The organism is Bacillus sp. FSL K6-1005 (genome assembly GCF_038000225.1).
Lineage (GTDB): Bacteria > Bacillota > Bacilli > Bacillales > Bacillaceae > Bacillus > Bacillus mojavensis.
Map to the genome: position 1 here is coordinate 3,112,689 of NZ_JBBOBP010000001.1, position 57,671 is coordinate 3,170,359.

Here is a 57,671-nt window from a genome sequence, read left to right on the forward strand (position 1 = left end):
GCACAAATGATGTCCTCAGCGACTCGTGGCGGCTGATTAACCCGCCAAATGCTTGTTCCAGTTTTTGAATGTCTAAAGGTCCCTCTAAAATAGCTGCCGCCGGCATGTTATATCCGACTCCCGCGTCCTCGAATTGGCTGACAATGTACGTCCGCTGCTGCGCCAGAGAAAGCGGGTAATGCTCCTGTTTTTCAGCCGGCTCAATCGCCGCAAACGTCCGGCCTTCTTTACGCTCGGCCGCCTCAGCAAGAGCGGCGATGGTCGGATGCTCAAACACATATTGCAGCGGGATGTCAGCGCCCGTTTCCTTATGAATCTTTGTTAAAAGCGTCATTGCCTTCAATGAATGACCGCCCGTTTCAAAGAAATTGTCAAAGACCCCGGCTTTCTCAACGCTCAGCACATCCTGCCAAATCTCGGCGATTGTTTTTTCCATTTCGTTTCGAGGTGCGGTATACGCTGTTCCCCTTACCGCTTTTACCTCAAGCGCAAACAGCTTGCGGCGGTCCACTTTTCCGCTTGGCGTGAGCGGAATTTCTGTGATTTCTGTGATGTAGTTCGGCACCATGTAGTCAGGAAGGTGTTTTGCCGCGTGTTCCCGCAGACGCGCAGGAGCAAATTCGCTTCCCGCTTTTTGCACAACATACCCACAAACCTCAAGATTCCCTTGGTCATCAGGCTTTGCCAAGACGACAGCTTTGGCAACATCAGGCGCCTGCTGAAGCACGGTTTCAATTTCTCCAAGCTCAATGCGGTATCCGCGAACTTTGACCTGATCATCTTCTCTTCCTAAATATTCGATCGTTCCATCCGGAAGCCAGCGCACCACATCTCCGGTACGATACATGCTGTCACCGGGCACAAACGGGTCTTGTGAAAATTTCTCAGCTGTCAATTCCGGGAGGTTTAAATAGCCTCGTCCAACACCGTCACCCGCGATATAAAGCTCACCCGCCACGCCTTCCGGCTGCAGACGGCCTTTTTGATCCAAAATATACAAGCGGTTATTCCCAAGTGCTTTCCCGATTGGCACATACGCTGATTGAACTGTACTGTCCGGGTGAACCGGATGAACAGATGCATCCACACACGTTTCAGTCGGCCCGTACACATTGGTCAAACGAGGAACGGCACCCGCTTCTTGAAACAATGTCAGAAGCTTGTCCGCCACAACAGAAGAAAGACCTTCCCCGCCAATCAGCAGGTGTTTGAGCTTAAGACCAGTCAAATCTCCCGCTGCTATCAGCATTTGCAGATGGGCCGGTGTTCCGTCCGTCGCCTCAATCCCGTGTCTGCGGTAATACTCCGCAAGAGCAGCGCCATTCGTCACCGTTTTCTTCGGCACAATATAAAGAGTCTGTCCCAAAAGGAGCGACGCGAAAATCTGTTTCACTGACGCATCAAAGTGGAACGGCGCAAGCAATGCCATCCGCAGGGTCTGGCTCTCACTCTGATAAAGAGTCTGCTGCAGAGATTCAACCAAATGATGAACCTGGCGATGCTCGATCATCACTCCTTTTGGACGTCCGGTTGTTCCCGACGTATAAATAATGTAGGCAAGATCATTAGCATTCACATTGATATCCGAAATAGCATCTGTACCGCTTGCAATCGCCTGATCAAAATCAATAAGCTCAGCAGATGCATCTGGTGACGCAACCTTCGATTCAGTCAAGACGAAGTCCGCACCGCAGTCCTCCAAAATAAATTGGATGCGCTCTGCCGGAAACTCGGGGTCAATCGGCACATAGGCTCCGCCGGCTTTTAAAATCCCCATGATAGCCGTAATCATCCGTTCAGAGCGTTCGAGCAAAACGGCAACCGGGCTGTCTGCACGGACCCCCTTCTCTTTCAGCACATTGGCAATGCGTGCGGATTGTTCATGTAACGTTCGATAAGACAATGCACCATTTTCAAACACAACCGCAGGCTGATCAGCAAGCGATTCCGCCTTTTCTTGGAATAGCGCCGGAATCGTCATGTTCTTGCGGTAATTAACCGGTTCACCGCCAGCCCGCAATAGCAGCCGCTCTTTCTCCGCCTCAGAAATCAGCGTCAATTCATCAATCGTATGATCCGGGTGCGTAAGTGCGTTCTCAAGCAATGTCATCATGCGTTCACAAACAATTTTAATTTCTTCACTCGTCATGAAATCAGTACGGTAGTCAAAGTCAATTGTAAGTTTCCCAGTATCCCATCGATCCTTCACATGAATCGAAACATCATTTAATCCGCTTCCGCTGAAAATGGGCTCAGTCAAAAAGGCTAGATTCTCTTCTTTCTGCCACTGCATCACCTGATATTCAAGCGAAACGGTAAACAGCTTTGTCACAGAGCTGTTTGTTTCACGAAGATCATTGATGAGAAGATTATACGGGTACTTTTGATGCCGAAGAGTCTTCATTAAATCCTTCATCCGGTCTTTAACAAAATCAAAAAACGCCTGTCCGCCGTTAATGTTTGCCCGAAGCGGAACCGTAGAAACAAACATGCCAAGCATCTGCTTCTCTTTCGCATTTGTCCGGTTGCCCATAAATGTACCAGTTACCACATTATTCTGCCCGCTGACTCTGTACAAGTAGGCGGCAAGCACCGATTGAAATACCGATAAAACGCTGACCTTGTGCTCCTCACAAAAGGATAAAATCTGCTGATGCAGCGCCTCAGGCACATCTTGAGAAAATCTCTCAGCATCTAAACTTCCGCCTGCAGGAGCATTCCGTTTCAGGGAAACGAGTTCAGGCACCGTCTCGAATTGCTTGTTCCAGAACGCTTTATCTTTTTCAAACCGCTTTGATTGAGCATAGTCCTGTTCAGACAAAACATGATCGATAAATGAATGCGAGATTCCTCTTTTTGTTTCTGAGCCGCCTGCTAATTCCAAGTAAATATGCATAATGGCGTTTCCGAGAATGTTCATGGAGATCCCGTCAGAAATCACATGATGAACATTTGCATAAAACCATACTTCATTTTCTTTGATGGTAAACAAGGAAAACCGGAATAAATCACAATCGTACAGAGGCAGAGGTTTTTTCGTTTCCTCCCGGCCCCATTGTGAAATGGATTCTATCGCATGCTGATCTCCAGTGGTGTCAGTATGTTTTATATCAACAGGCTTATACTCGCTTATATATTGAACGGGCTCTCCGTTTTCATCGAGACGCAAACGAAGACGCATTGCGTCATTTCTGCGGACAAACTCTTGGATCGCTTGCTCCACAAGCTTCCAGTCAATTCTTTCAGTTGAAACCAGCTTACCAATACCCGCAAGATTTGAAATACTCGTGTGAGGATAAAATTTTTCTGTATACCAAATTCGTTTTTGTGCATCAGTTAAAGGATAAAAAGTTATTTCCATATTATCTTACCTCCCCTAATCTTCAATAATTTGTAACATGTGCAGGATGATTTCTCTTTCGTATCCATTGACAACTTTTGAATCTAATGGACTAACTGATCAAAAAGCCGAAAGTACTACATCTCAAAAGCGTTGCATCCAAATAAAAAACAACTACCGCTCTTAAAAGCGGGTGCCGTAAGCCTTTATTGCGGGCGGCCGGCACAGGCAGATAAAGACTGCAGTTTCTTTTTCACCAAAGAGAAACATTTTTGCCTAATTCTTCATTGTTTTCAATATTTTTAACCTTTCTAACGTTCACTTTAAATGAAAAAATTGTTTTTATCACCGAAAAATGGGTGAAAAGTTCCATGCGGGATACCGAAAAGATTCCAGTTCTTTTACAGGGGTATTTTTGCGGGATACCGCAAAAATTTCCACTAAACATTATTTACAGAAAAATAAAAATTTTTAAATTGAGCCACTTCGCTACAACCCATTTACTGTTGGAAGCCATTTACAATCTTTACATCCCATATGTTTACCGCCCAAAAACCAAAAAACAGGCAAAAAAAAGACACCCTTAACCGAGAGCGCCTTACAACGATTCCTTAATGACATTTTTGTCGATATCAATCAATTCCATATAGCCTTTCCCCCACTCATACATGGCATCAAGAATAGGCATCAGGCTTTCTCCTTGCGGGGTCAAGGAATATTCAACCTTCGGCGGGACAACCGGATACACTTCCCTGTGAACGATCATATCCTGCTCCAGCTCTCTCAGCTGATTCACGAGGATCTTCTGCGTAATATCAGGAATCAAAGCTTTTAATTCATTAAAACGTTTTGTGCCTTCTTTTCCTAAATGCCACAAAATAAGCATTTTCCATTTACCGCCGATCACCGCTAGCGTCAATTCCTTCTCACAATTAAACCTTTTGTCGTCCATCCGGCTCAAAAGAAATCCCCCCTTAGTATACTTTTTATATGTTAGATACGTATCATCACTTACTTACTATTTAGCAGGCTCTTTTTATTATACTCACTCACAAAACCAAGCGAAAGAAATCTGATTGCCTCTTCTCACAGTATCCTTCAAGTAACTAGTTGACTTCAAAGTGCCTACTTCTCAGCTAAAGAAGGAACCTATAGAATGAGAAATAATTCGAATAAGGGAGTGGATCAACAATGGAATTACAGCTGGCATTAGACCTGGTAAATATCCCCGAAGCCATCGAGCTTGTCAAAGAAGTGGAACAATACATCGACGTGGTTGAGATCGGAACACCGGTTGTCATTAATGAAGGCCTTAGAGCCGTTAAAGAAATAAAAGAAACATTTCCGCGATTGAAGGTCCTGGCAGATCTGAAAATCATGGATGCCGGCGGATACGAAATTATGAAAGCGTCGGAAGCGGGAGCTGACATCATCACCGTGTTAGGGGCTACAGACGATGCAACGATTAAAGGTGCAGTAGAAGAAGCCAAAAAACAGAAGAAGAAAATCTTAGTGGACATGATTAACGTGAAAGATATTGAATCTCGTGCGAAAGAAATTGACGCACTCGGTGTTGACTACATCTGCGTCCACACTGGATACGATCTTCAAGCAGAGGGCAAAAACTCTTTCGAAGAATTAACGACAATCAAAAATACAGTAAAAAACGCAAAAACCGCAATTGCGGGCGGCATCAAACTTGATACACTGCCAGAAGTGATCAAACAAAACCCCGACCTTGTCATTGTTGGGGGCGGAATTACAAGCGCAGCTGATAAAGCAGAGACAGCTTCAAAAATGAAACAGCTTATATCCCAAGGATAATTCATATGAAAACGACTGAATACGTAACGGAAATTCTCAATGAGTTACACCGTTCAGCGGCTTATATTTCTAATGAAGAAGCTGATCAGCTTGCAGATCACATTCTTTCGTCCAACCAAATTTTCACTGCGGGCGCGGGCCGTTCTGGCCTGATGGCAAAATCCTTCGCGATGAGACTGATGCACATGGGCTTCAACGCTCATATTGTCGGTGAGGTTCTCACTCCGCCGCTCCGCAAAGGAGACCTCGTCATTATCGGCTCAGGATCAGGCGAGACAAAGAGCCTGATCAATACAGCAGCTAAAGCAAAAAGCTTACACGGAGTCGTTGCCGTTTTAACCATCAATCCGGATTCGAGCATTGGAAAACAATCGGATCTCATCGTCAAAATGCCCGGTTCTCCTAAAGACCGGTCAAACAGAAGCTATCAAACCATACAGCCAATGGGATCATTATTTGAGCAAACATTGCTGCTATTCTATGATGCAGTCATTTTAAAACTCATGGAGAAAAAAGGACTTGATTCTGAAACCATGTTCACTTACCACGCAAACCTTGAATAGCCTCACATAACCGGCCTGGAGATCAGGCCGGTTTTTGATATTCCTCTAAAATAAAACTTTAAACCCAAAAACCCGATAAGTAATATGACCTACAAATATACAAAGGGAGGAATTATATTGAAAAAGCAAATAAAGCTGAAGCTTGGAACTAAAATTCTCGGCTTGGTCTTCGCGGTCATTCTATTGTTTTCTCTATCAGTCGGCGCCGTGATGCTTAAGGACATTACAAGCAGCATGAAAAAAATGGCCACTGACAAGGCGAAAGGCGATCTTGCTTTAAGCAGCACGTATATTGACGACGTGATTTTAGGGAACTGGGAGGTAAAAAACGATAAGCTGTATAAAGGCGAGACACAAATAAACGGAAATGAAGACATTGTTGATCTGCTTGGCAAAAAAACAGGTGACACCGTAACGATTTTTCAAGGAGATACACGGGTGGCAACCAACGTAATGAAAGACGGCGAAAGAGCTGTCGGCACTCAAGCTTCTGCTGAAGTCACTGACGCTGTTTTAAAAAACGGGAAGCAATTCTACGGACAAGCAGATGTGGCGGGCTCCTCTTATCAAACAGCATATATGCCCTTAAAAGATAAGGAAGGCAACATTATCGGTATGCTGTATACAGGAGCCAATCAAAGCATTTTAGCATCGCTTACCCAATCGCTGTTCACTCAATTCGCTATCGTTCTCGCTGTAGTTATTATTATATCTGTCATCCTTGTTCTGCTTTTCACCAGAAGAATCAATCGGCGGCTAAACGTGTTAAAATACGCCTTTGAAAGCGCCGGAAACGGAGATATGACAATAGAAGTTTCAGACAAGTCCGCTGATGAGTTAGCAGAACTGAGTGTTTACTATAATAAGATGAGAATGAAGCTGAATCAGACAATCCAAACCGTACAGCAATCGGCCCTTCAGCTTGCATCAGCCTCTCAGCAGCTTTCAGCCGGAGCAGAAGAAACAAATCAAGCTTCAGAAAAAATCACAGAAGCTGTTCAGCATATTGCAAACGGAGCCAAGCATCAAATCACACGAATTGAAAACAGTGAAAAATCACTAGAGCAAACAACGGCTGACATACGGCAAATTTCTTCAAATACTGTTGCCATTGCTGAGAAAGGACAGCTTGCGCAATCTAAAGCAGACATTGGCCAAAAAGAAATTTCAAATGTTCAGGCACAAATGGATACCATTCACCATTCGATTGAAAAAAGCGGTGAGATCATTCAGCAGCTGGACGGCCGCTCTAAACAAATTGAACAAATCTTATCTGTCATCACCCAAATTGCCGATCAGACAAACCTGCTTGCCCTTAATGCGGCAATTGAAGCTGCCCGAGCCGGAGAACACGGCAAAGGCTTTGCCGTTGTTGCTGATGAAGTTCGCAAATTAGCAGAGGAATCTCAACGGTCTGTCGGACAGATTTCCAAATTAATCGCTGAGATAAAAAATGATATGACTGTATCTGCGCAGTCTGTTGAACATGTGAAAACAGAAGCTGCTGAAGGTGTAAACATGATCCACCGCACCAGAGACGCATTTAAAGAAATTGCAGCCGCAACAGATGAAATTACTGCGGAAATCAGCGATTTATCAGCATCTGTTACCAACATTTCAGCAAGTACGCAAAAAATAAATGAATCCTTTGCCGCCAATACAACAGACATTAAAGAATCAACAGAAAATACCCGGCAGGCAGCAGCTTTAACAGAAGAGCAATTTGCTGCAATGGAAGAGATTACTGCAGCCTCGGAAACGTTATCCCATTTAGCTGAAGAGCTTACCGGTATCATAAGCCAATTTAAAATGATTAATCAACCTGAAAACAGCTTATAATCTAGTATTAATATTTCAATTTGATAACGTTATTTTCTTAAAAATGAATATTTCGATCTGCTAAAATGACGATTCCTGCAATAAACCTAAGGCAAAACAAAAAATGTTAATCTTTACACCAAGCCCTTTCTGCATTACTCTTGGAGCAGTTTTAAAAGTTGCTGACGCGGGAGGTGATCATCACGAATGGACATTATAAAAACTTTACTTCTCGTAATAGTTGTCATAGCAGCTGCAGCTGTTGGCCTGATTAAGGGAGACTTTTTCTCAGACGAACAAAAAACGTCTCAAACAGAAGAATATGACGAAACAATAGCCTTCCCTTCTGAGCGTTATCCTGAGACAGCAAATCATATCAAGGACGCAATAAGTGAGGGGCATTCAGATGTGTGCACTGTAGACAGAGACGGAGCTGAGGAACGCCGCGAACAATCATTGAAAGACGTACCTACCAAAACAGGGTATGACCGAGATGAATGGCCAATGGCCATGTGCAAAGAAGGCGGTGAAGGGGCTTCTGTAGAATATATTTCTCCCGCTGACAATCGCGGCGCAGGCTCCTGGGTCGGGCATCAGCTGACCGATTACCCTGATGGCACAAAGGTTTTATTTACGATTCAGTAAACAGTTAAAAGAGGAGGAACAGCACATTGATCAAATCATGGAAGCCGCAAGAACTGACGATTTCATATCATCAATTTACTGTATTTCAAAAGGGTTCCGCACCGCCTGTCATCGATTGGACAGATGAAGCGATTGAAAAAGGATATGCGGAAGCGGACGAAGCCATTTCGTTTGAGGCACAGCGAAATTCAAAGGTATATATTCTTTTGCGCCTTAACAGTTCAGAAACAGTAGCATCCTATGAAAAAAAAGTGACTGTTCCTTTTCACGTCACAAAAGACGGAATTGAAATTGAAAGCATCATGTCCAAAAGGCTCTCCTTTGACCTGCCTAATGGGAACTATCAATTCACATGCTACACTGTACCGGCTGAGCTGTCAGATCTGCATGCTGACACTTACATCATTGATGCTGTTTCCGTCTAATGAAAAGCCCTGAGAGGAATACTCTCAGGGACTCTTTATATATTTTCTCCATTTTTCTTAATAACGTCCTGATACCAATAAAAGCTTTTTTTCTTCAATCGTTTTAAGTCATATTCATTCTCTTCGTCACGATTCACATAAACAAAGCCGTATCTTTTTTGATAACCGTTCAGCCAGCTTAACAGATCAGTAAATGACCAGCTGCAATATCCGATCAAATCGACTCCATCACTAATGGCCTGTCTGCATTGCTCAAGATGCGATCGCAAATAATCAATTCTATAATCATCATGTATAGTGCCGTTTTCAACTTTATCGAATTCTCCTAAACCGTTTTCTGTAATAAACACAGGAAGCTGATAACGTGTCGTAATGCGGCGGAGCCCGATACGCAATCCTACCGGATCAATCGTCCAATCCCAGTTGCTCGTTGTGAGGTTCGGGTTTTTCTTAGTTTTAAATAGTCCCGGCATCCCTGTTTCCTGATTGGTCCCTTTTTGGCCCGTCGTATTCATTTTCCCTTCTGAAACGCCGTCGAGCGGATTTCGTTCGTAAGTAATCGTTTGATAATAGTTGACACCTACAAAATCCGGCTTCCCTTTGGCAAGCAGCTCCATATCACCCGGTTCGATTGTCGGCGCCCATCCCTGTTTTTCTAAATAGCGGAAAGGAATTTGCGGGTAGGTTCCCCAGCAATACATGTCCAGCCACCAATTATTCATAAATTCTTCAGCATTTTCAAAAGCTGTGATATCCTCTGGATGACTGGTTAAAGGATATGCGGGAGAATAAGCAAAGCTAGGTCCTATTTTGCCTTCGGGCACATATTCTCTGAAGGATTCAATAGCTTTCGCATTTGCCAGAAACGCAATATGATTTGCTTCGTAAAATCGTTTTCTGTCCTTCACGCCAGGCGGATGCATGGCTGTAAGAAAGCCGTGATTAAAATTGTAGTTTTGTTCATTCAACGTTACCCAATATTTCACTTTCTGTCCAAAGCGTTTATAAAGAGTAATGCAGTAATGATTAAAATCCTCTATGATGTTTCTCGACTCAAATCCGCCATACTCGTCCATAAGTGCCTGAGGCAAATCCCAGTGATATAAAGTCAAAACCGGTTCAATGTTATGAGAAAGCAATTCATCAATCAGGTTATCGTAAAATGCCAGACCGGCTTCATTGATTTCTCCTTTTCCTTTTGGAAAAATACGCGGCCAGCTGACAGAGAATCGATATGCTTTCAGCCCCATCTCAGCCATCAGAGCGACATCTTCCTTATAACGGTGATAATGGTCAACTGCAACATCACCATTGGTGCCCTTAAACGTTTTGCCGGGGATTTTCGTAAACACGTCCCATACAGAAGGGCCTTTGCCATCTTCGTTCCATGCTCCTTCAACCTGGTAAGCTGCTGAAGCCGAGCCCCATAAAAAATGTTTCGGAAAAGATTCTGGATGTTGATGGATCATTGTGTTAATCACTCCTGAAGTATTTGATAAACCTATCATAGGCTATGAAACGCGTTTCATAGCAACACGATGTTAATCTCGGAACAGCTCCTCTAATATTTTCTCTCTTTGTTCAAGAAAATACCTGGTTAACTGGACGTGTTCAGTGCTTTCGTATTCTGTATGATGTATACTGCCCCCGTCAAAGCTGAAAATGTCAGCATTCGGATAACCCAGCAAAATTGGGGAGTGAGTGGCAATGATGAATTGTACATTTCCACCCTTCACTAAATCGTGTATGACTCTCAAAAAAGCTAACTGCCGTGCGGGAGAAAGTGCAGCTTCAGGCTCATCTAAAAGATAAATGGCTTTTCCTTTAAAACGATGATGGAACAGCGACATAAAAGACTCACCATGCGATTGCTTGTGCAGCGGCCTTCCGCCATAGGAGAGATATGGCTGCGGAGCATCTCGTTCCACTTCATCAAGGTGAAGAGAAAGCTGATAAAACGATTCCGCTCTTAAGAAAAAACCATTTGTGATCTTAGGAAGCCATGATAAACGTATGTAATCTCCCAAATGAGAGTCTGACTCCTGCAATTCATAGATATTATTACGGCTGCCGCCCGCTGTGTTAAATTCACACTTATCCGCAATTGCTTCAAGTAAAGTTGATTTCCCCGAGCCGTTTTCTCCGACAAAAAAAGTTACTTCTTTGGTAAATGAAATATCGTGTAATTGATTTACAGCTGGGATAGTGAATGGGTATCTGTCAAAGGCCGGGATCTTATCTCTAAGGAGTGTGACCTTTTTTAAATACATAGCTTCTCCCCTCGCGTTAAATGAATATATTCAAAAAAATCTTTTGCAGTAGCAAAAAAGCGATCCATCCTAGGACTCCAAAGGATAGCGCTAACCAGAATGAAACATTCGTTTTCAATAGAAACACCATTATCGCGAGCAAACAAACCGTAGCAGGTATGCCCTTAAGCACACCAGACGCAAATTGACTCAATTGTGCTGTATTTTCGCCCTGCACTTTCATCCAAAACAGGCTTAACAAGCTGACTAAGGGCAAAGCTGCAATAATCCCTCCATAGGTTGGATGTCTTTTTGATATTTCAGTAACGAATCCAATAATCAGTGCTGAGATGATTACTTTACTGATTACCGCCATTGTTTAGCTTCCTTGCTTAAAATTTCAAATGCTTGTTGAATCAATTCCTTTTCCGATGAGCTTATTCGTTCGATTATTTCTTTTAATTTCTCTTTGTCCAGCTGAGTATGCTGTTCAAGAACAGAGCGTCCTTCCTTTGTTAAAACTACCAAAACCTTACGTTCGTCTTGCTGACTTCGACGTTTAGCTGCCAATCCCTTTTGAATCAACCGTTTTGTATGTTCAGATGCTGTATTATGAGAGACAGATAAATACTCTGCTAAAGCTCCTATTGTTGCCTCACCTTGCTTTTCAATATGCTGCATGAGTCGTATCGCCTGATGAGAAATGTTATCTTTTTGCTTGTAGTGTAATGAATAGTAGATGTCGGTCCATTGCTGATTTAATTTATTTATGAAATCCAGTTCCATTATTCACACCTCTCTTTATATCTTATATTACGATATATTCTTTTTGAACGATATAATTTTATAAAAAAAACTTCAATATCATAATGGATAATACCTTTAATCAAAAAAGCATCCAATCTCAATTGGATGCTTAAAGCCTAATGTCTCTTTTCAAATTTATGCTGATGAGAATGGCGTTTCGGAACAAAGCCGTTTTGTTTCATCATTTCAAAGTGTTGGACCATGTGATTTTTGATGTGATCTCCTTTTTCTTTAGGCAGAACGCCGTATTCTACATACTTAGAGATGACATCCTTGCGTTTTTTTAATATGTCTGCTTCCAGCTGTTCAATTTCTTTCTTTTGCTGTTCAGTCAGTGTAACGTTTGCAGGCGGCTGTTGCTGTTGTTTTTCCGCCGCTTCAGCTGTGCCAGTTAAAGAAATAACAGCCGCGGCAATGAGCATTCCGATGATATTGACATTCACTTTTTTCATCCAGTTTATTCCTCCTATCTTTTTATATATATTTTGCTTCATTGTGTTTTTTATGTATACAAAATAAAAAGAGCGAACCATTATTCGCTCTTTCTGATCTGTTCGTCCGTATAAAGTTCTTCTTCTCCCGGTGCTGCGTAAGTAACGTATGTTCCTGCGATAAAATCATGCAGCGTCCGTTTGTCTTCTCTCAGCCCGATCATAAACAGGCTGACAATTAAACCGAGCCCGAAGGTTATGCCGTAAACCAGTGCGGCAATGATGACTCGCATAATCATGGTTACCAGGCCAACCTGTGACCCGTCTTTTTTTACGATTCTGATTCCGCAAATTCTTTTTCCGATGAGATAGCCTTGCCAAAATACCGGCAGCAAAATAGAGTACAGCAAAACGACCATGCTGATGATCATGCTGTCGTTCGGGTCTTTTCCTGTGATCAGCCAATAAATCAGCAAAAGGGGCACCGAGACAATAATGTAATCCAGTAATGAAGCTCCTAGTCTGATCCAAAATCCGGCCGGTTTGTAGATGTTCATGTAACTCCCCCATTATGGTTTCAATTTGACTATGATGTTGCTGTCTTCTTTCTTATCGAATATATCATATGCTCTAGGGGCATCAGCAAGACTTAATTTGTGCGTAATGATATCAGGCTCAGCCGGAATCCCGTTTTATCCAAATGAAGATCAGAGCCGCAAATACCAGTTGCCGTAATTCTGATAATAGCATCTCTTGCTTCCTGAATCCGGGGAGCTTCAACCTCTTTCATTCTCACCCTTGGCCAACTCCTTTTCTGCGACGCCTTCCCAGCTGCTTTTTAACTCACAGTCTCATTTGTATACACAATTCGAACTTTTTGAAAACGCCATCAACATATTGCAACCCCCTATGTTCAATGCTATCTTTTTAGTTGATTAACAGATTGGGGGAAACATAGGTGAAATCATTTAAGCAATCAAAAGCCGTTATCTTTAGCTTAACAATGGCTTTCTTTCTTATATTGGCAGCCTGTTCCGGCAAAGATGAAGCCGGTTCCAAGGATTCAGGCTGGAAACAGATCAAAGAAAAAGGAAAAATCGTCGTTGCTACGTCCGGCACACTTTATCCTACGTCCTATCATGATACCGATTCAGGTAAGGATCAACTGACAGGCTATGAGGTTGAAGTTGTTCGAGAAGCGGCTAAGCGTCTCGGGCTGAAAGTCGAGTTCAAGGAAATGGGTATCGACGGGATGCTGACAGCGGTGAACAGCGGCCAGGTTGACGCTGCCGCCAATGATATAGATGTGACAAAGGACCGCGAGAAGAAGTTCGCGTTTTCTTCTCCTTATAAATATTCATACGGCACAGCCATTGTCCGAAAAGATGATTTATCAGGGATCAAAACGCTGAAAGATTTAAAAGGGAAAAAAGCGGCTGGCGCAGCGACAACTGTCTATATGGACGTTGCCAGAAAATACGGCGCCCAAGAAGTTATTTATGATAACGCGACCAACGAGCAGTATTTAAAAGATGTTGCCAACGGCCGCACTGATGTCATCTTAAACGACTATTACCTGCAGACACTGGCACTGGCGGCATTTCCGGATCTTAACATCACGATCCATCCTGACATCAAGTACATGCCGAATAAACAGGCGCTTGTCATGAAAAAAAGCAATACTGAGCTTCAGAAACAAATGAACGAGACGCTGAAAAAGATGAGCAATGACGGCACTTTGACCAAGCTGTCAAAACAATTCTTCAATAAAGCGGATGTATCAAAGAAACTGGATGTCGACGTTCAAGACGTTGACCTTTAATCAGACGCCATGATGTACAGCATTCAGTGGGAATATATTTTCAACACGCAGCTGGCGATAGAATCGTTTCCTTATGTTATAAAAGGTATTGGATACACGTTGCTTATTTCTTTTGTCAGCATGTTTGCCGGAACGGTGATCGGGCTGTTTATATCGCTCGCCAGAATGTCTAAGATTGCCCTGCTGAGATGGCCGGCGCGTCTTTACATTTCTTTTATGCGCGGCGTTCCGATTTTGGTAATCCTGTTTATCCTTTATTTTGGTTTCCCTTATATCGGCATTGAATTTTCTGCCGTTACAGCCGCCTTGATCGGCTTTAGTCTCAACAGCGCTGCTTATATTGCGGAAATTAACCGTTCAGCCATTTCATCCGTTGAAAAAGGACAGTGGGAAGCTGCATCCTCGCTCGGTCTTTCATATTGGCAGACGATGAGGGGGATCATTTTGCCGCAATCGATCCGCATTGCGCTGCCTCCGCTCGCCAATGTTTTGCTTGATTTGATCAAGGCATCCTCGCTCGCCGCGATGATTACGGTGCCGGAATTGCTCCAGCATGCGAAAATTATCGGGGGCCGAGAGTTTGATTACATGACCATGTATATTCTGACCGCACTCATTTATTGGGCCATCTGCTCCGTTGCGGCGGCGTTTCAGAATATCCTTGAGAAGAAATACGCGCATTATCTTTAAACAAACGTTTCATTAAAAAAAGCCGCTCCGCAGGAGACGGCTTTTTCCTATTGATTCAGCTTCCATTTAAATGGATCTTCAAACAGCGACCAATCGGAATCAAACTCATATTCAGTCAGCAAACATTGATCAAGCTCATTTGTAATGGCTTCTTCGTCCAAGTCTGTTCCGATAAACACCAGCTGCGTCAGACGGTCGCCAAACTCTGGGTCCCAATCCTCTAATATTTCCGGCTCCTGCTGTTTGATTTGCTCCTGTTCAAGCTTCGGCATCGCCGCCACCCAATAGGATACCGGCTCAATCGTTACGGACGGGCCGGCTTGTGACATCAGAAGAGCGAGGCTGTTATGCGATGCGCACCAGACGATGCCTTTGGCGCGGACAACATTTTTAGGCATTTGATCCATCCAGTGATAAAAGCGCGTTGAATGAAACGGCAGTCGTCTTTTATAAACAAATGAAGAAATGCCATATTCCTCGGTTTCCGGGGTATGGGCTGCATGGCCTGCTGTCAGCTCTCTTATCCAGCCGGCAGATCCGCTCGCTTCCTCGAAGTTAAATAGCCCTGTATGTAAAATCTCCTGCGGCTTGACGTTCCCTTTGACAGCGCGAATGAATTTAGCCCTTGGCTGCAGGGTGCGAAGGACTTTCTCAAGCTGTTCAAGCTCTTGCTCGCTGACTAAATCACATTTATTTAAGATCAGAACATCGCAAAACTCAATTTGATCGATTAGCAGGTCGGCAATTTCTCTTTCATCCTCTTCCCCGAGTGCTTCTTTGCGGTCCAGAAGGCTGTCACCCGACTGATAGTCATGCCAAAAACGGTTTGCATCGACCACTGTCACCATCGTATCTAACTCACAAAACTTTGTGAGATCGATTCCCAGCTCTTCGTCAATATAAGAAAATGTCTGGGCCACCGGGATCGGTTCGCTGATTCCCGTCGATTCGATTACGATATAATCAAACCGTCCCTCTTTTGCCAGCTTCTCCACTTCGACTAACAAATCCTCGCGAAGTGTGCAGCAAATGCAGCCGTTTGACATTTCCACTAGCTTTTCATCTGTTCTGGAAAGCCCGCCTTCCTGCTTAACCACCCCAGCGTCAATGTTTACCTCACTCATGTCATTTACAATAACGGCTATTTTTAAGCCTTCACGATTTTGCAAAATGCTATTGAGCAGTGTTGTTTTTCCCGCGCCAAGATAGCCGCTAAGTACTGTAACCGGAATTTTTTTCATGTGATCTCATCCTCCCAAAATAGAATCATTACGATTTAAATCATTTACTTCACCGTTTGTGTAATAGTGAATGCCGCTTTTCGCGCCCCAGAAATATTTCTCGCAGTCGGCCCGATTTCAAGTTCCGCAAAGGCACCCATCACGTATAACCCGTTCCCCCATTGCAAATCCTTGCCGACAATCGGAAAGCCGCAGCCGGCAGAAGGCAATTGCTCTGCTTGCGCTGCTTTTTGAACCCACTCGAATCGGCTGATGTCAGAGGCAAAGCCTGTTGCCAGCGCGATATGTTCGAATGTGTATGACGATTCCTCTTTTTTCAGCTGTATGTGCAGCCGGCCGTCAGCTGTTTTTTGACATGATATCACTTCATCCTGAATGACCTCTATCCTGCCCTCTTCTCTATAGACAGCAAGCTTTCTTGAGATGTCCTTCGGGAAGGAGCCGCGATGTCTGGCGTTTGTGATCCATTGTCTTCTCTTTTGATAGTCTGACGTTTTGCTGAACCTTTTCATATATTTCGGGCCAAGCCAGCCCGGATCACTGTCAAAATCATAGGTGCGAAACGGATGCCTCACGAGCATCGTTACGTCGTACCCGTCATCTGAGAGCTTGATGGCGTAATGAGCCGCCGTGATCCCTCCGCCCACAACTGCCGCTTTACCACCTTCCTTTCTTAACCCTTCCACATTCCTGTCAAACACATGGTAAATGCCGTTATTCTGAAATGGCTTTGTCCACTCCGGCCAGCAAGGCTGTTGTGAAAAACTTATGGCTAGTACAACTCTTTCGCCCATGATTGTTTCGGAGGCATCTGTCCTCACTTCCCACAATCCGTTTTTCCTTCTCAAGTCTGTCACCATACCTCTCTTCCACGCCTGATCAATATGTATCTCATCCAATACCGTTTCACAATGCTGATTAAAAAGCGATAAAGAGGGGCGCTTATACCTTCCGAAGAATACCTCCGGCCACTGGCTTTTATCCGCATACGTTTGCAGGCTGAACGGCTCGGTATCCATGTGATGAACCGATGGAGAGCGTAAATAGTTCATCCGAATGCGGCCCGTATTTCGTTTCCAGCACTCAAGAGGCTGTTCATGAGGATCAATGACTACTAGATCCTGGATAGACACCTTTCCGCTTTTCACCAGATACACAGCCAAGGTCGAGCCTTGAATTCCGCCGCCAATGATAAGCCATTTATACATAGGAGTAACTCCTCTTTGCACAAAACGTAATTATTACGATTTAAATCGTATGTTCTTTTTCCCTTTTTGTCAACTGCTTTCTATCAGCTGATCACAACTTTTGTGTGGTCAGGTATGTTTTTGTATATCCATTTCGTTGGAGATCCATCCAAACCAACCATCTCAAAACGACCAAATTATGTTGAAGTTTAGATAAAACAAACTCTATCGATCTTTGTTATAGAATAAGAGTTAGATGGATATGGGGAATTTTTTATCGACTGGGGACAATTGGCATTACACAAAGTATACAAGCTTCATAATAAAATTATGCTACAGGCCAATCCTCTAATTTTAATGTTTTTGTCATTTGCTCAATCTCTTTTTAGTACTCCATCCATCATAATGTGATAATTGGTCCCATTTTATTGTTGCTGAGGGTTTATTGATAAAGAACCCATGCTTGCATCTTACATTCAGTTGAAGAGTTTCATTCAAAGAACTTTCATTCACATCCATGAATATTCGAAACTTCATTAAATCAATACACGACTTGGATGAGCATCGAACATAGAAATTAATAAACCCCATTTTGATAGAGATTATCCAAAATGGGGGTTGATTGATAATATTCAATTAAGTCGCTGCTCTATCTGCGACTTTATAAGTGGACTGCTCATTAAAAGCATACGAAGCGCCAGAAACACCAACAATGCCAAATAAAAGCGCTAAACAAATTGCAATTTTACATTTTTTCATTTAAATGTTTCCCCCTTTGAATTTGTTTGCGTGCTTCAATTGCCAATTGATAAAAATCGACCGCATCATGTCTTTTTTCTTTGTTGGTCAGAAAATCAGCAACAGCAACTGCGTATTCTTCCATGTCACCATACAGATTTTTTTCCCTGAAGAACTCGAACACTTCTCTGAGTGTCTGCAAATCAAATGATAAATAAAGCCCTTTAACGAGTTTCAGTTTTTCTGCTACCTCTTGATTGTTATGACGTTCTGCAATCTTTTTTCCTTCTTCGTACAATTTTAATGCAGCCTGAAGGTCATTTTGTTTTGCCTTAACATAAGCTAAATTAAAGACCGCTTTTGACTCATAGATATGTTTCTGGGCCTTGTGAATTTCATAGGCAATTTGAAAATGTTTTTCTGCATTGTCAAGTTCTTCAAGATGATTATAACATAATCCTACATTAAAATGAGCAGAACCAATTAAATGCTGCTCACCTATTTTAACAGCATCTTTTAACGCTTTTTCTGCTGTTTCTAAGGCTTCTTCATAACACATTTTATCAAGCCAGTTACCAAAGATAACAAACTGGCAGTGAACCATTTCTTTTCCATATGTAAGATTGCCCTTATCGTCTTTCTGCCGTTTAAAAATAGCGTATGCCCGTTGAGCATAATTCATGGAGAAATGAGTCTCTTTCATGTAGTAATAGACCTCTGACACTTTGAAATAGAACTCTGCCTTATCTGTATTTGCGTTTTCATCTAATAAATCAAGATATCTCTCGGCTTCTCGATAATATGTTAAAGCAATGACTAAATCTCTTGTCCGGAAATGATACATACCGGTGAAAAAATGAAAATAAAATTCAATTGTATTCGTAAGAGATTCCGGAGCAAGGTTTTCTCTTGTCTCTTTAAGGCCCTCAAAAACGCTGTCAATATCTTTAACAGAGTCAGGCTCTAAATAAGAAAGCATAATCTCATGCCTCAATTTTAAGAGCTGAAGGTAAACTGCAACCTTCTCGTTTTTCTCCATCTTATTAAATTCATTCTCTACTTTTCTTTTCATTTCCTTTGCTTTCTCTATTCGGCCTTGTTTTATTACAACATACCAGTGATTTATGTCTGTGGTAACAAAATGATATGGGATTAAATCAGGGACAGACAACGATTTACCTCCTTTTCTTTACATTTATTAAATATTATACCACTAAAGACATGTATCAATAGTATTATTTTTTGAAAAATCTCTCTATTCATCCTAATTATGATTTAAAAAGTAAAAAGCCCATATCAAATGATATGGACTCGTTTTTAGCTTTCTTTCTCTTCCACATGAGAAGAACAAGCTGACAGCAGAATTACCGGCGCAAAAACAGCAATAAATAAGAATGAAAGTTTCATAGTCATTCCTCCTGTTTTGAAAACCTAAGCTTCGCATAGGCATCGTGCAGATGAATTGATTCTTCGTTTCGGCATTCAATATCAAAGGCCGATACCCATTCAAGCTCATACAAGTCTGCGGCAATGAGACGGGCCAGATCCTCAACAAATCTGGGATTTTCATATGCTGTTTCCGTTACGGCCTTTTCATCCGGACGCTTTAGCACCGGGTGCAGTCTCGCGCTTGCATTTGATTCTGCAACGTGAAGCAAATCGGCTTTGACATCGACTGGGAGCAGTGCCGCCGGATGAATATCGGCCAAAATGCTGACCGTTCCTCTCTGATTGTGGGCACTGTATTCACTGATTTCCTTAGAGCAAGGGCAAAGAGTCGTTACTTTCGCTGAGATACCGGCCCGCTGTTTAAACGGCTGATCTTCGTGATAGGCAACAGACATCAACATCTCTGCATGCATCAGCCCCGCTTTCTCAAGCATTGGACTCTTTCTTTCGAAATACCACGGAAACCGCACTTCGACGCAAGCCGAGATTTGATCCATGTTTTCTGCCAGCTCTTTCGTAAATTGCTGAAGGGAAGAAAAAGAGAGAACCCAGCCGTTTTGATGATAGCGTTGAAGCTGCTCTGTTAACCTGCTCATATTGATGCCCTTCTGATTCCGCTGCAGGCTGGCGGTCATGGTAAAGTTCGCTGCTGTCGTTTGCTGAAAAGGCTTCATCGCTGAGACAACAGTAACCGGGTGAGACACATTGGTGACACCTACTTGCTGAATATCAAAAAAATAGTCTTTTCTGATATTCTGAAGGTCCTTCATGTTCTCCTTTTCCACAGGCTTTTGCCCTTTCATGGGACTGACTGACCCAAAATAGTGAAGACGCTCCGTTTTTCCCGGGAGCAGAATGTGCTGTTCCAATCAGAAAACTCCTTCCAATTTAAATCGTAATAATTACTATTTATTCTGATCGGTTCACGAGTTAAAATCAAGGGAAAGTTGAAAACAGCAAAAAAAGACACGCACAATCGCGTGTCGCCCATTCAAACATCAAACATCCGCCGGACTGCTTTCCGCGCTCCAGCTTTTTCTCCAGTAATATCCTGCGGCAATCACAAGCACAAACGCCAGCAATGCGATACAGGAAAATGTGATAAATCCGATGGCATATGTGCCTGTCATCTGTTTTAATGACCCTAAAATGTTTGGCAGAAAGAAACCTCCGATGCCTCCTGCTGCGCCGACGATTCCCGTCACCATTCCGATTTCTTTCCGGAAGCGCTGCGGGACGAGCTGAAACACTGCTCCGTTGCCCATTCCGAGTCCCATCATTCCGACAAATAAAAGGATGATAACCACTGAAAGAGACGGCAGACTGCTGACTCCGGCCATGCAAAGGGCCACAATGACAAACAAAACAGAAAGAACCTTCGTGCCCCCGACACGATCTGAAATCCAGCCCCCTACAGGCCGGAAAAAACTGCCGGCTGCTACACATAATGTGACGAAATCTCCTGCATGAATTTTTGACAGCTGGTATTGATCGACGAAGAATATCGCCAAAAAGCTGGACAGCCCCACAAAACCTCCAAACGTGACGCTGTACAGCAGACAGAAAAACCACGTTTCCTTTTGTCCGAACACCTGCAAATAGTTTTTGAGCGGCTGCGGTGCCGGTTGTTCAGGGGAATTCTTCGCCATGAAAACAAATAGAACAAAGACGATGATCAGAGGAAGAAGCGCAATTCCCATCACACTGTGCCAGCCAAACTGCTCTGCAAGCCGGGGGCCAAACAGTGTCGCAAACAAGGTGCCGCTATTACCCGCACCCGCTATCCCCATTGCAAGTCCCTGCAAATGAGGCGGATACCACCGGCTTGCCATAGGAAGCGCAACAGCAAAGCTCGCGCCTGCCACGCCAAGCAGAATGCCGATCGCATAAAGTTCAGTCAGCGACCGGCCTCCAAATGTCCCCCAAAGCAGCGGAATCATTGTCACCAGCATCCCGATGACAGCTGTTTTTTTCGGACCGATTCTGTCCGTTAACACGCCTAATATGATCCGAAACACAGACCCCGATAAAATCGGCACAGCCACGACAAGTCCTTTTTCAAAGGGAGACAGGCCAAAATCCTGAGAAATATAAACACCGAGCGCTCCAAGCATAACCCATATCATAAAACTTACATCAAAGTATAAAAACGAGCAGAGCAAAGTGGTTGGGTGACCGCTTGTTTTCAGTTCCGACAGCTTCATAACATTCCCCTTTCTTGACCCAATAAAAATTTCAATTTTCTGAATCAAGAATATATGACCATATTTTTTCGGAAAAGACATGTGTAAGCTAATGTGACACGTTTAATGCGTTAACTGAGCATTGTGCCATAATTTTTGGTAGGAGAAAAACTTACAAGCTGAGGCAAAGGAGGTCTGGCAAATGAAGAAACAAAGATTAATCGTAGCAGGGAACGGAATGGCCGGAATTCGCTGTATTGAAGAAATATTGAAGCTTCATCGTAACATGTTTGAGATTGTCATTTTCGGCAGCGAACCGCATCCCAACTATAATCGCATTCTCTTATCCTCTGTTTTACAGGGGGAGGCAGCGCTCGATGACATTGTGCTGAACAGCAGTGAATGGTACGCCAAGCAAGGCATAACACTTTACACTGGAGAAACGGTCGTGCAAATCAACACAGATTTGCAGCAAGTCACTACAGATCAAAAACGCAGCCTGTCCTACGACAAATTGATCCTGGCAACAGGCTCCTCCCCTCATATTCTCCCCATACCCGGGACAGACAAAGAAGGTGTTTACGGCTTTCGGACAATAGAAGACTGTCAAGCTATTATCAGCATGGCTGAACATTATCAAAAGGCAGCGGTCATCGGCGCCGGCTTATTAGGCCTTGAAGCGGCTGTCGGCCTGCGGCACCTGGGCATGGATGTCAGCGTCGTTCACCACTCCCCCAACATCATGCAAAAACAGCTCGATCAAACAGCGTCTCGTCTGCTGCGGTCTGAACTGGAACGAAAAGGCTTAACCTTTCTTTTAGAGAAAGACACAGCAGCCATTACAGGAGGCTCACGGGCAGATGGTATCCGATTCAGCGACGGTTCTTCGATAAAAGCAGACTTGATTGTAATGGCGGCTGGTGTAAGACCCAATATCCAATTGGCTGCATCAGCCGGACTCGCCGCAAACCGCGGCTTCATCGTCAATCAATTCATGCAGACGAGCAAACCGAATGTGTATGCCGTCGGGGAATGCGCCGAGCATAACGGAATGGTATACGGATTGGTCGCCCCTCTTTATGAACAAGGAAAAGTCCTCGCACAGCACATCTGCGGCGTTCCATGTGAAGGATATCATGGCTCTGCCCAATCGGCAGCCTTAAAAATAGCGGGAATTGATGTGTGGTCGGCAGGAAAGGTGCACGAAGACGCAGGCACGACGAGCATGAAGCTTCATGATGAACATGCCGGTTGCTACAAAAAAGCGCTCTTTGAGAACGACAAACTGGCTGGCGTTATTTTATTCGGAGACACACGCGATAAACAGCGGCTTCTCGACAGCCTTCTCAAGCAAAGAGACATTTCCATTGTCAAACAGCAGCTGATTGAACCGGATCAAACGGGCATTTCATTTGCAACCATGCCTCCCACTGAAACCATTTGCCAATGCAACTCAGTGACAAAAGGTCTGATTGAAAAAGCGGTGCACACGAAAGGCTTAAAAACGGTCGAAGAAGTCAAGCAGTGCACAAAAGCATCCGGCTCTTGCGGAGGCTGCAAGCCGCTCGTTGAAGACCTTCTGAAATACATGGCCAGCAGCGAATATACAGAACCAGCCGGCCAGCCTTCGTTTTGCGGCTGCACTGATTTGACGGAAGACGAAGTCATCGCCGAACTGCACCTCTGTCATTTCACTGATCCTGCTGAGGTAATGAATCAGCTTGGCTGGAAAACGAAAAACGGCTGCAATGTTTGTATTCCGGCGCTTCACTATTATATGGAATTGCTGCAGCCCGGCTATATCCAGTCCCCTAAAGCATCGGCCCAGGATACATGCACCCTCATTCCGCAAATGTACGGCGGACTGACAAATGCGAAAGAACTCAGAAACATCGCAAACATCATTGAGACATACGGTATCCCCTATGTTTCAATTACTCACGGCCAGAGGCTGAAGCTTTCCGGATTCCATCCAAATGACCTTGCAAACATCAAAAAAGAACTGAACATGCCGGCTTTCTCTCATCAGCACCGCCGCACGCTGCGAAGTGTCTTAGCATGTACGTGCGGAGAAGATCAATCTATTCAAAAGCTGGCAAGCCATATCGAAAGACATGCTGATATGCTTCCCATGCCCGATCACATATCGATCAGCTTGTCGTGTGAAAAAGACTGCACAACGGCAGCTATACAGGATATCGGCGCCATTCAAACACAAGAGAGCTGGGACATTTACACTGGCGGCATCCGGGGAGCACATGCCCGTTCCGGAATGCTGTTTTGTGTGACAGATAGCGAAAAAAATACTGCCATTATGATGAAAGGCCTTCTTCAATATTATCGCGAAACGGCTCACTACGCAGAAGCGGTTCATCAGTGGATTGACCGCCTCGGCATCATTCATATCAGAGAGGTACTATTTGAACAAGATTTGCGGACACAGCTGCTGGAAAACCTCCAAACAGACCTGTCACTGCTGCAAAATCAGCCTGTACAGTCTGGCGCAATGAAGAAAGGATGAGGCATTTTGACTGAACGACTGCTTAGATATTTCCGGGAAAAACAACAAGACGTCCAATCAGAAAAAACATACGACACCCAATGTCCGTTTTGCAGCATGCAATGCAAAATGCAGCTTGTGGAACAAACCATCGTTACACGGAAAAGATATACAGCCATCGGCATCCACAATCCTACGACACAAGGCCGTTTATGCATGAAAGGGATGAATGCCCATCAACATGCCCTGCACGCCTCCCGTATCACCCGGCCGCTGCTCAAAAAAAACGGTGAATTTGTGCCTGTTTCCTGGGATGAAGCACTGACCTATATAAAGGAGCAAGTCACCCTGATCCAAGCCAAACACGGCCATGATGCGATGGCTGTCTACGGAAGCGCCTCGATTACGAATGAAGAGGCGTATCTGTTAGGAAAGTTCGCACGAGTCGGCTTACAGACAAAATACATCGATTACAACGGCCGGCTCTGTATGTCCGCCGCAGCAACCGGAGCCAACCAAACATTCGGAGCAGACAGAGGCTTGACGAATCCATTATCGGAAATCCCCCACTCCCGAGTGATCATTTTGGCCGGCACCAATATCGCAGAATGCCAGCCGACCATCATGCCGTATTTTGAACAAGCGAAAGAAAACGGGGCTTATCTCATTGCCATTGACCCCCGGGAAACAGCGACGACAAAAATAGCCGACCTTCATCTAAAAATCAAACCCGGGACAGACGCCGCCCTTGCCAACGGTTTAGTCAAAATCATTATAGACGAACAGCTCATAAATGAAGACTTTATTCGCACACGCACGAACGGATTTGATGAGCTCAAACAGCATATCGGTGCTTTAAATCTGGAAGACATCGCCGAGCAGACAAATGTTCCTTTAGAGCAAATGCGAAAGGCTGCTATGAAGTTTGCCATGGAAACGTCCGGCATGCTGTTTACAGCCCGCGGCATTGAACAGCAAACCGATGGTACCGCGGCTGTGAGAGGCTTCTTAAATGTGGTGCTGATCACAGGAAAAATCGGCAAGCCTTACTCGGGCTACGGAGCGATCACCGGACAGGGTAATGGGCAAGGCGCCCGAGAGCATGGCCAAAAAGCAGATCAGCTTCCCGGCTACCGTTCCATCGAAAACGAAGACCATCGGGCTTATATTGCAAAAGTGTGGGGAGTCAATCCGGATGAGCTCCCGCGAAAAGGCGTCTCAGCCTATGAAATGATGGAAAAAATCAACGATGGAGACATTAAAGGACTGTTTCTAATGTGTTCCAATCCAGCAGTCTCCAGCCCAAATGCCAACCTTGTCAAACAGGCGCTGTCAAAACTGACATTCTTTGTTGCAATCGACTTGTTTATATCTGAAACAGCGAAATTTGCTGATGTCATTTTGCCCGCATCCTCTTACTTAGAAGACGAAGGCACGATGACCAACGTTGAAGGCCGCGTGACATTAAGGGAAGCGAGCCGCCCCTGCCCGGGGGAAGCAAAGCATGATTGGCAGATCATTTGCGAGATCGCGTCCGCTCTTGGAAAAGGCCGTTATTTTCCCTACACGTCTGCGGAGGACATCTTTAACGAATTGAGAGAAGCAAGCCGCGGCGGAATCGCCGATTATTCCGGCATCACATACGACAGGCTCAGACAAGAAGGCGGGATTCACTGGCCGTGTCCTGAACCTGATCACCCCGGAACCCGGCGCTTGTTTGAGGACTCATTTGCACATCCGGATCAAAAAGCGGCATTAAGTGTGATCCCAAACGAACCCGTTGTTCCTAAAGAAAAGCCGACTGCCGAATATCCGTTGTTTTTAACGACCGGCAGGGTCATGTCTCATTATTTAACAGGTGTCCAAACGAGAAAAAGCGCCTCTTTGGCCGCAAGAGATTTTGAATCATTTATGGAAATCCATCCGAAAACAGCAGCGGCCTACAATATCGAGGACCGTGTTCTCGTGAACATAGAATCTCCTCGCGGAAGCATCACCGTCCGCAGCAAATGGTCAGAACACATCAGAAAAGACACAGTATTTGTTCCCATCCACTGGGCGGATGCCCAAAACGTAAATGACTTGATTGGTGACAGCCTAGATCCAGCGTGTAAAATGCCCGGTTTTAAGGTATGCGCCGTCCGAGTCAGACCTATTTAAATTTTTCATAAAAATTTTAGAAATTTTCGTATATTTTGTTACATTTTATAACATGCATCTTAAATATTTCTTTTTGCTGTGCTACGCTGGAAAAAACATTGATAAGGAGCGGATCATCTGATGGGGAGAAAACAGCTAGTTCTTGTTGGTAATGGAATGGCCGGGGTAAGGGCCATTGAAGAAATACTGAGTGTTTCAAAAGACGAATTCCGAATTACAATTTTTGGTTCCGAACCGCATCCCAACTACAACCGAATCCTTTTGTCAAAAGTGCTGCAAGGCGATACAGATATCAAAGATATTACGCTAAACGATTGGAACTGGTACGAAGAAAACAATATACAATTGTATACCAATGAAACAGTCATCAAAGTGGACATAGAAAGCAAAACCGTCATCACCGATGCAGGCCGAATACAGCCTTATGATGAACTGATCCTGGCTACAGGTTCTGTCCCTTTTATCCTGCCGATTCCGGGCGCAGACAAAAAAGGTGTCACAGCTTTCCGGGACATAAAGGATACAGACACGATGCTCGCCGCGTCAAAACAATATAAAAAAGCAGCCGTCATCGGCGGGGGCTTGCTTGGCTTGGAAGCTGCGCGCGGCCTGCTGAATCTCGGTATGGAAGTCTCCGTTATCCATCTCGCTCCCTTCCTGATGGAACGCCAGCTTGACGCAACGGCCGGACGCCTGCTGCAAAACGAATTAGAAAAACAAGGAATGACCTTTCTGCTTGAAAAGCAAACAGAAGAGATTCTCGGAGATGACCGGGTCGAGGGCGTCAGATTCAAAGACGGCACAAGCGTTGAAGCCGATTTAGTCGTCATGGCCGTCGGCATCCGCCCGAATACAGCGCTTGGGGCCGAAAGCGGCATTCCAGTCAACCGCGGCATTATTGTCAATGATTATATGCAAACCGAAATCCCGCACATTTATGCGGTCGGTGAATGCGCCGAGCACCGAGGAATCGCATACGGACTCGTGGCGCCGCTCTATGAACAGGCGAAAGTGCTCGCTAAACATATCTGCGGTGTTGAAACGAAACCTTATGAAGGCTCCGTTCTCTCCACACAACTGAAAGTATCAGGAGTCGAGGTCTTTTCTGCCGGTGACTTTCACGAATCAGACGAGAAAAAAGCGATTAAGGTCTTTGATGAACAGGATGGCATTTATAAAAAAGTCGTGCTGCGAGGCAATCAGATTGTCGGAGCTGTTTTATTCGGCGACAGCAGTGAGGGCAACCGCCTGTTTTCGATGATTCAAAAAGAGGCAGATATCTCTGAAACCTCTAAAATCTCAATTTTACAGCCTCTCAACCAAGAAGCGGGCACAAGTCTGACCGCTGCCATGAGCAATGATGAAATCATCTGCGGCTGTAACGGTGTGTCAAAAGGAGCAATTATTCAAGCCATTCAGGAACAGGGCTGTTCATCAACAGATGAAATCAAAGCTTGCACCGGCGCGTCCCGTTCATGCGGAGGCTGTAAGCCGCTCGTAGAAGACATCCTTCAGTATACGCTGGGATCAGACTTTGACGCATCAGCCCAAAAAGAAGCGATTTGCGGCTGCACCTCATTGTCGAGAGACGAGGTAGTCGAAGAAATCAAAGCCAAAGGGCTGTCACATACAAGAGAAGTCATGAACGTGCTCGGCTGGAAAACGCCAGAAGGCTGTTCCAAATGCCGTCCGGCTCTGAACTACTACTTAGGCATGATCAATCCGTCCAAATATGAGGATGACAGAACATCCCGCTTTGTTAATGAACGGATGCACGCCAATATTCAAAAAGACGGAACCTACTCTGTCGTACCGCGGATGTACGGCGGTGTAACCAACTCTCAAGATCTTCGCAAAATCGCTGATGTCGTCGACAAATACGAGATCCCGCTCGTCAAAATGACAGGTGGCCAGCGTATTGACTTGATCGGCGTGAAAAAAGAAGACCTGCCAAAGGTATGGGCCGATCTTGATATGCCGTCAGGCTACGCGTACGGAAAAACACTCCGCACGGTAAAAACATGTGTAGGCGAACAATTCTGCCGCTTCGGCACACAAGACTCCATGGCCTTAGGCATCGACCTTGAGAAAAAATTTGAAGGACTCAACACGCCTCATAAAGTGAAAATGGCCGTATCTGCCTGCCCGCGAAACTGTGCAGAGTCCGGCATTAAAGATCTTGGCGTTGTCGGCATCGACGGAGGCTGGGAGCTTTACGTCGGCGGAAACGGCGGAACCCATTTGCGTGCCGGCGACTTGCTGATGAAGGTGAAAACAAATGAAGAAGTCTTGGAATACGCAGGCGCTTACCTTCAATACTACCGGGAAACCGCAAACTACTTAGAACGCACGTCCGCATGGCTGGTGCGCGTCGGTTTATCCCATGTCCAAGATATTTTAAACGATCCGGAAAAACGGCAGGAGCTGAACGACCGAATGAATGAAACGCTCTCTGTCCACAAAGATCCGTGGAAGGACTTCCTGGAAGATAAACAAACCTCTAAAGAATTATTTGAAAATGTCGTGACCACATCATAATGACAGAAACAAACATTGAGGAGGAATGGACATGGTGAACAAAGACGTCACAAAAGTATGTATCGGAAAAATCGAAGAATTGCCTGAACAATTAGGAAAAACAGTGTATATTGAAGATAAGGAGCTTGCGGTCTTTAAGCTTTCAAACGGGAGCATCCGCGCCATTGAAAACCGCTGTCCCCATAAGGGCGGCGTCCTTGCAGAAGGTATCGTCAGCGGCGAATATGTCTTCTGTCCGATGCACGACTGGAAAATCTCCTTGGAAGACGGAATCGTTCAAGAGCCGGATCACGGCTGTGTCAAAACATACGAAACGCTGATCGAAGGAGAATACGTTTATCTCGTATATTGATCAAAGACCGGATCACTTTCAAAGTGATCCTTCATTTTTTACAGTGACGGAAGGATGACATGATCATGAAAAACGGAATCGTATATTTTGTGGGCGCCGGACCTGGAGATCCAGGGCTCATCACCATAAAAGGAAAACAGGCGCTGGAGGAAGCGGATGTCATTTTGTATGACCGGCTCGCAAACCCAAAGCTGCTCGAATACGCATCACCAGACTGCCAGTTCATTTATTGCGGAAAACTGCCGGACCGCCATTTTATGAAACAAGCAGAGATCAATGCCCTGCTGATTGAAAAAGCGTCGGAGGGATTAACCGTTGTCCGTTTAAAGGGCGGAGATCCCAGCGTGTTTGGCAGAGTCGGCGAGGAAGCAGACGCTCTCCACCAGCATGGCATCCGCTATGAAATGGTGCCGGGCATCACCTCGGGAATCGCCGCGCCGCTGTATGCGGGAATCCCCGTCACGCATCGGGATTTCGCTTCGTCCTTCGCCATGATTACCGCACATGATAAATCATTAAAAGGCACGCCGAACCTTGACTGGGAAGGGCTTGCCCGAAGCGTTCAAACGCTTGTGTTTTACATGGGCGTGAAAAACCTGTCATTTATTTGCCAGCAGCTCATCGCGTACGGAAAATCTCCTTCTGTCCCTGTCATCGTGATTCAATGGGGAACGTGGGGCCGCCAGCGGAGCGTAAAAGGAACGCTGCAGGATATCCATCAAAACATACAGGAACAGCAAATCACAAACCCCGCCATTATCGTCATCGGTGATATTGTAAACGTTCAAACACACAGCTGGTTTGAGAGCAAACCATTCATCGGGCAGCATATGATGGTAGTTACTCATAACGAAGATGAGCATACACTGGCAGACAAGCTGCGCGAATATGGAGCCGATGTCATCGAATGGCCGAAATGGCGGACTGAAAAAATGCCTGTCAACGAGGATATTCTAGAACAGATCAGCGCCTTCGAGGATATTTTCTTCACATCACGCCGTGCGGTTTGCGAATTTTTTCAAGTCATCGCATCCAAACGAATCGACATTCGCCAGCTGACCGCACGCCTGAGTGCAGCGTCAGAAGCAGGAAAGGCAGAGCTTATAAAACGCGGCTTCATCATATCCGAGCACCATCACAATTCGCCTAAAAAGCTGATTGTCGGCAGCCGTCATTCAGTAGAAGAAATGCAGAAATCAGAGTCCTGTTTGTGCTATATCACCCATGAAAACGTCATAGATGAGCGATTCACCCGCATGACAGAGCGTACGATCAGTGAGTCTCCTCTGCACATGATCATTTGCCCCAGCAAGCTGTCCGCTCAGCAATTGATCAGCGCGGGAGAAGAAATCGGCATTTCAACAGAACCGTCCGCAAGCCGCCCCCCTGTCATCTGTATAGGCGACGACACGCCCGCCGCTGCATACGGGTTTACTGCCGTACAAGACCATAAGCAATTATTTGCGTTTATACAAAATGAGCAAGTGGAGAAAAAGCTCCTCCACAGCTGATGAACAGCCCTTTTCCAAAGGGCTTTTTTATTTATGAACCAATTTTTTGTGGTGGGTGGAATACATCGCCATATTTTCCGCCTGAGGGTCCAGATAAGATTTCGCACTGTTGACGGCAGTCGGGCCTTCTGTAAAACCGCCGGCAATCAATCTGAGCTTGCTTTCATAATAAGCCGCGTCCCCCGCAACAAACACGCCCGGAAGATTTGTCCGCATATGTCTGTCAGCTTTAATCCGGCCTTCTTCAATCTCGAGACCCCAATCCTTCATCGGGCCGAGATCAATTTTAAACCCGTGATTAATAATGAGCTCATCAAGCTCGATTTCCTCGGGATGTCCAGACGCCGCATGACAAACGGTGACGCTTTCGATGCGTTCATCTGTGCCGCTAAGATGTTCAAGCCGATAAGGAGTAAGCACCCGCACAGATGACTGCTTCATTTTCGTCACGCTGCTTTCCAGTCCGCCGAATTCCTCTCTGCGATGCACGACAGTAACAGACGCCGCAATCGGTTCCAGCTCATTAGCCCAATCGACCGCAGTATCTCCCCCGCCAGAAATCACGACCCGTTTGCCTTTAAACGCATCAAGCTTCTCCACTTTATAATGAAGATTTTTTCCTGCATACCGGCTTGCATCCTGGCTGTCAAACTCATTGACCTCCAGCGTGCCCATGCCGACAGCCAAAATAACGGTTCTTGTATAGTGCTTCTCCCCCTCAGAGCTAGTCAGCACCATGGTTCCGTCATCCAGACGCTCAAATCCGGTCACTCGCTGATTCAGCACAATATCAGGGTCAAACGTCGCCGCCTGCTCCTTCAGCTGTTCGATCAGCTGCTCCCCGGCAATCCCCGGTATCCCGCCAATATCGCGAATCATCTTCTCAGGGAAAAATAAAGACACCTTTCCCCCGAGCCGCGGCAAAAACTCGATCACTTTCGTTTTCAGCTCCCGCATGCCGCAGTAAAAAGCCGTAAACAGCCCGATCGGTCCCCCGCCTATAATCGTGACGTCATACACCTCTTGATTTTCAGCCATCCGTCCTGCCTCCCGTTCCAAATCTATCATTAACGTTATAACGTTTAATTGAGAATGAATATCAATACAAAGTATATCATATTTCTAGTGTCCGTGTTCAACCATTTCGTCGGCCCTGAGTAATAATTCCCGCAGTTCACTACGTCACTGGATTTCTTAGAATCCTAAACAAGGTGAAACGATCCTTCCTCCTCTTCCGTCAAACAATCAGTGCCTTTTTTCGTGATATAATCAGAGGCAGCTTACCATGAGCGGAGGTTTTATTGTGACTGCACAATCGTCTTTTCTTCAGCTGAATTCTATTTTTATCAGTATTTTAATAGAAGCCATTCCGTTTATTCTGATTGGCGTCATTCTGTCCGGAATCATTCAAATGTTTGTTTCTGAAGAAATGATTGCAAGGATCATGCCGAAAAACCGGTTTCTCGCAGTCTTATTTGGTGCGCTTGCCGGCATCTTATTTCCCGCCTGCGAATGCGGCATTATCCCGATTACGAGGCGGCTTCTGCTAAAAGGGGTTCCCCTGCATGCGGGCGTTGCTTTTATGCTGACCGCTCCTATCATCAATCCCATTGTTTTGTTTTCTACGTATATTGCGTTCGGGAATAGATGGAGCGTTGTCTTTTACCGGGGCGGGCTGGCGCTGGCTGTCTCGGTGATTATTGGCATCATCTTATCCTATCAATTTAAGGATAACCAGCTGTTAAAGCCCGATGAAGCCGGGCATCACCATCATCATCACCACACCCTGTTTCAAAAGCTGGGAGGGACCTTGCGTCACGCCATTGATGAATTTTTCTCCGTGGGGAAATATTTAATTATCGGCGCCTTTATCGCAGCCGCGATGCAGACGTACGTCAAAACATCCACTCTGCTTGCGATCGGGCAGAATGATGTATCTTCTTCCCTCGTGATGATGGGGCTTGCGTTTGTCTTATCGCTTGTTCAGAAGTGGATGCATTTATTGCGTCTTCCTTCAGCAGCACATTTTCTTTAGGCTCGCTCATCGCCTTTCTCGTCTTCGGTGCGATGGTTGATATTAAGAATCTCTTGATGATGCTCGCGGCCTTCAAAAAACGATTTGTTTTCCTGCTGATTACATATATTGTCGTGATCGTCTTAGCGGGATCACTACTTGTAAAGGGGTGATTGGATGTTTCGTCTATTGGTGCTGATGGGATTTACATTTTTCTTTTATCATCTGCATACCTCAGGAAATCTAACAAAATATATCAATATGAAATATTCCTATCTGTCCTTTATTGCGATCTTCCTGCTGGCCATTTTGACAGCTGTTCAAGCGTATTTGTTTGTCAAATCGCCTGAAAAAGGCGGGCATCATCATGACGATGATTGCGGCTGCGGCCATGATCACGAGCATGACCATGAACAAAACAAACCATTTTATCAGCGGTATTTTATTTATCTTGTTTTTCTTTTTCCTTTGGTGTCAGGCATCTTTTTTCCGATTGCGACACTTGACTCATCTATCGTCAAAACAAAAGGGTTCTCGTTTAAGGCCATGGAAAGCGGAGACCACTACTCCCAAACCCAGTATCTGCGGCCTGATGCCAGCCTTTATTATGCGCAAGACAGCTATAACAAGCAGATGAAACAGCTGTATAAAAAATATTCTGGTAAAAAAGAGATTTCTCTGACCGATGATGATTTCTTAAAAGGTATGGAAACCATTTATAACTATCCAGGCGAATTTCTCGGACGGACGATTGAATTTCATGGATTTGCGTATAAAGGAAACGCGATTAACAAAAACCAGCTGTTCGTATTGCGGTTTGGCATTATTCACTGTATCGCTGATTCCGGCGTGTACGGGATGCTTGTGGAGTTTCCGAAGGACATAAACATCAAGGATGATGAATGGGTTCAAATTAAGGGCACTCTTGCCTCAGAATATTATCAGCCATTCAAATCCACCCTTCCTGTCGTGAAAGTGACAGACTGGAACACCATTAAAAAACCTGATGATCCGTATGTCTACAGAGGATTTTAATTGAAGACGAAACCAGTACAAGTACTGGTTTCTTTTTTATTTCTTTTTCATCAGCATCAAATCAAGATAGAGCTGGCATCGCGTTCTGAAATCGCTTAAATCGATGGATGTCATCTCAAGAATCTGCTTGATGCGGTAATTTAATGTGTTTTGGTGAATAAACAGCTGTTCCGCGGCTGGTTTTGTTTTGCAGTTGTTGAGGAGATAGATTTCCAGCGTCTTCAGCAGCTCGGTGCTGCTTTCTTGGTCTTTTGCTTTTAGTAAAGCTAAATCCTTATTCTCGTATTCCAAAAAGTCATTTTTCTGTTCAATGCTTTCTAAATAACGATAAATACCGAGCTTCTCATATTCATATGGAATGTTTTCCTGGTTGCCGGTTATTTCTGCGGCTTTAATGACTTCCAATGCTTCTGTATAGCTTTTGCCGAGCTTTAAGATGTGGTCATATTCGTTTCCGATACCGATATAAATAGGGGTAGGAATTTTTTGAAAGTGAAAATGTGTTAACAGCTTGTTAATGAATTCAGCAGCTGCTGAGGAGGCGGAGCTTTTTTGGGAAAAACTCGCTACGACGATGACAATATTTGATTCTATCGTTAAGACATGACTGACTTTATCCCGCAAATTCAGGTAAGACCTGATATTTTCCTTTAAATCTTCCACCGCTTCCCCATCCCCATTCGCGGCGTGCAGGATGACAACTGAAAATACAGAAGGCAGCACGGTGTTGATTCTCTCAGCTTCCCGCCTGAGCTCCTTTTCAGAAATAAATTGCTGATAGATAGCCCGTTTGATGAGGTCCTCAGCTCTTTCTTCCTTTTCCTGTTTCAGCTTGTTCGCTTTATAAATAATTTTTCCGACATGGAAGGAGGTCTCGTACAAAAAGTCGAGCTCTTCGTCTGTCAGATCACGATCCAGTTCTTGAATCCAGATGTAGCCCATGACTTCCCCTTTATGCTTTGCACTCACGACTACCCTCTGATTTAACCCAATGCTCTCAATTTTATTGACGCGAAAAGGCTCAGGTTCTGTTTTCAGCTTTTCAATGATCCCGTCCTTCAAAAACCTCTCAAAAATCTGAACTGGACATTTTTTTGAAAAAATAGTCTGCTGGTTTGCAGAATCAAAATGGTTAATATAGTAAGAATTGTAGGCTAACAAAAAGAAATCCGCGCTTTCCAGTATCACTGGTTTTTGCAGCTCATAGCTGATAAAGTCAATCAGCTTATCAACATCTGAAAATGAAAAAACTCTCTCTAAAAGCTCTTCCATACCTTTTTCTCCTATACTTTTTTTACTTTAATCATATCCATACGGGGTCTTTTTGTATAGAAAAAAATACGTTTGTTTCCAAAAGAAAAAACAGCAGTCTTAAAAGGAGAAAAGAGGAAAAAGGGATATCCCCTTCCTCCTCCTTTCGATCTTTATTGTGACATCGTATCTTGGTAGTCTTTAAACTGTTCTGTAACATCTTGTGACGGAGCCTGCGTCAATACACTGACGATATAGACAGATAATAGACTCGCAGCAAAACCAGGTATGATTTCATACAGAAAGTCCGAAAGACCGGCATTCGCCCAAATGATTACAGTTGCTGCTCCCACAATCATGCCGGCGAGTGCCCCCCATTTGGTCATTCGTTTCCAAAACAGACTGAGCAGTACTACCGGCCCGAATGATGCACCGAAGCCCGCCCACGCGTAGCTGACCAACCCAAGGATGGTATTGTTTTTCTCCCAAGCCAGAACTAACGCGACAATTGAAACAGCCAGCACAGCCAGACGGCCCAAAAACACCAGTTCTTTATCAGAAGCTGAGCGCCGGAACATCGACTTATACAAATCCTCTACCAAGGAGCTTGACGTAACAAGCAGCTGGGAAGAAATTGTACTCATAATGGCCGCTAAAATCGCAGAAATTAGAAAGCCTGTAATAATTGGGTGGAATAAAATATTTCCTAATTGGATAAAAATGGTCTCCGGGTCCTTCAATGACATGCCCCGCTGATGGTAATAAGCGATTCCGCCCAAGCCTGTCAGCACTGCGCCGACTGCCGAAAGAATCATCCATCCCATTCCGATTCTGCGTGCTCTTTTTATCTCTTTGACAGATGTAATCGCCATAAAACGCACAATGATATGCGGCTGGCCAAAGTAGCCCAAGCCCCATGCAAACAGTGAAATGATGCCAAGAACACTGGTTCCTTTAAAAATATTAAACATATCAGGGTCCACAGAGCGGATCTCAGCAGTTGTTTCACCTATTCCTCCGGTGTGGAAAAACGTAACGATAGGAACGAGAATAAGCGCTGCAAACATAATGATCCCTTGAACAAAATCTGTCCAGCTGACAGCCAGAAAGCCCCCAAACAGGGTATATGCCACAACAACACCTGTCACCACCCACAAGCCGGTGTGATAATTCATTCCCAGAATGCTGTTGAACAAGACGCCGCCGGACACCATTCCGGACGATACATAAAATGTGAAAAAGACTAAAATGACAATTCCCGAAAACAATCTAAGGAGCTTTGTTTGATCTCCGAAACGATTCTCAAGGAATCCGGGAATTGTAATTGAATTCCCCGCTTTTTCAGTATATGTTCTCAGCCGCGGTGCGACGTAGAGCCAGTTCGCCCATGCACCAAGGCAAAGACCGAACACAATCCAAATACCGCTCAGCCCAGTTGAAAACATGGCGCCCGGAAGCCCCATCAGCAGCCAGCCGCTCATATCGGCAGCTCCCGCACTGAGAGCGGTTACAGCCGGACCTAAGGAACGTCCTCCCAGCATGTAATCCGTCAGGTTTGACGTACGTTTGTAGGCAAAGTAGCCGATCAGCAGCATCCCCGCCATATAAATACAAATCGAAATAATCAGCTGTGTGTTTTCTATAGCACTTCCTCCTCTTTTTTATAGTATATGGATGAAATGGACACCCCCGCAGGGAGGATGCCCATTTAGTCCCGCTTTAGAACATTTCACTGATTGTTTTTGCCTGCATGTGCAGTGCCAGGTAATCCGGACCGCCGGCTTTTGAATCTGTGCCGGACATTTTGAAGCCGCCGAATGGGTGGTAGCCAACAATGGCTCCTGTACAGTTGCGGTTAAAGTACAGATTTCCAACATGGAATTCTTGTTTTGCACGCTCAATGTGCTTGCGGTTGTTTGTGATTACCGCTCCCGTTAAACCGTACTCAGTATTGTTCGCCACTTCTAATGCTTCATCAAAGCTTGATACTTTAGAGAAAGCGACAACAGGCCCGAAAATTTCTTCCTGCATGAGTCTTGCTTTCGGATCAAGGTCAGCGAAGATCGTTGGTTTGATGAAGAATCCTTTTGAATCGTCACCAGTACCGCCGCTTACTAATCGGCCTTCCTCTTTTCCGATCTCGATATAGCTCATAATTTTATCATAAGAACCCTGGTCAATGACAGGTCCCATGTAAACATCTGCGCTGTCAGGGCTTGCCGTTACTTTAGACTCTGTGATTTCAATAACGCGCTCTAATACTTGATCATACACTTTTTCATGGACAACAGCACGTGAACCTGCAGAACATTTTTGGCCCGCAAAGCCGAATGCAGATGTAAAGATGGATTGAGCCGCCAATTCAATGTCCGCATCCTCATCGACAACAACCGTATCCTTACCGCCCATTTCAGCGATAACACGCTTTAAGTGCTGCTGGCCTGGCTGAACTTTTGCCGCGCGTTCGAAGATTCTCGTACCGACTTCTCTTGATCCCGTAAACGTGATAAGGCTTGTTTTTGGATGGTCAACAAGGTAGTCACCGACTTCCGCTCCGCTTCCAGGAACAAAGTTCACAACGCCTTTTGGCAGGCCGGATTCTTCAAGAACCTCAACGAATTTCGCAGCAATAACAGGCGTTGCGCTCGCAGGTTTAAGAACAACTGTGTTACCGGTAACGATCGGCGCTACTGTTGTTCCCGCCATAATCGCGAACAAGAAGTTCCAAGGCGGAATAACGACTGTTACACCAGTCGGCGTGTATACATATTGGTTTTTCTCGCCTTCACGGCTGTTGACCGGTTTGCCTTTTGCCAGTTCAATCATTTGGCGTGCATAATATTCCATGAAGTCAATCGCTTCAGCAGTATCAGCATCTGCCTCGTTCCAAGGCTTCCCTGCTTCTTTCACGAGCAAAGCGGAAAATTCATGCTTTCTGTTGCGGACTTTGGCAGCCGCGCGGAACAGGACAGCCGCTCTTTCTTCCGGAGACGTGTATCTCCACTCTTCAAAGGCTTTAGCCGCCGCTTCAATGGCTTGCTCAGCGTGCTCTTGAGAAGCTTTTGAGACTCTGCCGACAACCTCTTCTTTATTAGCCGGGTTAATGGAAACGATCTTCGCTTCTGTTTCCACTCTTTCACCGTTGATGATAAGCGGATAGTCTTTTCCTAAATATTCGTTTACTGTCGCAAGCGCTTTTTTAAACGCTTCTACGTTGTTTTGGTCTTGGAAATTTGTGAATGGTTCATGTTTGTAAGGTGTTGTCATTGTAATCTCTCCTTTTTTACTTCTTCGTCATTCCTTTGAAAGCAAATGCAATATTTGATGGACGTTCTGCCAGGCGTCTCATAAAGTAGCCGTACCAATCCTCTCCGTAAGGCAGGTAGACTCTCATGTTATAACCTTCTTTTACGAGGCTGAGCTGGGTTTGCGACCGCATGCCGTACAGCATCTGGAATTCAAACATGTCATTGGAAATGCCGTTTTCCCTGGCAAGCTGCTTTGTATAATCGATCATTTTATCGTCATGTGTCGCAATCGCTGTGTAGTGACCATTTAAGAGCTGCTTTCGAATGATTTTTTTGTAGTTCTCATCGACATCGCTTTTTTCCGGAAAAGCCACTTTTTCTGATTCCTTATATGCTCCTTTTACAAGACGAAGGAACGGTTTCAAAGAATCCAAATCGTCAATATCGTTTTCCGTGCGGTACAGATAAGCCTGCAACACCGTGCTAACATACTCGTATTTCCTTCTGAAATCCTTGAATATATCAAGCGTTTTCTGGCATCTGACCTCGTCTTCCATGTCTATGGTGACCATGACTTTATGCTTCTCGGCCGTCTGGACAATTTTCGTCATATTTTCATACACCAGATCCATATCTATATCGAGACCTAAAGACGTCATCTTTAAAGAAACGTGTGAGTTCAGCTGCTGATCCGCAATGGTCTCAATGGTTTGGATGCATTCTTCCGTGCGTTCCCTTGCGACCTCGGCGCTGTTCACAAACTCGCCTAAATGATCGACAGTAACTGACAAGCCTTGGCTGTTAAGCTGTCGAATTGTCGGGATTGAACTGTTAAAATCATTCCCGCCGATAATTTTACCCGCTGCTACCCGGCTTCCCCAGTTTCTCGCCATCTTATTGAGAAAGCCGCTTTTGGATAAAAACAAGAAAAAATCTCTTGTGATCACTTCCAACCTCAACACCCCGCAATCTAAGAAGTATTTGTATGAGTTTATTGTAAATGGACAAAACCTCCGTTCACAATATTCTCAAAATACAAAGATTCTGATTATTTTTGTGGGTTTCTCACAATCAGATAGTTAGAAAGTCGGGGGACTTCCTGTCGAAATATGGAGAGAGGAAGCGACATGAAACATCAGCTTCCTCCATCATTCCACACTTCTTCAACAGTATTCAAAAGCAATCGATTCAGCTCAGGCGTGATATCTTTTTTGATGATTTTCAGCGTTTTCGCTGCCTCCATAATCCTTTCAATCTCTGTTTCAATGAATTGGTGAATCACATGAATTCTTGCTTCAAGATCCAGTTCTTCACCTTTTCTTTTGCGCTCAAGCAAGGTTTCCATCTCTGCTCTCAGTTCGGGTTCCGTAATCAATTCATTCATCAAAACAGTAAAATCCATCGGCGGAATGGTTCCGTGCTTTTCAATCCACTTACACGCCAGTATCGGCCGCAGCACGTAAAAATACTTTTTGATTTTCACCTCTTGCCCTTGCAGGTAATCCTTGACGTTTCTTTTTGCCATATTGATATAGTGATACACACTGGCTTCAGGCTTAAACGCTGTGCTTCGCAGCTTTCTCAGCTGCTCTGCGGTCGTAAAGGCTTCGTAATACACAATGTCTGAGGACAGCCACTCAAGCAGCGGAGGGTTTGATTTTTTGAATAGACGGAGCGTTTTTCTCAGTTCCCAGCCGCTGATGTCCAACAAGTCGTGGATCGGCTCTTCAATGACATCCCTCTCCTGCTCAATTGAAAAATACCACTCCTTTTTCGGCACATAAATAAAGCGGACATCATAATCGCTGTCTTGCGATGGGAATCCCCAAGCACGGCTCCCTGATTCAACGGCATACACGATTTTAACGCTGTACTCTTGCTCAATTCGTTTTAGTTCATCAATGATTCTTTGTTTCATATATATTCGTCTCCCGTCTTTTCTCATTCCGGCTGTCTGCAGAAAAAAACCGCCCGATGATGCGGCGGCTCTTCACGTCTGTCAGCCTTTAAGATGCTGCTTAAAAAAGGAAAGCTTTTCCGTTTGAAAGGCAGGGATATACTCATGCCCAAAGTAGCGGTACACCTTCAGCTCTTTTTCTGTCTCCAGATGGTTATAGGCCGCAAACACAGTAGAAGGCGGCGTAGTCTTGTCAATCAGCCCGATCGACATCAGTACAGGCACCTTCACCCTGTCAGCCAGATTCATAATATCGAAATACGTTAGTGTATTCATGGCCCGCTCTTCTGTTTCCGGGCTGCCATTTCTTCTGAAAAAGGAATTGATTTCGAGATACGGCTGTTCAAGCGCCACATCGATGGCTCGCTCGAAATTGCTTAAATAAGGATAATCAGCAACAGCGGCTTTCGGAATATCTGACAGAGCAGCGGCCGCAATGGTTATGCCTCCGCCCTGGCTTCCGCCTGTCACGCCGATTCTCGTTTCGTCGACTTCATCAAAGCTGCTGATGACTTCAAGCGCGCGGACGGCGTCCAAATAAACTCCCCGGTAGTAGTATGTATCTTTATCAAGAATTCCTTTCGTCATCCAGCCCAATGCGTGTCCGTGCGGAGAAATACTGGTGTCCTCGCTGCCCTGCTGGCCGCGGACAAGCATGCCGAACGCAGCGTATCCGTGCAGCGCCCAATTGACCATTTCATGAATGTCTCCGTCATAGCTTGCATTGTAGCCGTGATATTTGACGATCGCTGGATGCGGGCCTTCTTTGTCAGGCACCGCATACCATCCGGCAATGCTGGCATTTCCAAAACTTTTATATGTAAGGCGGTATACCTTCACTCCATCAGCAGGATAATCAACCGGCTGTAAGTCAGGAACTGCTTGAACTTCGGCAAGCTCATTCAAAGAGGACTTCCAAAACTCAGAAAAATCTTTTTGGGCAGTTTTGTCAGGTTTATACGTTTGCAATTGGTCGAGCGGCATATCGAATTGTTGCATTTCCGATTATTCTCCTTTGTTTAATAAGATTTAGTTTATTTTATACTATCACGTTTTGAATCTATTTTCTAAATTTTTTAACATCTGTTTTCTGATTCAATCCCTCGATGTGAACTCGTTCTTGTGATGAATAGGCTTCTATCCTTGAACACCATACTCACTCTTCTTGATCAAACGTTTGTTTAACCGATTCCCGGCTAAATTCCATAAAGGCCTGTGCGGTCAGACTGACATAGCGGTTTTTTAAAAATACAAAAACAAGAGTGCGTGAAGGCGCGGATTGAAGCGATAAATAGATGACACCCGGATCTTTTCCCTTTTGACCATATTTGGGTCAGTGTTACCCCAAACCGTTTGCGGCAAGGGATTGCGCGATTTTGATGTGCTCGTTTTAAACGCGGCGTTTGGCTTAAAGCCGCTTTCCGCACATAGGTCAAGTACCATCCGGCGAAAACCGTATCCCTTCTTCAGCAAAATAAAAGGAACGTGCTTTGCCATCTCAAGCGGCACGCACGGCTTCCCTCACCTTCCAGTGCTTTATCAATCAGTGCAGTCATTTCGAGCGGCATCCACCTTTGTTTTTCCTTTGATACGGCAAGAACGATCTGCTCAGTCAGCAAGGGTTCGATGGAGAACCTCTCGTCCTCAATCGGCAAGGATAACCTCTCCCTTTGCCGTTATCTCCTCTAAGGCAGCCGGGTCTTGTTCGATAAGCTGAACCTCCACATGGGGATAATGCGCCAAAAACTGCTTCAGAAGCCGGGGGAAAGGTATATCTCCCTGTTACAGATCGAAAGCTTGTGCCCCAGTCCTGCCTGCATCTTCACCAGCAAGTCATCCCTTAATCGAATGATGTCCTCAGCCTTTTCAATGAGATGGAGGCCGTGCGGTGTCAGCGTAACAGAGCCGTGTGACCTGTGAAAAAGAGTAAGCCCCAGCTCCGTCTCCAGCTTTTTGATTTGCTGGCTGAGAGAAGGCTGGGCGATATGAAGGTGCTCCGCCGCTTCGTCCAAGATATAAAAATGATCATAACAGAAATTGCTAACATCATCCATATCATAACAAACAAAGATGAAAGAGCTGGTTCATTTGGCCAAACGAAACTCCGTTTTCGAAAAACGCTGTGATGTATCGTGATGAGAAGGTATTTGCTGATGGGGAAGATTTAACGATGCTGATCAAATTTGCGGAATGCTGTGCAGAGCAGCAAGTGCTTGATGCGGAGCGGGAGCGGGCCATACGGTGCTTGCATTTGCCCCTTATGTCCAAGAATGCATCGGCATTGATGCGACGCAGGGAATGGTTGACGTTGCTTCATCTTTTGCGGAAGAAAAAGCCGCTGCCAATATATATACACTTTCAGAAAGGGACAGCGTCTGACGAAGGCCCATAGACACAAAACGGAAAGCCTGAATCCTTTAGCTTAAAAGCGATATTCATCCAAGGCGTAAAGCGATAAAGAAAAGCCGTGCATCCCGCACGGCTTTTACATTGGCTGATAAAGATCCCAGCCGATTTTTAGCGTCTCCACAATGTAATCTGCAATCTCTTCGGGAGCAAGGTTGTCTGTTTCCACTTTTGAATTGTGCTTATCATAAATGACTTTTCTCTCGTTAAACAGCTGCTCCATTTCGTCCATTGACCGATTATGCAGCACCGGGCGGCTTTCGATCAGCAAATTCGCGCGCTGCTTCCAGTTCTCCCAAGACAGATCGAGGTGAAGCACCAGACAATGTTCGAGACAGCACTTTCTGATTTCCTCTTGTTTAAAAGAGCCTCCGCCAAGTGAGACAATTTTAAATCTTGTATGATGGCATAAATTCAGGATATATTCTTTTTCTGTTTTCCGGAAAAAGTCTTCACCTTTTTTTTCAAACATCTCAGGGATCGACATGTTGAAATCCTTTTCGATTTCTTGGTCAATATCGATAAAATCTCTATATAATTTCTTAGCGACCAATTGGCCGATTGTCGTTTTTCCTACACCCATGAATCCAATCAGGACGATATTTCTTTCTCTTACTGGGATGGCTCGTTTAGCGTTCATCTTCGGCGAAATCCTCCTAAGGAATGAAAGTTTATCTTCATTATATGCTGATTTTGCGAATATTTATATAGGTACCGGCTCGGGCTTTCTCTATTTCATCGTCATCCGTTCAAGCTTTCCTACAATAAAACATGAGAAAACGCAATGGACGAAACGTCGTTTTTGAGCAGCCGGCTCCGTTTCTTTTTTGCGTTCAACCTTCTTGGTCGGATGAAATTCATTGTACAACATTTTCAGACATAATTTAATACTTCGACGCAAAAAAGCATTAAATGATTAAAAACGCCCTTCCTCTATCTGCGTTTATCCGTTTTTCATCAGGGAAAAAGATGACGGGAGGGATTGAGATGAAATTAAGCTTTTGTACAACCGGGTGTAAAAAGCAAAATATAATGGACGTCATTTCCTTTGCAAAGGAGCAGTCCTTTGACGGGATTGATTTGTGGTACGGCCACATCGAACAGTATGAACAGGACTTCGGGCCGCTGGACGGCCTTTATACTCTGCTGCAGCAACATAATTTGAAGGTGCCCGCGGTGAGCTTATACACCGATTTTGTGACACAAGGAGAAGAAGAGACAAAAGAAGCAGTGAGAAAAGGGCTTCGGGCGGCAAGACAGCTTCACAGCCCGCTCATTCGCGTATTTGCCGGGAATCAGGCGTCAAACAGAACGTCGCCAGAAAAATGGCTGCGTGCGGTTGAACAATTTCAGCAGGCTGCGCAAATGGCAGACGGCTATGAGGTAAATATCGGTCTGGAAATTCATTACGATACGTATGCCGATACACCTGAAGCTGCTTTAACATTTTTGAAGGATGTCGCCCATCCGAGACTCCGAACGATTTTTGACGGGTCAAATCTGCACGTGAACCGAATTGACCAGCTGCCGGCTTTAAAAAAAACCTTTCATACGATCAGCCATATCCATTTGAAAAACTATCGCTGGAATTTTGAGAACTGGTATCTAAGCGAACCCACTCCGATTTTTCAAGGAGATCTCGATCAAAAAGCATTTTTAAAAGAACTGATAAACAGACAATATGATGGTTTTGTTTCTCTTGAGTATTTTGGAGAACATGCCTTCACGCATATAAAAGAATCGCTCCGCGAATATACGGCTGTTTTTTCCCGCTGACTCTTCGATCGAAGGGTCTTTTTATGTATCATAAACAAAAAGGGGGAAATCACGATGATCGTGTGGATAAACGGGGCGTTCGGTTCCGGAAAAACACAAACGGCGTTTGAACTGCATAGAAGGCTGAAACCTTCTTACGTATATGATCCTGAAAAGATGGGGTTCGCGATGCGTTCAATGATACCGCCGGATATCGCTGAAGACGACTTTCAAAGCTACCCGCTGTGGCGGGAATTCAATTACTGCATGCTTTCCTATTTGTCAGATACATATCAGGGCATCATCATTGTGCCTATGACCATTACGAACGATCAATACTTCGATGACATTATTGGCAGGCTGAGACAGGACGGCCGGATAATTCATCACTTTACCCTGCTGGCTTCAAAAGAAACATTGCTGAAACGCCTGCGCACCAGAGCGGAAGGGAAAAACTCCTGGGCCGCAAAGCAAATCGACCGCTGCCTCAACAGCCTGTCTGACAGCCTCTTCACAGAACATCTCCATACAGACCAAATGTCTATTCAGCAGGTCGCAGAAGCGATTGCTTCCCAAGCAAATCTGCCGCTTGAGCCTGATTCGAGAGGCAGCCTGCGAAGGTTCACTGACAGATTAATGGTGAAGCTGAATCATATCCGCATCAAATAAAAGACATTTTGAAAATATGTACATGTAAAGGAATCAATAAATAAAAAGCCCACTACGAGAGTGGGCTTTTTATCATGTTATTTCCACCAGTCATCAAACATAGAAGCTGGAACCTGGCGCTTATGCTCCGTCATGCTGTAGCGTTTCTCCAGCGCTTCTGACGCTTTCGCCGATACTTCTTTTCCTTCGAGATAATCGTCAATTTCATCATAGGAAATGCCTAGCTCAGTTTCATCGGACTGCTGCGGCTTTTCATCCAGCAGATCAGCAGTCGGTTCTTTTAAGTATAAGCGTTCTGGTGCACCCAGCTCTTTCAGCAGGCTTCTTCCCTGACGCTTTGTTAAGCCTGTCAGCGGCAGAAGATCTGCGCCTCCGTCACCGTACTTCGTAAAGAAACCAGTCACGGCTTCGGCCGCATGGTCTGTTCCAATCACAAGAAGGCCTTCTTGGCCGCCGATCGCGTATTGAGCAATCATTCTCGTTCTCGCTTTTACGTTTCCTTTATTAAAGTCTGTCAGCTTATCGCCTGTCTCTTGCTGATATTGATCTGCAAAAGCGCTGACTGTTGATTGAATGTCAAATTTCCATGATTTATCCGGCTTGATAAACTTCAGAGCGAGCTGGGCATCATCTTCATCCTGTTGTGTGCCGTGCGGAAGACGGACCGCGATAAATTGAGCGTCTCCGCCCTCCTCGCGAATGCTTTCCACTGCAAGCTGAGCCAGTCTTCCCGCAAGTGTGGAATCTTGGCCGCCGCTGATGCCAAGCACAAGTCCTTTGGCGCCGGTTTTCTTTATATATTGTTTTAAAAAATTGACTCTGTCCTCAATTTCTTGCTTTGGATCAATTGAGGGCTTCACATGTAATTCACGCATAATCTTTTCCTGCATGCTCATCCAATCATTCCTCCTGTACATTATTGCTTATTTACTGAATCATTTCCCTAAATCGATGAAAATGAATCATGACTGTTATGTATCCATATTAACTATAGCACAGGTCTTATTTCATAGTGAATAAGAGCGATCAGCTGACTTCAACCCGTATGGACGTCACACTGTCGCCATTGCACTTTCCTTTTTCAATCGGACAGGAAGAAAACGCGACAATCAAATCCATCTCCGCCCTGAGTCTGACGTAATCCCCGGCATTTGACAGCGGCGTTTCCACAGACAGGTTCCCCTTTTCATCTAAAACAGTATTCATAAAAATCGCAAACGGATAATGCATATGCGGCTTCGGCACGCCGAACTGCTCAAGCGCCCGGTTCATATTATCATAACACGTATCCTGGAACTCGTTCTTTTGTTTTCCGTATAACAGCCTGTTCATGTCAGGACGGCAGGCGGGCAGAAGAAGGTCATGCTTGCCGACCGTATCCTCAATGAGCGTCAGCATCGGTTTATACAAATTAGAGTAAATATGATCGTTGACCTTCACATGAATGGAATGATTGGCATCAATGGTCGCTCCCTGATCAAGATGCTCATAAAAATCCTTTGCATGGTACGCCACAAAATCAGCAACCTGCTGCCCCTCTACATCAACCACCTTCAAAATCTGGCCCTTTTTCAGCTTCAGGCCGAGCCCTTTCTTCGGCTGAACGATATATTGCTTTGTCATCCGCTTCGCTCCTTTTTTTATTTAGTATGAACGTTTGCCATCGCCTCCATGTAAAAAGAGGCAAAAATCCGATGCATATAAGCCTTGCGCGGGTTGCAATCTAACCTTAGATAAAAGGGGTTGAATGTAAATGAGTCAAACAAAAAAAGACCAAGAAAAAGGAAATCTGGCTTGGTGGCAGCTTTCATTAATCGGGATTGGATGCACAATCGGAACAGGATTTTTTCTCGGTTCCAGCATCGCAATTGTAAAAAGCGGATTTTCCGTTCTATTATCATTTCTCATTGCGGCGATCGGCACGTATTTTGTATTCGAACAGCTTGCCAAACTATCGGCAAAACACCCTGAAAAGGGCTCGTTCTGTTCATATGCGAGAAAAGCATTCGGAAGGTGGGCCGGCTTCAGCAACGGCTGGGTGTACTGGTCATCTGAAATGCTGATTACCGGAAGCCAGCTGACAGCCATTTCGTTATTTACGAAGCATTGGTTTCCCCAAGTGCCGCTGTGGGTATTTGCCTCCATCTACGCTGTACTTGGGCTTCTCATTATTTTTACCGGACTTTCTGTTTTTGAAAAAACAGAAAACGTGCTGGCTGTTATCAAAACTGCCGCTATCTTCATGTTTATCGTTATTGCTATTCTGGCTTTGTGCGGCATATTGTCAGGCGGAAAGCCGGAGGTGCAGATTCCGAATGAGACAAAAGAATTTTTCCCATTCGGAGCTATGGGGCTGTGGACAGGCCTTATTTATGCATTTTACGCGTTTGGCGGAATTGAAGTTATGGGGCTCATGACGGTTCATTTAAAGAAGCCGGAGGAAGCCTCAAAGTCAGGCAAGCTGATGCTGGCAACGCTGGCGATTATTTATACCATTTCAATCGGGCTCGCTTTGCTATTAGTTCCTTTACACAAGTTTACAGAACAGGACAGCCCATTTATTACGTCTTTAAAAGGATTTCATCTCGAAGTGATTCTTGATATTTTCAACGGCATTTTTATTATCGCGGGCTTCTCGACCCTTGTCGCTTCACTCTTTGCTGTGACAACATTGCTTTGTACGATGGCCGATGACGGCGACGCGCCGAAATGCTTTACTCTAAAAGAAGGCAAAAAAATATGCTGGCCCGCGCTCGGATTAACATTTGCGGGGCTTATCGTGTCTATCGTACTGTCTCTAGTGCTGCCTAAAAATATTTACGAGCACATGACAACAGCGGCCGGGCTGATGCTTTTATACACTTGGCTGTTTATCCTGTTCTCCAGCAAAAAGCTGACCGATCCGGCAGCCATGGCGAAAACGCAAATTTATTTGGCGACAATTTTGATCGCGGCGGCTGTGTCCGGCACGCTGTTTGAAAAATCGAGCCGACCCGGATTTTTTGTCAGCTTGGGATTTCTAGCTGTCATTGCCGTTGTCACCTTGATTTATCAAAAAAAGCAGGGACATAAAGACCGCCCTGCCAGCTCGTGAACTATTTCATTTTGTTAAACATGTTCTTTAAATATGAAAACGGGCATTTTGATACGTGTTTTTCATCATCTCGGAGAAAATACTGTTTCCATTCCCGATTATCCTTTCCTCCGTACCAGCCTAAATGCGGATGAATCGGAGCTTGATCGTAAGCCTGTAAACGGGATCGGATCAGCCTGCTCATGTTTCGGCCAAATGCGGTTGAATCATTTAGATTTTCAAACACCCATCTTGGCTGAAACGTGATCATAAAATAAGGGAAGCTTCGGCTTCTCCTCGCATCATGAGCCGGCGTTGCACACAGAATAAAATACGGCTCGCCGTTAAAACAAAACTCCCACTTATAATGCTCTGGATCGGCCGGCATATCTGCCGGCCACTCTTTTTCATCTTGTTCGCTCAGTCTATTTAAAAAGCTCCAAAACAGCTCTTCATACGCCTCAATGGAATAATGCTCAGCCAAATCCTCCGGTGTATCAAATAACACAACCAGTGAGGAGTACTTCCCGGTGTCTCGCGATATATTCCCATACTCCGCAAGCAACAGCGCCAGTTCCTCCACCGTACCGTTTTCCCTTGGATCCCCGGCAAAAGCAATGCGAAGCTGATCAGTCAGAAACGCCTGGCGTCCGGGAATGCACGGAAACGTATCCGCGTCATCCGCCACAGTTTCTGCCAATAGCTCAAAAGCGATTCTTTGCCATTCCGGGAACTCAGCTTGATTCCGTTCCAGAAAACTTTTGGTGTAAATCCCTTTCACCATTGATCCACCTCCAGTATCATCTGGATACTATATTAAAATGGAAGGCGGCAGGTGACTGTCCTTTCATGAATCAGCCCAATAACTCTTTGATGCCCTGATAACCGAAGTAAAACCCGAATACAAGAAGAGATATGCCCGCGATTGCGGTCAAGCCCCTTAACAGCTTTTCATTAAGCAGGTTTCTGAAAGTGCTGGCTGCAATGGCCATGCAAAAATCCCAGATTAAGATACCGATCATAATGCCGGAACTATAAATGAGTAGCTGATTCACATTGTAAGTCTCAGCCGTTTTCGCAAGAATGCTCCCGTAAATCCCAAGCCAAAACAGGATACTCAGTGGATTGGATAGTGAAATGAGAAAACCCGATGCAAATGTTTTTCTGTAGGTCGGCTTCCCCTTCGAGCTGCGTACGTCCATCGCTTCCCTGATATTCTTCAGCGTTTCAATACCGGTATAGGTCAGTACAAAAAAACCGAAAAGCCACAAGAACGTTTTTACGAATGGAGCGGTCAGAAACTGTGACAGTCCGAAATAGATGAAAATCATATACAGTCCGTCAGCAGTCATGGCGCCTAAACCAAAAATCCACGCATGCCAAAATCCATTTTTAATGCCTTTATCGATTTGCGCCGCATTGACAGGTCCCACAGGCGCAGACAAGGACAGCCCCAGCACAATATAACTCAAAAAAGTGTTCACCGGCCCGTACTCCCCTCTCTTACTCAACTTGTACAATTTATTCGGGAACGGGCCAAGCTATGCACAAAAATCACCTATTGTTTCAACCGGTCAAGCTCTTCCTCCATAATATCGGAGGCTTTGCCGATAAAACCGAAAATCAGTTCCAATTCCTCCTCCGTATACTCGCGGCACAGATCCATCGTGGACTCTGACAGTGAACGGAACAAATCCTTCACATGCTGTTTAGAAGCGGTAAGGGGCACGATAATCACTCTTCTGCGGTCGTTCGGGTCCCTTTCACGAGCCACATACCCCGCTTTTTCCAGCCGGTCAACAAGCGCCGTAACGGAACCGGTGCTGAGTCCCGTTTTTTTTCCCAGTTCACCGGCCGTCATTGGTCCTGCTTCATTTAATATGTCAGCTGATTTCAAATCGGTAGGAAACAGACCGAGAGCTTGAGCAGCCGCCTGATGAAACAGAATGGTTCTAGTGCCCAATTTCCGAAAAATCTGAATAGCGGCCTTTTCCAACTCACTTCTGGAATTTCTTGTTGACAACTGACAGTCCTCCCTATAAAATCAAATTTATCTTGATAATCGAGATAATTAATAATCAAACTATTATCATGATATCAAACCTTACTTAAAAAAGGTAGAGGAGGTAGAATAAATGGATACAACAGCCGCAAAAAATCCTTCCACTAAATTTGTGGTTCTTGGTCTTTTGCTGGGCATTTTAATGTCCGCGATGGACAATACAATTGTTGCCACCGCGATGGGCAGCATTGTAGCGGATCTCGGAAGCTTTGATAAATTCGCTTGGGTGACTGCATCCTATATGGTGGCAGTCATGGCGGGGATGCCGATTTACGGCAAGCTTTCCGATATGTACGGCCGAAAACGTTTTTTCCTGTTTGGACTTATTTTTTTCTTAATCGGTTCGGCATTATGCGGAATTGCACAAACCATGAACCAGCTAATCATCTACCGGGCCATTCAGGGGATTGGCGGCGGAGCGCTCCTGCCGATTGCCTTTACGATCATCTTTGATTTATTTCCGCCGGAAAAGCGCGGAAAAATGTCGGGCATGTTCGGCGCTGTATTTGGATTATCAAGTGTTCTCGGCCCGCTGTTAGGCGCTATTATCACAGACGCTATCAGCTGGCACTGGGTGTTTTACATCAACGTCCCTATCGGCGCACTGTCATTGTTTTTCATCATCCGCTATTACAAAGAATCGCTGGAGCATAAAAAGCAGAAAATTGATTGGGGCGGCGCTATAACTTTAGTCGTATCCATTGTGTGCCTGATGTTCGCACTTGAGCTCGGCGGCAAAACATACGACTGGAATTCGATACAAATCATTGGCCTGTTTATCATTTTCGCGGTTTTCTTTATTGCCTTTTTTATTGTGGAGAGAAAAGCGGAAGAACCGATTATCTCCTTCTGGATGTTTAAGAACCGCTTGTTTGCCACAGCGCAGATTCTCGCTTTTCTTTATGGCGGAACATTCATTATTTTAGCAGTGTTTATTCCGATTTTCGTACAGGCAGTATACGGCAGCTCAGCGACAAGCGCAGGCTTTATTCTGACACCGATGATGATCGGATCAGTGATCGGAAGTATGATCGGCGGAATCTTCCAAACGAAGGCAAGCTTCCGCAATCTCATGCTGATTTCCGTGACATCTTTCTTTATCGGCATGCTGCTGCTTTCCAATATGACGCCGGACACAGCGCGTGTATGGCTGACTGTCTTTATGATGATTTCAGGCTTCGGCGTAGGCTTTAACTTCTCGCTGCTCCCAGCAGCATCCATGAATGATTTAGAACCTCGTTTTCGGGGAACGGCCAACTCCACCAATTCATTTTTACGATCATTCGGCATGACGCTCGGTGTCACGATTTTCGGCACGGTTCAGACAAACGTGTTCACAAACCAGCTAAGCGACGCCTTCAGCGGGATGAAAGGCTCCGCCGGCTCAGGCGCGCCACAGAATATCGGTGATCCGCAAGCGATTTTCCAAGCCGGCACACGATCACAGATCCCTGCTGCGATTCTGAACCGGATCATCGACGCCATGTCCTCAAGCATCACATATGTCTTTTTACTTGCTTTGATTCCAATTGTTCTCGCGGCGATTACCGTTTTGTTTATGGGAAAAACAAGAGTCAAAACAACTGAGGAAATGACGAAGAAAGCAAATTAATGAAAAAGCAGTACACCCTGGGTGTACTGCTTTTTTCTATTAAACACCTAATCTTGCTAGAATAAATGTCCATATGCAGATGATCAATAACAGAATCAGGCTGTACGCTACTGTCCGTTTAAACAGCTTTGATTCCTTCCCTGTCTGGCCGACCGCGGCAGCGGCAATGGCGATAGATTGCGGAGAAACGAGCTTCGCCATTACCCCGCCCGCCGTATTTGCGGCTAACAGCAAATCAGAACCGGCCCCGATCTGCGCACCGGTGACGACCTGCAGGTGACCGAACAGCGCATTATTGCTGACAACTGAGCCAGTGATGAACACGCCGATCCAGCCGAGAACAGGACTGACAAACGGGAACAAATCGCCTGTTTTCGCCAGTGCCAGCCCGATGGAAGAGCTAAGCCCCGCGAAGTTGGCCAGATTGGCAAACGCCATCACAAAGCAGATCGTGACAATCGGCATCCACAGTTCCTTCCCCGTCTCCTTCAAGCAACTGAAACCATCCCGATAAGAGAAATTTTTGCTGAACAGTCCCGTAACAATGACCGCCGCTAAAATCGCTGTACCGGTCGCTGACAGCAGATCGACTTTAAAGACTGCATCTAACGGCATGGCAGATGGGGCAATTGGCGGCATCTTCATAATTTGCTGATGCAGAAAAGGCATTTTCAAAAGAAGCGTTGTTTGATATAACAGTCCGCCTTCTTGGAAAAGCGCTTTGAAGGCAGGAAGGCTCCAGATGGTGATCGCCGCGGTTAAAATGTAGAAAGGTGACCATGCCTTGGCAATGTCTGCCGCGCTGTATCTTTTTTTCTCACTAGCTTCTCCGGCTCCCTGCTCACGATAAATCTGTTTCGGCTGCCACTTACGCAGGAAGAGCGCAAGCCCGCCCATACTGAACAGCGCCGCCAAAATGTTAGCTAATTCCGGTCCGAGCACAGCCATTGTCAGCGTCTGAACCGCTGTATACAGTCCGCTGACAACCAGCAAGGCAGGCCAGGTTTGTTTGATACCCTTCATCCGGTCTAATATGAACACGAGTAAAAACGGAATCAGAAATGTAATGATCGGCAGTGTCCAGACCAATGCCCGTGACAGCTCAAGAGCAGACAAGTCTCCAATTTGCGCGCCTGTAATCACCGGTATCCCGATCGCGCCGAAGGCTCCAGAGGCAGCGTTCGCAATTAAGCAGAGCGCCGCCGCCTTTAACGGTTTAAAGCCAAGTTCGACGAGCAGCGCCGCACTGATTGCAATCGGAACACCAAAGCCGGCCGCACCTTCCAAAAATGCGTTAAAACAAAAACCGATTAATAATAGCTGTAATCTTTGGTCAGGCGAGATGCCGGCAATGCTGGAACGAATAATGGTAAACTTCCCGGTTTTCACAGCGATTTTATAGAGCCACACTGCCATCAGGACAATGTAGCCGATCGGCCACAAACCGCTTCCGATGCCTAATAAAACAGAAGAAACAGCTTTTTCAACCGGCATATGAAATGCCAAAACGGCAACCAAAAAGCTGACGGCTAGGGTAAGAAATGCTGCAAGAATGCCTTTCATCTTAAAAACGGTTAAAGCTAAGAGAAAAAAGAGAATCGGAGTGAGCGCCACAAGTGCGCTCACATACTCGTTTCCAAACGGATCATACAACTGCTCCCACATTGACAATCAGCCCTTTACTCTATAGTTGCGATTAGTTGACCTTTTGTTCTGCAAAATGAGGTTTTAAAATATTTTTAAGGACGTCTGCGCTGTGAAGGAACTGTTCTTTTTCTTTCTCATTTAAGTTCAGCTCAGTGATGTCTGCGATACCTCCGCGGTTTACGACAGCCGGAACGCCGATGTATACGTCATCTGCGCCGTATTGTCCCTCCAAATAGGTGCTGACAGTTAAAATGCTGTTTTCATTATGAAGAATGGCTTTTGTAATGCGGGCAAGGCTCATCGCAACACCATAATAAGTCGCACCTTTTTTCTCAATGATATGGTAAGCAGCGTTTTTCACGTCATCTACGATCTGGTCTAGCTCCTCTAGTTTGTACGCATCGTTTTTCTCAACGAGTTCACCGACAGGCACACCGCCGACATTTGCGTGGCTCCAGACAGGAAGCTCAGTATCGCCGTGTTCACCGATAATATGCGCGTGCACGTTTTGAGGCGCTGCGCCAAAGTATTCGCTCAGCATGTAACGGAATCTCGCAGAATCAAGTGTTGTGCCGCTTCCGATCACTCGCTCTTTTGGCAGGCCGCTGAATTTCCATGTTGCATAAGTCAGAATATCAACCGGATTTGTCGCGATTAAGAAAATGCCGTCAAATCCGCTCGCCATGACTTCACTGACAATTCCTTTGAAGATCTTTAAGTTCTTTTCTACTAATTCAAGGCGTGTCTCACCAGGCTTTTGGTTTGCTCCGGCGCAAATGCAGACAATATCAGCATCCTGGCAGTCTTCATATGTTCCGAAAGATGTTTTGACCGGATGCGGCGCAAACGCCTTTCCGTGGTTTAAATCCATTACATCGCCCATTGCTTTTTCTTTATTTAAATCAATGACCACAAGTTCATCTGTGATCCCTTGGTTAATTAACGCAAATGCATAACTGCTTCCAACAAAACCCGCTCCGATTAAAGCTACTTTATTTACACGTTTATTCATCATTAATCATCCTTCCAGGGTATGTTTTTCTTCGATGACTGTTTGTGAAGTATTTCACATTTATATTGTGCAACATTTCACAAACTTTTGCAAGAGAAAAGATTTGTCTGATTTATGAACAAAAAAAGAAACCATCCTCTATGATGATTTCTTCTTAGACTCCTTTTTTACCGATCTTCTGTAAGACAGCTTCACGATCCCGAATCGTAGCAGAAACAGAACGCCGCCGCAGACGATAAATAAGAGAAACATTTTCAGCCAAGCGAAGAATGTATGGGGAATCCCCCTGTCATACATCGTAAGCACCACTACCGCAAAGGCGACAGCTATTGATTCTATGAACTGCTGCTTCACCCGTTTATGCAGTTCTTTCTCGGTGTCTATTCTCGGCATCAGCATTCCAGAAGCAGATGCCCTGATGCAGTAATATAAGATGATAATGAACAAAAACACAAGGCTCGCGACCCATTCTTTAAACGGAAATTCAAACATAATGCCGCGGATGATCACATCCAGCAGCGCAATCGCCCCGGCTAACATGCCGATCTCCGACCAGATTTTTTGTTCTTTTTCTTTTACTCTCTTATTTTTCCCATTCACGCCTGAAAGTCTGTTATGCAGATTATTCATGACCTTCCTCCCGCACTTTTACGAATGGCTTATGGCTTACATGTTACAATAACAGCCTGCGCTTCTGCAACGAATAAATGAAAAGCCCGCCGTACAAGCCGGCGGGCAGCAATGTTTAATACGGCCCCCAATTGATCAAGACACCGATACAAATAAACACAAGCCCGATTAAGAACCAAATCAGAGCGAGCGGCAGCATAAACCGAAGCCACTTGACGTACGGAATTCCGCTGGCGGCAAGCACTGCCATCAAAACGCCGGACGTCGGGTTCACACAGTTGACAACCCCTTCTCCAAGCATAACCGCTTCCACCGCGACCTGTCTCGTGATTCCCATCAAATCAGCGAGCGGCGCCAAAATCGGAATGAACACAACCGCTTCGCCCGATCCTGAAGAGATGAGAAAATGAAGCAAAGCACTGGCGATATACATGCCGATTGCGCCGGCCATCGGACTGAATCCGTCCAAAACGGAAGCCAAAGCATTGACGACTGTATCCAGCAGCTTTCCATTTTCAAGAATGACAGAAATGCTCCGCGCCATCCCGACAATCAGCGCACCGTATACAAGACTCTGACAGCCGGTAATAAAAGTTTTGGCAATATCGTTTGCCGCAAGTCCTCCAATGAATCCGGCAAGGACCGAAATAAAAATAAATGTCGCAGCCATTTGGGAATCTGACCAGCCCAGCTTCAATGCGCCGTACAAAAATCCGATCAGTGACAAACCCGCGACTCCCAAAATCAGCTTATGGCGAACGGTAAAGGGGACAGACTTATCTTCTTCTTGATTCGCATCGCTCAATCCTGCCGCCGGGAACCAGTTTGTGCCTAGCACGCTGGCATCCTTTGATTTCTTTAATTTTCTTGTATACCAATAGATATAAATGATAGAAGACAGCAAAAAGCATATGTATATGACCACACGAAGGCCGATCCCCGAAAACAGAGGCAGCTCCGCAATCGATTGCGATAAGCCAAGCGGGGACGGTGATAAAATGGTAGAGTTAAACCCGGCATAGCAGCCTATATAAATAACAGCTGCACCCGCGACCGCGTCCCATTTTAAGGAGCGTGCGACAATAAGGCCGATGGGAATAAATCCGATCACTGAGTTCACGACAATTCCGGTCGTTCCAAGAACAGAAAACAACGCACCGACAATACAAATAAATAATAATTGCTTTGTGCGGAACTTGCTGATGACATTGTAAATAAGTCCGTTGATGGCACCTGTTTTTTCTAAAATAGCGATCGTGCCGCCTGTGAATAAAATCAGAAAAATAATAGGGGCTGAGCCGACCATTCCATCCTGAAGAGAAGTGAAAAAGCTGATCAGGCTGACCGGAGACTGTTCAATTGAATGGTAGCTTCCCGGCACCGCAGTGGTAACCTCTCCCTTCGTCACACGGTCAAATTCTCCCGCCGGCACAATATACGAAGCAACGGCGCACATGAAAGCGATGATAAATAAGAGGACATAGGCGTCAGGCATGTTAAAGGCGGTACGTTTTTTCTTCGGCTGTGTTTCGGCTGCTGGCATACTCATATTTCGATCCATCCCCTCTTTTTAGAAAATACCTATTATTCTGAAAAATATAAATATGTGCTATATTATAAACAGCCTATCTACCTGTTTCAATATAAAAAAAGGAAAGAAGGAGGTTTTTCTCCCATGCAAAAACTCTCAGAAGAAATGAAACAAACCGTAATGGACATCTTTGAACATCTTCACGCCAATCCAGAAGTCAGCTGGAAAGAATATGAGACAACTGCATTTCTTAAACAAAAACTCGAAGATGCAGGGTGCCGCACGCGCACATTTTCAGATTGCACCGGAGTTGTCGGTGAAATGGGTTCGGGCTCGCCTGTTGTAGCTGTCCGTGCTGACATTGATGCATTATGGCAGGAGGTCAACGGCACATTTCGCGCCAATCATTCCTGCGGACATGATTCGCATATGACAATGGCTTTAGGTACGTTAATGCTGCTGAAAAAACAGCCGCAGCTTCCGAGCGGAACGATCCGTTTTATCTTTCAGCCCGCAGAAGAAAAAGGCGGCGGCGCTCTAAAAATGATAGAAGAAGGCGTGCTTGATGACGTCGACTATTTGTATGGCGTCCACGTCCGCCCAATTCAGGAAACCCAAAACGGACGCTGCGCCCCATCCATTCTGCACGGGTCAAGCCAGCACATCGAAGGCACAATCATTGGAGAGGAAGCTCATGGCGCGCGGCCGCACCTTGGCAAAAACAGCATCGAAATCGCGGCATTCCTCGTCCATAAGCTGGGACTGATTCACATCGATCCGAAAATTCCGCACACTGTCAAAATGACAAAGCTTCAAGCCGGCGGCGACAGCTCTAACATCATTCCCGGAAAAGCGACCTTCAGCCTTGACCTGCGGGCGCAAACAAATGAAGCCATGGCGACGCTGATCGCAGAAACAGAAAGAGCCTGCGAAGCGGCTGCCGCGGCATTCGATGCGAAAATTGAACTTCACAAGGAACACAGCCTTCCGGCGGCAACACAGAATAAAGAAGCTGAAGGCATTATGGCTGAAGCGATCACAGACGTTATCGGAGCTGATCAGCTCGATGAACCGCTTGTGACAACCGGCGGTGAAGACTTTCATTTTTATGCCGTGAAAGTGCCGAATCTTAAAACGACCATGCTTGGCCTCGGCTGCGGACTTCAGCCAGGACTCCATCACCCGCATATGACCTTTGACAGAAACGCGATGTTTACCGGGATTCACATTTTAGCAAACGCTGTGTTAAAAACGTTCCAAAAAGCCGATACACTCGCATCAGCCAATGCTTCTTAA

The 57,671-nt window shown here is 45.2% G+C and carries 49 protein-coding genes and 5 pseudogenes (1 of these 54 only partly in view); 20 read left to right on the plus strand and 34 right to left on the minus strand.

The window, feature by feature from the left end; translation table 11 throughout:
* Positions 1-3,361: the 5' end (the start) of a surfactin non-ribosomal peptide synthetase SrfAA gene (srfAA, locus tag NST16_RS16090; RefSeq protein ID WP_340887534.1), read on the minus strand. Its footprint begins 7,403 nt before the window's first position; only the first 3,361 of its 10,764 coding nucleotides appear in the window; it begins with the start codon at positions 3,359-3,361; its stop codon lies beyond the left edge, outside the window.
* Between the two features lie 577 nt (positions 3,362-3,938).
* Complete coding sequence (gene hxlR / locus NST16_RS16095; protein ID WP_003241118.1) at positions 3,939-4,301, minus strand: transcriptional activator HxlR; 363 nt, start codon at positions 4,299-4,301, stop codon at positions 3,939-3,941.
* A gap of 230 nt (positions 4,302-4,531) precedes the next feature.
* On the opposite strand from hxlR, the gene hxlA reads away from it, so the two are divergent.
* The 5 genes from hxlA to NST16_RS16120 all read left to right on the plus strand — a co-directional run bounded on the left by hxlA (position 4,532) and on the right by NST16_RS16120 (position 8,615).
* Positions 4,532-5,164: a 3-hexulose-6-phosphate synthase gene (gene hxlA / locus NST16_RS16100; protein WP_268449034.1), complete on the plus strand. Its 633-nt coding sequence runs from the start codon at positions 4,532-4,534 to the stop codon at positions 5,162-5,164.
* 5 nt (positions 5,165-5,169) lie between these two features.
* Positions 5,170-5,727, plus strand: a complete 558-nt coding sequence (gene hxlB / locus NST16_RS16105) for a 6-phospho-3-hexuloisomerase (RefSeq protein ID WP_340887536.1) — start codon at positions 5,170-5,172, stop codon at positions 5,725-5,727.
* 114 nt (positions 5,728-5,841) lie between these two features.
* A complete protein-coding gene (gene tlpC, locus NST16_RS16110; protein ID WP_326226625.1) occupies positions 5,842-7,566 on the plus strand; it encodes a methyl-accepting chemotaxis protein TlpC in 1,725 nt (574 codons plus the stop codon).
* Between the two features lie 186 nt (positions 7,567-7,752).
* Positions 7,753-8,190: a DNA-entry nuclease gene (gene nucA, locus NST16_RS16115; RefSeq protein ID WP_010332985.1), complete on the plus strand. Its 438-nt coding sequence runs from the start codon at positions 7,753-7,755 to the stop codon at positions 8,188-8,190.
* A gap of 26 nt (positions 8,191-8,216) precedes the next feature.
* Positions 8,217-8,615 (plus strand): competence protein ComJ, encoded by a 399-nt coding sequence (locus NST16_RS16120; RefSeq protein WP_010332984.1) that lies wholly within the window; start codon positions 8,217-8,219, stop codon positions 8,613-8,615.
* Positions 8,616-8,650: 35 nt separating this feature from the next.
* On the opposite strand, the gene NST16_RS16125 is transcribed toward NST16_RS16120, so the two are convergent.
* The 7 genes and pseudogenes from NST16_RS16125 to NST16_RS16155 form a co-directional block, all read right to left on the minus strand.
* Positions 8,651-10,084, minus strand: a complete 1,434-nt coding sequence (locus tag NST16_RS16125) for a glycoside hydrolase family 1 protein (protein WP_268449028.1) — start codon at positions 10,082-10,084, stop codon at positions 8,651-8,653.
* Positions 10,085-10,156: 72 nt separating this feature from the next.
* Entirely contained in the window at positions 10,157-10,885 is a 729-nt protein-coding gene (locus tag NST16_RS16130; protein WP_340887538.1) for an AAA family ATPase, read from the minus strand.
* A gap of 16 nt (positions 10,886-10,901) precedes the next feature.
* Positions 10,902-11,240, minus strand: a complete 339-nt coding sequence (locus NST16_RS16135; RefSeq protein WP_340887540.1) for a DUF3147 family protein — start codon at positions 11,238-11,240, stop codon at positions 10,902-10,904.
* On the minus strand, positions 11,231-11,650 hold the full coding sequence (locus NST16_RS16140) for a MarR family winged helix-turn-helix transcriptional regulator (RefSeq protein ID WP_024120173.1): 420 nt from the start codon (positions 11,648-11,650) through the stop codon (positions 11,231-11,233). Before NST16_RS16140 ends, NST16_RS16135 begins: the two co-directional genes overlap by 10 nt.
* Positions 11,651-11,787: 137 nt before the next feature.
* Positions 11,788-12,123 carry a YckD family protein gene (locus NST16_RS16145; protein ID WP_010332980.1) on the minus strand — a complete coding sequence of 112 codons (336 nt, stop codon included), beginning with the start codon at positions 12,121-12,123 and terminating at the stop codon, positions 11,788-11,790.
* Positions 12,124-12,203: 80 nt separating this feature from the next.
* The gene (locus tag NST16_RS16150; protein ID WP_010332978.1) at positions 12,204-12,659 is read right to left on the minus strand and encodes an RDD family protein; all 456 of its coding nucleotides are present in this window, start codon (positions 12,657-12,659) and stop codon (positions 12,204-12,206) included.
* Positions 12,660-12,764: 105 nt separating this feature from the next.
* Positions 12,765-12,892: pseudogene (locus NST16_RS16155) on the minus strand (glutathione-dependent formaldehyde dehydrogenase); the annotation flags it as partial.
* A gap of 168 nt (positions 12,893-13,060) precedes the next feature.
* Between NST16_RS16155 and NST16_RS16160 the strand changes: the two are divergent.
* Entirely contained in the window at positions 13,061-13,924 is an 864-nt protein-coding gene (locus tag NST16_RS16160; RefSeq protein ID WP_268444256.1) for a transporter substrate-binding domain-containing protein, read from the plus strand.
* 9 nt (positions 13,925-13,933) lie between these two features.
* Positions 13,934-14,614, plus strand: a complete 681-nt coding sequence (locus NST16_RS16165) for an amino acid ABC transporter permease (protein ID WP_026014657.1) — start codon at positions 13,934-13,936, stop codon at positions 14,612-14,614.
* Between the two features lie 47 nt (positions 14,615-14,661).
* Here NST16_RS16165 and zinU read toward each other — a convergent pair whose 3' ends face one another.
* From zinU to NST16_RS16195, 7 genes and pseudogenes are all read right to left on the minus strand, one after another.
* Positions 14,662-15,855 carry a zinc metallochaperone ZinU gene (zinU, locus tag NST16_RS16170; RefSeq protein WP_010332975.1) on the minus strand — a complete coding sequence of 398 codons (1,194 nt, stop codon included), beginning with the start codon at positions 15,853-15,855 and terminating at the stop codon, positions 14,662-14,664.
* Positions 15,856-15,899: 44 nt separating this feature from the next.
* Positions 15,900-17,063 (minus strand): NAD(P)-binding domain-containing protein, encoded by a 1,164-nt coding sequence (locus NST16_RS16175; RefSeq protein ID WP_340887547.1) that lies wholly within the window; start codon positions 17,061-17,063, stop codon positions 15,900-15,902.
* Between the two features lie 615 nt (positions 17,064-17,678).
* Complete coding sequence (locus tag NST16_RS16180; RefSeq protein WP_267496093.1) at positions 17,679-17,801, minus strand: hypothetical protein; 123 nt, start codon at positions 17,799-17,801, stop codon at positions 17,679-17,681.
* A complete protein-coding gene (locus NST16_RS16185) occupies positions 17,788-18,951 on the minus strand; it encodes a response regulator aspartate phosphatase (RefSeq protein ID WP_168746898.1) in 1,164 nt (387 codons plus the stop codon). The genes NST16_RS16180 and NST16_RS16185 overlap by 14 nt, the downstream gene beginning before the upstream one ends.
* Before the next feature lie 149 nt (positions 18,952-19,100).
* A pseudogene (locus tag NST16_RS20890) lies at positions 19,101-19,187 on the minus strand (L,D-transpeptidase); the annotation flags it as partial.
* A 2-nt stretch (positions 19,188-19,189) separates the two neighbouring features.
* Positions 19,190-20,098: a GTP cyclohydrolase FolE2 gene (folE2, locus tag NST16_RS16190; protein ID WP_326196135.1), complete on the minus strand. Its 909-nt coding sequence runs from the start codon at positions 20,096-20,098 to the stop codon at positions 19,190-19,192.
* Between the two features lie 129 nt (positions 20,099-20,227).
* A complete protein-coding gene (locus NST16_RS16195) occupies positions 20,228-21,433 on the minus strand; it encodes an MFS transporter (protein ID WP_010332971.1) in 1,206 nt (401 codons plus the stop codon).
* Between the two features lie 181 nt (positions 21,434-21,614).
* Here NST16_RS16195 and nirB point away from each other — a divergent pair, with 181 nt between their 5' ends.
* The 5 genes from nirB (at position 21,615) to cobA (ending at position 30,473) form a co-directional block, all read left to right on the plus strand.
* Complete coding sequence (gene nirB, locus NST16_RS16200; protein WP_340887553.1) at positions 21,615-23,933, plus strand: nitrite reductase large subunit NirB; 2,319 nt, start codon at positions 21,615-21,617, stop codon at positions 23,931-23,933.
* A gap of 6 nt (positions 23,934-23,939) precedes the next feature.
* Entirely contained in the window at positions 23,940-26,072 is a 2,133-nt protein-coding gene (nasC, locus tag NST16_RS16205) for an assimilatory nitrate reductase catalytic subunit NasC (RefSeq protein ID WP_340887555.1), read from the plus strand.
* Positions 26,073-26,192: 120 nt separating this feature from the next.
* Positions 26,193-28,610: an NADPH-nitrite reductase gene (gene nasD / locus NST16_RS16210; protein WP_340887559.1), complete on the plus strand. Its 2,418-nt coding sequence runs from the start codon at positions 26,193-26,195 to the stop codon at positions 28,608-28,610.
* Between the two features lie 31 nt (positions 28,611-28,641).
* A complete protein-coding gene (gene nirD, locus NST16_RS16215) occupies positions 28,642-28,962 on the plus strand; it encodes a nitrite reductase small subunit NirD (protein ID WP_024120163.1) in 321 nt (106 codons plus the stop codon).
* 59 nt (positions 28,963-29,021) lie between these two features.
* Complete coding sequence (gene cobA, locus NST16_RS16220) at positions 29,022-30,473, plus strand: uroporphyrinogen-III C-methyltransferase (protein ID WP_340887562.1); 1,452 nt, start codon at positions 29,022-29,024, stop codon at positions 30,471-30,473.
* Between the two features lie 27 nt (positions 30,474-30,500).
* On the opposite strand, the gene NST16_RS16225 is transcribed toward cobA, so the two are convergent.
* Positions 30,501-31,511 (minus strand): NAD(P)/FAD-dependent oxidoreductase, encoded by a 1,011-nt coding sequence (locus tag NST16_RS16225; protein ID WP_229149703.1) that lies wholly within the window; start codon positions 31,509-31,511, stop codon positions 30,501-30,503.
* A 265-nt stretch (positions 31,512-31,776) separates the two neighbouring features.
* Here NST16_RS16225 and NST16_RS16230 point away from each other — a divergent pair.
* A pseudogene (locus NST16_RS16230) lies at positions 31,777-32,660 on the plus strand (permease).
* A gap of 4 nt (positions 32,661-32,664) precedes the next feature.
* On the plus strand, positions 32,665-33,522 hold the full coding sequence (locus tag NST16_RS16235; RefSeq protein ID WP_168746889.1) for a TIGR03943 family putative permease subunit: 858 nt from the start codon (positions 32,665-32,667) through the stop codon (positions 33,520-33,522).
* Positions 33,523-33,558: 36 nt separating this feature from the next.
* On the opposite strand, the gene putR is transcribed toward NST16_RS16235, so the two are convergent.
* The 7 genes and pseudogenes from putR to NST16_RS16270 all read right to left on the minus strand — a co-directional run bounded on the left by putR (position 33,559) and on the right by NST16_RS16270 (position 42,032).
* The gene (gene putR, locus NST16_RS16240; protein ID WP_010332961.1) at positions 33,559-34,794 is read right to left on the minus strand and encodes a proline utilization transcriptional regulator PutR; all 1,236 of its coding nucleotides are present in this window, start codon (positions 34,792-34,794) and stop codon (positions 33,559-33,561) included.
* Positions 34,795-34,946: 152 nt separating this feature from the next.
* Positions 34,947-36,401: a sodium/proline symporter PutP gene (putP, locus tag NST16_RS16245; RefSeq protein WP_411802061.1), complete on the minus strand. Its 1,455-nt coding sequence runs from the start codon at positions 36,399-36,401 to the stop codon at positions 34,947-34,949.
* Positions 36,402-36,492: 91 nt separating this feature from the next.
* The gene (gene pruA / locus NST16_RS16250) at positions 36,493-38,040 is read right to left on the minus strand and encodes an L-glutamate gamma-semialdehyde dehydrogenase (RefSeq protein ID WP_168746888.1); all 1,548 of its coding nucleotides are present in this window, start codon (positions 38,038-38,040) and stop codon (positions 36,493-36,495) included.
* A 16-nt stretch (positions 38,041-38,056) separates the two neighbouring features.
* A complete protein-coding gene (putB, locus tag NST16_RS16255) occupies positions 38,057-38,968 on the minus strand; it encodes a proline dehydrogenase PutB (protein ID WP_081638229.1) in 912 nt (303 codons plus the stop codon).
* A 188-nt stretch (positions 38,969-39,156) separates the two neighbouring features.
* Positions 39,157-39,939: a nucleotidyltransferase domain-containing protein gene (locus NST16_RS16260; RefSeq protein WP_024120156.1), complete on the minus strand. Its 783-nt coding sequence runs from the start codon at positions 39,937-39,939 to the stop codon at positions 39,157-39,159.
* A gap of 81 nt (positions 39,940-40,020) precedes the next feature.
* Positions 40,021-40,977 (minus strand): cephalosporin C deacetylase, encoded by a 957-nt coding sequence (gene cah, locus NST16_RS16265; protein ID WP_340887567.1) that lies wholly within the window; start codon positions 40,975-40,977, stop codon positions 40,021-40,023.
* Between the two features lie 157 nt (positions 40,978-41,134).
* Positions 41,135-42,032: pseudogene (locus NST16_RS16270) on the minus strand (LysR substrate-binding domain-containing protein).
* A gap of 71 nt (positions 42,033-42,103) precedes the next feature.
* On the opposite strand from NST16_RS16270, the pseudogene NST16_RS16275 reads away from it, so the two are divergent.
* Positions 42,104-42,327: pseudogene (locus NST16_RS16275) on the plus strand (class I SAM-dependent methyltransferase); the annotation flags it as partial.
* Positions 42,328-42,463: 136 nt separating this feature from the next.
* Here the strand turns inward: NST16_RS16275 and NST16_RS16280 are convergent.
* Entirely contained in the window at positions 42,464-43,024 is a 561-nt protein-coding gene (locus tag NST16_RS16280) for a shikimate kinase (protein WP_127696038.1), read from the minus strand.
* A 347-nt stretch (positions 43,025-43,371) separates the two neighbouring features.
* Between NST16_RS16280 and NST16_RS16285 the strand changes: the two genes are divergently transcribed.
* Complete coding sequence (locus NST16_RS16285) at positions 43,372-44,160, plus strand: sugar phosphate isomerase/epimerase family protein (RefSeq protein ID WP_340887572.1); 789 nt, start codon at positions 43,372-43,374, stop codon at positions 44,158-44,160.
* Between the two features lie 54 nt (positions 44,161-44,214).
* Complete coding sequence (gene tmrB, locus NST16_RS16290) at positions 44,215-44,808, plus strand: tunicamycin resistance ATP-binding TmrB (RefSeq protein ID WP_340887575.1); 594 nt, start codon at positions 44,215-44,217, stop codon at positions 44,806-44,808.
* Between the two features lie 77 nt (positions 44,809-44,885).
* On the opposite strand, the gene nadE is transcribed toward tmrB, so the two are convergent.
* Complete coding sequence (gene nadE, locus NST16_RS16295) at positions 44,886-45,704, minus strand: ammonia-dependent NAD(+) synthetase (RefSeq protein WP_340887576.1); 819 nt, start codon at positions 45,702-45,704, stop codon at positions 44,886-44,888.
* Positions 45,705-45,834: 130 nt separating this feature from the next.
* Complete coding sequence (locus tag NST16_RS16300; protein WP_268471433.1) at positions 45,835-46,431, minus strand: DUF1989 domain-containing protein; 597 nt, start codon at positions 46,429-46,431, stop codon at positions 45,835-45,837.
* Between the two features lie 130 nt (positions 46,432-46,561).
* Here NST16_RS16300 and NST16_RS16305 point away from each other — a divergent pair, with 130 nt between their 5' ends.
* Positions 46,562-47,902 (plus strand): amino acid permease, encoded by a 1,341-nt coding sequence (locus NST16_RS16305; protein WP_340887577.1) that lies wholly within the window; start codon positions 46,562-46,564, stop codon positions 47,900-47,902.
* A 1-nt stretch (position 47,903) separates the two neighbouring features.
* Here the strand turns inward: NST16_RS16305 and NST16_RS16310 are convergent, their stop codons facing one another.
* The 3 genes from NST16_RS16310 to NST16_RS16320 form a co-directional block, all read right to left on the minus strand.
* Positions 47,904-48,665, minus strand: coding sequence for a YqcI/YcgG family protein (locus NST16_RS16310; protein ID WP_340887578.1), 762 nt, complete (start codon positions 48,663-48,665; stop codon positions 47,904-47,906).
* A 70-nt stretch (positions 48,666-48,735) separates the two neighbouring features.
* Positions 48,736-49,365: a LysE family translocator gene (locus NST16_RS16315; protein ID WP_268448981.1), complete on the minus strand. Its 630-nt coding sequence runs from the start codon at positions 49,363-49,365 to the stop codon at positions 48,736-48,738.
* A gap of 74 nt (positions 49,366-49,439) precedes the next feature.
* On the minus strand, positions 49,440-49,904 hold the full coding sequence (locus NST16_RS16320) for a MarR family transcriptional regulator (RefSeq protein ID WP_010332946.1): 465 nt from the start codon (positions 49,902-49,904) through the stop codon (positions 49,440-49,442).
* A 112-nt stretch (positions 49,905-50,016) separates the two neighbouring features.
* Between NST16_RS16320 and bmr3 the strand changes: the two genes are divergently transcribed.
* Positions 50,017-51,555 (plus strand): multidrug efflux MFS transporter Bmr3, encoded by a 1,539-nt coding sequence (bmr3, locus tag NST16_RS16325; RefSeq protein ID WP_268471432.1) that lies wholly within the window; start codon positions 50,017-50,019, stop codon positions 51,553-51,555.
* Between the two features lie 39 nt (positions 51,556-51,594).
* On the opposite strand, the gene NST16_RS16330 is transcribed toward bmr3, so the two are convergent.
* From NST16_RS16330 to NST16_RS16345, 4 genes are all read right to left on the minus strand, one after another.
* Positions 51,595-53,220 (minus strand): L-lactate permease, encoded by a 1,626-nt coding sequence (locus tag NST16_RS16330; protein WP_326226467.1) that lies wholly within the window; start codon positions 53,218-53,220, stop codon positions 51,595-51,597.
* A 31-nt stretch (positions 53,221-53,251) separates the two neighbouring features.
* Positions 53,252-54,217: an L-lactate dehydrogenase gene (locus tag NST16_RS16335; RefSeq protein WP_340887583.1), complete on the minus strand. Its 966-nt coding sequence runs from the start codon at positions 54,215-54,217 to the stop codon at positions 53,252-53,254.
* Between the two features lie 135 nt (positions 54,218-54,352).
* Entirely contained in the window at positions 54,353-54,844 is a 492-nt protein-coding gene (locus NST16_RS16340; RefSeq protein ID WP_010332942.1) for a DUF6773 family protein, read from the minus strand.
* A gap of 115 nt (positions 54,845-54,959) precedes the next feature.
* A complete protein-coding gene (locus NST16_RS16345) occupies positions 54,960-56,393 on the minus strand; it encodes a YfcC family protein (RefSeq protein ID WP_268444221.1) in 1,434 nt (477 codons plus the stop codon).
* A gap of 126 nt (positions 56,394-56,519) precedes the next feature.
* Here NST16_RS16345 and NST16_RS16350 point away from each other — a divergent pair, with 126 nt between their 5' ends.
* The gene (locus tag NST16_RS16350) at positions 56,520-57,671 is read left to right on the plus strand and encodes a M20 peptidase aminoacylase family protein (RefSeq protein WP_340887585.1); all 1,152 of its coding nucleotides are present in this window, start codon (positions 56,520-56,522) and stop codon (positions 57,669-57,671) included.

Bases quoted from the DNA above. Each gene is read 5' to 3' on its own strand.
- hxlA (WP_268449034.1), top strand. From the start codon at position 4,532: ATGGAATTACAGCTGGCATTAGACCTGGTAAATATCCCCGAAGCCATC.
- NST16_RS16285 (WP_340887572.1), top strand. From the start codon at position 43,372: ATGAAATTAAGCTTTTGTACAACCGGGTGTAAAAAGCAAAATATAATG.
- NST16_RS16150 (WP_010332978.1), bottom strand. From the start codon at position 12,659: ATGAACATCTACAAACCGGCCGGATTTTGGATCAGACTAGGAGCTTCA.
- pruA (WP_168746888.1), bottom strand. From the start codon at position 38,040: ATGACAACACCTTACAAACATGAACCATTCACAAATTTCCAAGACCAA.
- NST16_RS16145 (WP_010332980.1), bottom strand. From the start codon at position 12,123: ATGAAAAAAGTGAATGTCAATATCATCGGAATGCTCATTGCCGCGGCT.
- NST16_RS16330 (WP_326226467.1), bottom strand. From the start codon at position 53,220: ATGTGGGAGCAGTTGTATGATCCGTTTGGAAACGAGTATGTGAGCGCA.
- NST16_RS16345 (WP_268444221.1), bottom strand. From the start codon at position 56,393: ATGAGTATGCCAGCAGCCGAAACACAGCCGAAGAAAAAACGTACCGCC.
- NST16_RS16130 (WP_340887538.1), bottom strand. From the start codon at position 10,885: ATGTATTTAAAAAAGGTCACACTCCTTAGAGATAAGATCCCGGCCTTT.
- tmrB (WP_340887575.1), top strand. From the start codon at position 44,215: ATGATCGTGTGGATAAACGGGGCGTTCGGTTCCGGAAAAACACAAACG.
- NST16_RS16260 (WP_024120156.1), bottom strand. From the start codon at position 39,939: ATGAAACAAAGAATCATTGATGAACTAAAACGAATTGAGCAAGAGTAC.
- NST16_RS16175 (WP_340887547.1), bottom strand. From the start codon at position 17,063: ATGTATAAATGGCTTATCATTGGCGGCGGAATTCAAGGCTCGACCTTG.
- bmr3 (WP_268471432.1), top strand. From the start codon at position 50,017: ATGGATACAACAGCCGCAAAAAATCCTTCCACTAAATTTGTGGTTCTT.
- NST16_RS16180 (WP_267496093.1), bottom strand. From the start codon at position 17,801: ATGAAAAAATGTAAAATTGCAATTTGTTTAGCGCTTTTATTTGGCATT.
- NST16_RS16125 (WP_268449028.1), bottom strand. From the start codon at position 10,084: ATGATCCATCAACATCCAGAATCTTTTCCGAAACATTTTTTATGGGGC.
- NST16_RS16225 (WP_229149703.1), bottom strand. From the start codon at position 31,511: ATGGCTGAAAATCAAGAGGTGTATGACGTCACGATTATAGGCGGGGGA.
- nirB (WP_340887553.1), top strand. From the start codon at position 21,615: ATGAAGAAACAAAGATTAATCGTAGCAGGGAACGGAATGGCCGGAATT.
- NST16_RS16305 (WP_340887577.1), top strand. From the start codon at position 46,562: ATGAGTCAAACAAAAAAAGACCAAGAAAAAGGAAATCTGGCTTGGTGG.
- NST16_RS16340 (WP_010332942.1), bottom strand. From the start codon at position 54,844: ATGAATAATCTGCATAACAGACTTTCAGGCGTGAATGGGAAAAATAAG.
- zinU (WP_010332975.1), bottom strand. From the start codon at position 15,855: ATGAAAAAAATTCCGGTTACAGTACTTAGCGGCTATCTTGGCGCGGGA.
- putR (WP_010332961.1), bottom strand. From the start codon at position 34,794: ATGGAAGAGCTTTTAGAGAGAGTTTTTTCATTTTCAGATGTTGATAAG.
- nadE (WP_340887576.1), bottom strand. From the start codon at position 45,704: ATGAGCATGCAGGAAAAGATTATGCGTGAATTACATGTGAAGCCCTCA.
- NST16_RS16350 (WP_340887585.1), top strand. From the start codon at position 56,520: ATGCAAAAACTCTCAGAAGAAATGAAACAAACCGTAATGGACATCTTT.
- NST16_RS16195 (WP_010332971.1), bottom strand. From the start codon at position 21,433: ATGAAGCTGTCGGAACTGAAAACAAGCGGTCACCCAACCACTTTGCTC.
- nucA (WP_010332985.1), top strand. From the start codon at position 7,753: ATGGACATTATAAAAACTTTACTTCTCGTAATAGTTGTCATAGCAGCT.
- hxlB (WP_340887536.1), top strand. From the start codon at position 5,170: ATGAAAACGACTGAATACGTAACGGAAATTCTCAATGAGTTACACCGT.
- cobA (WP_340887562.1), top strand. From the start codon at position 29,022: ATGATCATGAAAAACGGAATCGTATATTTTGTGGGCGCCGGACCTGGA.
- NST16_RS16140 (WP_024120173.1), bottom strand. From the start codon at position 11,650: ATGGAACTGGATTTCATAAATAAATTAAATCAGCAATGGACCGACATC.
- NST16_RS16165 (WP_026014657.1), top strand. From the start codon at position 13,934: ATGATGTACAGCATTCAGTGGGAATATATTTTCAACACGCAGCTGGCG.
- NST16_RS16135 (WP_340887540.1), bottom strand. From the start codon at position 11,240: ATGGCGGTAATCAGTAAAGTAATCATCTCAGCACTGATTATTGGATTC.
- NST16_RS16335 (WP_340887583.1), bottom strand. From the start codon at position 54,217: ATGATGAATAAACGTGTAAATAAAGTAGCTTTAATCGGAGCGGGTTTT.
- NST16_RS16310 (WP_340887578.1), bottom strand. From the start codon at position 48,665: ATGGTGAAAGGGATTTACACCAAAAGTTTTCTGGAACGGAATCAAGCT.
- NST16_RS16280 (WP_127696038.1), bottom strand. From the start codon at position 43,024: ATGAACGCTAAACGAGCCATCCCAGTAAGAGAAAGAAATATCGTCCTG.
- cah (WP_340887567.1), bottom strand. From the start codon at position 40,977: ATGCAACAATTCGATATGCCGCTCGACCAATTGCAAACGTATAAACCT.
- NST16_RS16235 (WP_168746889.1), top strand. From the start codon at position 32,665: ATGTTTCGTCTATTGGTGCTGATGGGATTTACATTTTTCTTTTATCAT.
- NST16_RS16300 (WP_268471433.1), bottom strand. From the start codon at position 46,431: ATGACAAAGCAATATATCGTTCAGCCGAAGAAAGGGCTCGGCCTGAAG.
- nirD (WP_024120163.1), top strand. From the start codon at position 28,642: ATGGTGAACAAAGACGTCACAAAAGTATGTATCGGAAAAATCGAAGAA.
- nasD (WP_340887559.1), top strand. From the start codon at position 26,193: ATGGGGAGAAAACAGCTAGTTCTTGTTGGTAATGGAATGGCCGGGGTA.